Source organism: Cognatundibacterium griseum (assembly GCF_014284195.1).
Lineage (GTDB): Bacteria > Pseudomonadota > Gammaproteobacteria > Burkholderiales > Burkholderiaceae_D > Undibacterium > Undibacterium griseum.
This window is the reverse complement of sequence record NZ_JACOGC010000008.1, coordinates 57,672-109,980: the sequence shown is the minus strand read 5'-3', so window position 1 is coordinate 109,980 and position 52,309 is coordinate 57,672. Positions and strand designations below refer to the sequence as shown.

The 52,309-nt window shown below is 55.1% G+C and carries 42 protein-coding genes (1 of these 42 running past the window's edge); 19 read left to right on the top strand and 23 right to left on the bottom strand.

The genetic code is table 11. The features are described from left to right. Window positions 1-248: 248 nt before the first annotated feature. Window positions 249-2,558 carry an NADP-dependent malic enzyme gene (locus H8K27_RS15655; protein WP_222610700.1) on the bottom strand — a complete coding sequence of 770 codons (2,310 nt, stop codon included), beginning with the start codon at window positions 2,556-2,558 and terminating at the stop codon, window positions 249-251. A gap of 311 nt (window positions 2,559-2,869) precedes the next feature. Between H8K27_RS15655 and H8K27_RS15650 the strand changes: the two genes are divergently transcribed. From H8K27_RS15650 to H8K27_RS15625, 6 genes are all read left to right on the top strand, one after another. Next, window positions 2,870-3,349, top strand: a complete 480-nt coding sequence (locus tag H8K27_RS15650) for a rubrerythrin family protein (RefSeq protein WP_186864106.1) — start codon at window positions 2,870-2,872, stop codon at window positions 3,347-3,349. Window positions 3,350-3,411: 62 nt separating this feature from the next. Further along, entirely contained in the window at window positions 3,412-3,576 is a 165-nt protein-coding gene (locus H8K27_RS15645) for a rubredoxin (RefSeq protein ID WP_186864105.1), read from the top strand. A gap of 1 nt (window position 3,577) precedes the next feature. Then, window positions 3,578-4,762 (top strand): NAD(P)/FAD-dependent oxidoreductase, encoded by a 1,185-nt coding sequence (locus H8K27_RS15640; protein WP_186864104.1) that lies wholly within the window; start codon window positions 3,578-3,580, stop codon window positions 4,760-4,762. Window positions 4,763-5,005: 243 nt separating this feature from the next. Beyond that, entirely contained in the window at window positions 5,006-5,974 is a 969-nt protein-coding gene (thiL, locus tag H8K27_RS15635) for a thiamine-phosphate kinase (protein WP_186864103.1), read from the top strand. A gap of 53 nt (window positions 5,975-6,027) precedes the next feature. Further along, window positions 6,028-6,495, top strand: coding sequence for a phosphatidylglycerophosphatase A family protein (locus H8K27_RS15630; protein ID WP_329604423.1), 468 nt, complete (start codon window positions 6,028-6,030; stop codon window positions 6,493-6,495). 156 nt (window positions 6,496-6,651) lie between these two features. Further along, window positions 6,652-7,137 carry a CinA family protein gene (locus H8K27_RS15625; RefSeq protein ID WP_186864101.1) on the top strand — a complete coding sequence of 162 codons (486 nt, stop codon included), beginning with the start codon at window positions 6,652-6,654 and terminating at the stop codon, window positions 7,135-7,137. Window positions 7,138-7,315: 178 nt separating this feature from the next. On the opposite strand, the gene H8K27_RS15620 is transcribed toward H8K27_RS15625, so the two are convergent. Next, entirely contained in the window at window positions 7,316-7,981 is a 666-nt protein-coding gene (locus H8K27_RS15620; protein WP_186864100.1) for a flagellar basal body-associated FliL family protein, read from the bottom strand. Between the two features lie 203 nt (window positions 7,982-8,184). Here H8K27_RS15620 and H8K27_RS15615 point away from each other — a divergent pair, with 203 nt between their 5' ends. After that, complete coding sequence (locus H8K27_RS15615) at window positions 8,185-9,300, top strand: acyltransferase family protein (protein ID WP_186864099.1); 1,116 nt, start codon at window positions 8,185-8,187, stop codon at window positions 9,298-9,300. Between the two features lie 57 nt (window positions 9,301-9,357). Here the strand turns inward: H8K27_RS15615 and H8K27_RS15610 are convergent, their stop codons facing one another. The 11 genes from H8K27_RS15610 to H8K27_RS15560 form a co-directional block, all read right to left on the bottom strand. Continuing rightward, window positions 9,358-9,957, bottom strand: coding sequence for a lysophospholipid acyltransferase family protein (locus tag H8K27_RS15610; RefSeq protein WP_186864098.1), 600 nt, complete (start codon window positions 9,955-9,957; stop codon window positions 9,358-9,360). Window positions 9,958-10,125: 168 nt separating this feature from the next. Further along, complete coding sequence (locus H8K27_RS15605) at window positions 10,126-10,737, bottom strand: ParA family protein (RefSeq protein WP_186864097.1); 612 nt, start codon at window positions 10,735-10,737, stop codon at window positions 10,126-10,128. A 130-nt stretch (window positions 10,738-10,867) separates the two neighbouring features. Beyond that, entirely contained in the window at window positions 10,868-11,602 is a 735-nt protein-coding gene (locus tag H8K27_RS15600; protein ID WP_186864096.1) for a pseudouridine synthase, read from the bottom strand. 82 nt (window positions 11,603-11,684) lie between these two features. After that, window positions 11,685-13,673 carry an ATP-binding protein gene (locus tag H8K27_RS15595; protein WP_186864095.1) on the bottom strand — a complete coding sequence of 663 codons (1,989 nt, stop codon included), beginning with the start codon at window positions 13,671-13,673 and terminating at the stop codon, window positions 11,685-11,687. 25 nt (window positions 13,674-13,698) lie between these two features. Then, the gene (locus H8K27_RS15590; protein WP_186864094.1) at window positions 13,699-14,526 is read right to left on the bottom strand and encodes a substrate-binding periplasmic protein; all 828 of its coding nucleotides are present in this window, start codon (window positions 14,524-14,526) and stop codon (window positions 13,699-13,701) included. 192 nt (window positions 14,527-14,718) lie between these two features. Beyond that, window positions 14,719-15,327 (bottom strand): outer membrane lipoprotein, encoded by a 609-nt coding sequence (locus H8K27_RS15585; RefSeq protein ID WP_186864093.1) that lies wholly within the window; start codon window positions 15,325-15,327, stop codon window positions 14,719-14,721. A gap of 298 nt (window positions 15,328-15,625) precedes the next feature. Then, window positions 15,626-16,825 carry an aminotransferase-like domain-containing protein gene (locus H8K27_RS15580; protein ID WP_186864092.1) on the bottom strand — a complete coding sequence of 400 codons (1,200 nt, stop codon included), beginning with the start codon at window positions 16,823-16,825 and terminating at the stop codon, window positions 15,626-15,628. 65 nt (window positions 16,826-16,890) lie between these two features. After that, window positions 16,891-17,349 (bottom strand): RidA family protein, encoded by a 459-nt coding sequence (locus H8K27_RS15575; RefSeq protein ID WP_186864091.1) that lies wholly within the window; start codon window positions 17,347-17,349, stop codon window positions 16,891-16,893. A 222-nt stretch (window positions 17,350-17,571) separates the two neighbouring features. Then, the gene (locus H8K27_RS15570) at window positions 17,572-18,477 is read right to left on the bottom strand and encodes a DMT family transporter (protein ID WP_186864116.1); all 906 of its coding nucleotides are present in this window, start codon (window positions 18,475-18,477) and stop codon (window positions 17,572-17,574) included. Window positions 18,478-18,554: 77 nt separating this feature from the next. Further along, window positions 18,555-19,151, bottom strand: a complete 597-nt coding sequence (locus H8K27_RS15565) for a LysE family translocator (RefSeq protein ID WP_186864090.1) — start codon at window positions 19,149-19,151, stop codon at window positions 18,555-18,557. 177 nt (window positions 19,152-19,328) lie between these two features. After that, entirely contained in the window at window positions 19,329-19,628 is a 300-nt protein-coding gene (locus H8K27_RS15560; RefSeq protein WP_186864089.1) for a DUF2917 domain-containing protein, read from the bottom strand. Between the two features lie 205 nt (window positions 19,629-19,833). Here H8K27_RS15560 and H8K27_RS15555 point away from each other — a divergent pair, with 205 nt between their 5' ends. From H8K27_RS15555 to H8K27_RS15545, 3 genes are all read left to right on the top strand, one after another. Then, window positions 19,834-21,255: an aminotransferase-like domain-containing protein gene (locus H8K27_RS15555; RefSeq protein ID WP_186864088.1), complete on the top strand. Its 1,422-nt coding sequence runs from the start codon at window positions 19,834-19,836 to the stop codon at window positions 21,253-21,255. Between the two features lie 282 nt (window positions 21,256-21,537). Further along, complete coding sequence (gene cysS / locus H8K27_RS15550; RefSeq protein WP_186864087.1) at window positions 21,538-22,911, top strand: cysteine--tRNA ligase; 1,374 nt, start codon at window positions 21,538-21,540, stop codon at window positions 22,909-22,911. A 118-nt stretch (window positions 22,912-23,029) separates the two neighbouring features. Next, window positions 23,030-23,410, top strand: a complete 381-nt coding sequence (locus H8K27_RS15545) for a tautomerase family protein (RefSeq protein ID WP_186864086.1) — start codon at window positions 23,030-23,032, stop codon at window positions 23,408-23,410. Window positions 23,411-23,475: 65 nt separating this feature from the next. On the opposite strand, the gene H8K27_RS15540 is transcribed toward H8K27_RS15545, so the two are convergent. Both H8K27_RS15540 and H8K27_RS15535 read right to left on the bottom strand, forming a co-directional pair. Beyond that, complete coding sequence (locus H8K27_RS15540; protein ID WP_186864085.1) at window positions 23,476-25,683, bottom strand: TonB-dependent receptor plug domain-containing protein; 2,208 nt, start codon at window positions 25,681-25,683, stop codon at window positions 23,476-23,478. 400 nt (window positions 25,684-26,083) lie between these two features. Beyond that, window positions 26,084-26,821 carry a substrate-binding periplasmic protein gene (locus H8K27_RS15535; RefSeq protein ID WP_186864084.1) on the bottom strand — a complete coding sequence of 246 codons (738 nt, stop codon included), beginning with the start codon at window positions 26,819-26,821 and terminating at the stop codon, window positions 26,084-26,086. Window positions 26,822-27,113: 292 nt separating this feature from the next. Here H8K27_RS15535 and htpG point away from each other — a divergent pair, with 292 nt between their 5' ends. Both htpG and H8K27_RS15525 read left to right on the top strand, forming a co-directional pair. Then, window positions 27,114-29,021 (top strand): molecular chaperone HtpG, encoded by a 1,908-nt coding sequence (htpG, locus tag H8K27_RS15530; RefSeq protein WP_186864083.1) that lies wholly within the window; start codon window positions 27,114-27,116, stop codon window positions 29,019-29,021. A gap of 245 nt (window positions 29,022-29,266) precedes the next feature. Further along, window positions 29,267-29,734 (top strand): DsrE family protein, encoded by a 468-nt coding sequence (locus tag H8K27_RS15525; protein WP_186864082.1) that lies wholly within the window; start codon window positions 29,267-29,269, stop codon window positions 29,732-29,734. A 183-nt stretch (window positions 29,735-29,917) separates the two neighbouring features. Here the strand turns inward: H8K27_RS15525 and H8K27_RS15520 are convergent, their stop codons facing one another. Both H8K27_RS15520 and H8K27_RS15515 read right to left on the bottom strand, forming a co-directional pair. After that, the gene (locus H8K27_RS15520) at window positions 29,918-30,424 is read right to left on the bottom strand and encodes a DUF3016 domain-containing protein (protein ID WP_186864081.1); all 507 of its coding nucleotides are present in this window, start codon (window positions 30,422-30,424) and stop codon (window positions 29,918-29,920) included. A 123-nt stretch (window positions 30,425-30,547) separates the two neighbouring features. Further along, window positions 30,548-31,015, bottom strand: coding sequence for an outer membrane lipoprotein (locus H8K27_RS15515; RefSeq protein WP_186864080.1), 468 nt, complete (start codon window positions 31,013-31,015; stop codon window positions 30,548-30,550). Window positions 31,016-31,170: 155 nt separating this feature from the next. Here H8K27_RS15515 and H8K27_RS15510 point away from each other — a divergent pair, with 155 nt between their 5' ends. The 3 genes from H8K27_RS15510 (at window position 31,171) to tfpB (ending at window position 34,481) form a co-directional block, all read left to right on the top strand. Next, window positions 31,171-31,755: a DNA-deoxyinosine glycosylase gene (locus tag H8K27_RS15510; protein WP_186864079.1), complete on the top strand. Its 585-nt coding sequence runs from the start codon at window positions 31,171-31,173 to the stop codon at window positions 31,753-31,755. A 66-nt stretch (window positions 31,756-31,821) separates the two neighbouring features. After that, window positions 31,822-32,643, top strand: coding sequence for a spermine/spermidine synthase domain-containing protein (locus tag H8K27_RS15505; protein ID WP_186864078.1), 822 nt, complete (start codon window positions 31,822-31,824; stop codon window positions 32,641-32,643). A gap of 59 nt (window positions 32,644-32,702) precedes the next feature. Further along, entirely contained in the window at window positions 32,703-34,481 is a 1,779-nt protein-coding gene (gene tfpB / locus H8K27_RS15500) for a type IV pilus assembly ATPase TfpB (RefSeq protein WP_186864077.1), read from the top strand. Between the two features lie 104 nt (window positions 34,482-34,585). Here tfpB and mgtA read toward each other — a convergent pair whose 3' ends face one another. Together mgtA and H8K27_RS15490 are read right to left on the bottom strand one after the other, a co-directional pair. Further along, window positions 34,586-37,351 carry a magnesium-translocating P-type ATPase gene (mgtA, locus tag H8K27_RS15495; protein ID WP_186864076.1) on the bottom strand — a complete coding sequence of 922 codons (2,766 nt, stop codon included), beginning with the start codon at window positions 37,349-37,351 and terminating at the stop codon, window positions 34,586-34,588. Window positions 37,352-37,548: 197 nt separating this feature from the next. Then, on the bottom strand, window positions 37,549-38,490 hold the full coding sequence (locus H8K27_RS15490; protein WP_186864075.1) for an SDR family oxidoreductase: 942 nt from the start codon (window positions 38,488-38,490) through the stop codon (window positions 37,549-37,551). Between the two features lie 12 nt (window positions 38,491-38,502). Between H8K27_RS15490 and H8K27_RS15485 the strand changes: the two genes are divergently transcribed. Both H8K27_RS15485 and H8K27_RS15480 read left to right on the top strand, forming a co-directional pair. Then, a complete protein-coding gene (locus H8K27_RS15485; RefSeq protein ID WP_186864074.1) occupies window positions 38,503-39,528 on the top strand; it encodes a CDP-6-deoxy-delta-3,4-glucoseen reductase in 1,026 nt (341 codons plus the stop codon). A gap of 454 nt (window positions 39,529-39,982) precedes the next feature. Further along, the gene (locus H8K27_RS15480) at window positions 39,983-41,173 is read left to right on the top strand and encodes an acetylornithine transaminase (RefSeq protein ID WP_186864073.1); all 1,191 of its coding nucleotides are present in this window, start codon (window positions 39,983-39,985) and stop codon (window positions 41,171-41,173) included. A gap of 281 nt (window positions 41,174-41,454) precedes the next feature. Here H8K27_RS15480 and H8K27_RS15475 read toward each other — a convergent pair whose 3' ends face one another. Beyond that, a complete protein-coding gene (locus H8K27_RS15475; protein WP_186864072.1) occupies window positions 41,455-43,230 on the bottom strand; it encodes a glycoside hydrolase family 44 protein in 1,776 nt (591 codons plus the stop codon). 263 nt (window positions 43,231-43,493) lie between these two features. Here H8K27_RS15475 and H8K27_RS15470 point away from each other — a divergent pair, with 263 nt between their 5' ends. Beyond that, entirely contained in the window at window positions 43,494-46,847 is a 3,354-nt protein-coding gene (locus H8K27_RS15470; protein WP_186864071.1) for a S41 family peptidase, read from the top strand. A gap of 117 nt (window positions 46,848-46,964) precedes the next feature. On the opposite strand, the gene H8K27_RS15465 is transcribed toward H8K27_RS15470, so the two are convergent. Next, window positions 46,965-47,789, bottom strand: coding sequence for a DUF2189 domain-containing protein (locus H8K27_RS15465; RefSeq protein ID WP_186864070.1), 825 nt, complete (start codon window positions 47,787-47,789; stop codon window positions 46,965-46,967). Between the two features lie 518 nt (window positions 47,790-48,307). On the opposite strand from H8K27_RS15465, the gene H8K27_RS15460 reads away from it, so the two are divergent. Further along, a complete protein-coding gene (locus tag H8K27_RS15460; protein WP_186864069.1) occupies window positions 48,308-49,048 on the top strand; it encodes a substrate-binding periplasmic protein in 741 nt (246 codons plus the stop codon). 131 nt (window positions 49,049-49,179) lie between these two features. On the opposite strand, the gene lpdA is transcribed toward H8K27_RS15460, so the two are convergent. Together lpdA and aceF are read right to left on the bottom strand one after the other, a co-directional pair. Beyond that, window positions 49,180-51,303 (bottom strand): dihydrolipoyl dehydrogenase, encoded by a 2,124-nt coding sequence (gene lpdA, locus H8K27_RS15455; protein ID WP_186864068.1) that lies wholly within the window; start codon window positions 51,301-51,303, stop codon window positions 49,180-49,182. A gap of 14 nt (window positions 51,304-51,317) precedes the next feature. Then, a protein-coding gene (aceF, locus tag H8K27_RS15450; RefSeq protein ID WP_329604421.1) for a dihydrolipoyllysine-residue acetyltransferase crosses the window boundary here: on the bottom strand, window positions 51,318-52,309 show its 3' portion. Its footprint extends 385 nt past the window's final position; only the last 992 of its 1,377 coding nucleotides appear in the window; the start codon falls outside the window, past its right edge; its stop codon occupies window positions 51,318-51,320.

The window sequence follows — 52,309 nt, the reverse complement described above, 5'->3', positions numbered from 1 at the left end:
GACTGTTAATTGTTAAAGATCGCTGTCTTGTCTGCTGGCTTTTAGAGCTTGCTGGCGAAGCGTTTTGTTCGTCAGCAGCAGAGAAACGAGATTATGAACGACTTAACGCACACTGTCAACTACCCCTTGCTACCAACAATTAAAAAGCCTGGCTTACGTAAGCCAGGCTTTTTTTAGTATCAAAGACTAATGAAACCGGAATCACTCTATCTGAGACTGAGGCAATTCCTTTTCAGTTGTTTTCGGTGTCAACGTTGCGCCAGAGCATCAACGACACATAACGCAGTCATATTCACGATACGACGAACGGTTGCTGATGGCGTCAAAATATGCACAGGCTTGGCGCAGCCAAGCAGGATCGGGCCGATTGCAACGTTATTGCCCGCCGTGGTTTTCAGCAAATTGTAAGCTATGTTTGCCGCGTCAATATTTGGCATGACCAGAAGATTGGCATCGCTCTTTAAGGTAGAGCCCGGCATCATTTTCTTGCGGTAAGCGGAATCCAGCGCAGTATCGCCGTGCATTTCACCGTCAATTTCCAAATCTGGCGCCTCACGCTGGATAATTGCCAGTGCCGCACGCATTTTCTGAGCGGATTCGCTGTTGCTGGAACCAAAATTAGAATGTGACAGCAATACCGCTTTTGGCTGCAGCCCAAAACGGCGCATTTCTTCTGCCGCCAGCATGGTGATTTCCGCGATCTGTTCGGCAGTCGGATTTTCGTTCACATGCGTATCCACCAGCACCAACTGACGATCCGGCAGCACCAGACCATTCATTGCCGCATAAACATTGACCCCTTCGCGCTTGCCCAAAACCTGATTGATGTAATTCAGATGCAGGCCGGTAGTGCCAAAAGTACCGCAGATCAAACCATCGGCGTCGCCTTTGTGAATCATCATCGAACCGATCAGCGTGTGACGGCGGCGCATTTCCAGCTTGGCGTATTGCTCCGTCACGCCTTTGCGGCAAGTCATAGAGTAATAGGTTTGCCAGTAATCACGGTAACGTTCGTCGAACTCGGGATTGATGACCTTAAAGTCAACGCCGGGACGAATCCGCAGACCGAATTTTTCAACGCGTTGAGCAAGAATGTGCGGGCGGCCAACCAGGATCGGCGTCGCCAGTTTTTCATCGACCACGACCTGTACAGCACGCAGTACGCGCTCTTCTTCGCCTTCGGCAAAGACAATCCGTTTGCGTTCTGCCGGTGCCTTTTTAGCGATCTGGAACAGTGGCTTCATGAAGGTGCCGCTGTGATAGACGAATTGCTGCAACTTCTCAACGTAAGCCTGCATATCTTTGATCGGACGGGCGGCAACGCCGCACTCTTCTGCTGCGCGTGCCACTGCCGGCGCAATCTTCATCATCAGACGCGGGTCAAATGGTTTCGGAATCAGATATTCCGGGCCAAATGACAGGTTGCTGATACCGTAGGCCGAAGCCACGATATCAGACTGTTCGGCTTGTGCGAGTTCGGCAATCGCGTGCACAACAGCGATTTCCATTTCCCGTGTGATGGTGGTCGCGCCGCAATCAAGCGCACCGCGGAAAATATAAGGAAAGCAAAGTACGTTATTCACCTGATTCGGGAAGTCAGAACGGCCTGTCGCCATAACGGCATCCTCGCGCACGGCTTTGACTTCTTCCGGCAGGATTTCAGGTGTCGGATTCGCCAGCGCGAGGATCAGCGGCTTATCTGCCATCTGGCTGACCATGTCCTGCTTCAATACGCCGGCAGCGGACAATCCGAGGAAAATATCCGCACCCGGAATAACCTCCCGCAGACTGCGTGCCGCTGTCTCCTGCGCAAAGCGTTCTTTATCCGGATCCATCAGTTCGGCACGGCCCTTGTACACCACGCCGGCCAGATCGGTAACAAAAATATTTTCAATCGGAAAACCCAGATCGACGATCAGATCCAGGCAGGCCAGCGCTGCAGCGCCAGCGCCGGACACCACCATTTTGGTATTTTTAATGTCTTTGCCGACGACTTTCAGGCCATTCAGAATCGCCGCGCCGACAATGATCGCCGTACCATGCTGGTCATCATGGAAGACCGGGATTTTCATGCGTTCACGCAGTTTGCGCTCGATGTAAAAGCATTCCGGCGCTTTGATGTCTTCCAGGTTGATTCCGCCGAAAGTTGGTTCCAGCGAAGCGATGATATCGACCAGCTTGTCTGGATCAGGTTCGTTGATTTCAATATCGAACACGTCGATACCGGCAAATTTCTTGAACAGCACACCCTTGCCTTCCATGACCGGCTTGGAGGCCAGCGGGCCGATATTGCCCAGCCCCAGCACAGCCGTGCCGTTAGTAATCACGCCGACCAGATTGCCGCGCGCCGTATATTTGAAGGCTGCAGTCGGGTCTGCCACGATTTCTTCGCAAGGTGCCGCCACGCCAGGAGAGTAGGCCAGCGCCAGGTCACGCTGGTTGGTCAATTGCTTGGTTGGTGTGACACTGATTTTGCCCGGGGACGGGCACTCATGGTACTCCAGTGCTGCCTGACGCAATTGTTGACGTATCTGCTCTTTCTGATCTGCTGAATCCATGGGCTCGGCCTTCTTTCTATTTTGCTTACTGAAAACTTACTTTGGCCTGAGATTCTAGCAGAGGGATTACTCTAACTTCATACGTATTTGTACGACTTTTATGCCTTAGGAGCATAAGCATAGAAGGTCGATTGTCAAAAGCATATGAAACATTCCCACCCCAGACCTTCATTTAGATGAAATATAGAAAATAACTATTAATTTATTTTAATTAATCAATTTCACAAATTAATTGTCATTAGCTATGATTTTTCATGTTTGATAGTTTTTAGTTCAAACCGACTGACTTACCACCTCACCAGGAGAAACGTATGAGTAACCAACATCAGCCATCTGTCACGATCCAGAATCTGGAAGCTGCATTTGCCGGGGAATCCATGGCGCACATTAAATATCGCTACTTTGCACGGCTTGCCCGTGAAGCCGGTGCGGAAGACATTGCGAAGGCTTTTGAAGCGACCGCCGATCAGGAAGTGATGCATGCTTTCGGCCATCTCGACCTGCTTTATCCCAAAGCCCAGATGACGCCTGAGCGGGCACTGGAAATTGCGATTGAAGGTGAAACCTACGAATACACCGAGATGTATCCCCGCTTCCGCCATCTGGCCGTGGAAGAAGGCAATCATGCCGCCGTCGCCGAATACGATGAGCAGATCGCCGAATCGAAAGAACACGCAGAAAATTTTCAGCGGACTTTAGCCATGGCAGCGAAACGCTTTGCAGCGCTGGCCAAAGTGGAAGAGCGGCATGCCAATCATTACCGCGCCGTGCTCAATGCCAGCAAGGCCTGATGCGATGCCATCAGCCGCTACACATTTTGACTCAAGATAACCCATACCAGGATAGAGAAACCATGAAAACATACCAATGCATCGTTTGCGGATTTATTTATGATGAAGTACAGGGCCTGCCGGAAGAAGGCATTGCCCCCGGCACCCGCTGGACAGATATCCCGGAGGACTGGGAATGTCCGGACTGCGGCGTCGCCAAGGCCGATTTCGAGATGGTGGAGATCTGAGATGAAGCCCATCGTCATTGCCGGTTCCGGACTGGCCGGATACACCGTTGCCCGTGAATTCCGTCAGATCGACAGCAGCACGCCGCTCCTGATCATGACCGGCGATGACGGCAGTTTTTATTCCAAGCCGATGCTGTCGAATGCCTTTGCGCAGAATAAGCCGGTCACGGCGCTGTTAAGCCGGAGTGCGGAACAGATGGCTGCGCAGCTCAATGCCACCATTTTGACCAACGCCCGGATACAACAAATTGCCACCACCAGCCGCAGCCTGCTGACCAGCGCGGGCGAATTCGAGTTTGAGCAGCTGGTGCTGGCGGTCGGCGCCAGGCCGGTGCAGCTGCCGATGCAAGGTGATGCAGCAGACCAGGTATTGTCCGTGAATCATTGGCAGGACTATGCCCAGCTGCGCAAACGGCTGGATGCCGCAGGCAGCGGCGCTCATGTCGTGATTCTGGGTGCAGGTCTGATCGGCTGTGAATTTGCTGATGATTTTTCCGGCGCAGGCTATCGGGTCTCGCTGGTGGACCCGAATACCCTGCCGCTGGCAGCACTGGCGCCACCACCCGTTTCCCGGAGATTGCAACAGGCTTTGCTGGCAAAGCAGGTGCAGATTCACACCGGTACCACGGCAACGCATGTCACACATACCGGTGCCGGCCTGCAAGTCGCGCTGGCAAACGGACAAAGCCTGACCGCCGATCTGGTGCTGTCTGCTGTCGGACTACGCCCTGACCTGCGGCTGGCGGAATCCGCCGGATTGGCAACCGGACGCGGGATACGGGTGAGTGCCTTTGGTGAAACCAGCATTCCGGGGATTTACGCGCTCGGTGACTGTGCGGAATATGCGCAGCCGGACGGCGCGCATCTGTGGCTGCCGTATGTGGCGCCAGTCATGGCTGCCGCCCGCACCATCGCCCAGAATCTGACCGGGCAATCCAGACGCATCGAATTCAAACCGATGCCAGTGCTGGTCAAAACGCCCTCCTGCCCGATTGCACTGATGCCGGTGGCGCCGGATCTGGCAAAACGCGGACGCTGGGAAACCGACGACGAAGGCGGAATCACCATCAGCCGTTTTTACGACCATCAGGACACGCTGCGCGGATTCGGGCTGGCGCCGCAAGATCAGCAACAGCGCAACGCCTTGTTGCAGGAACTGGGAAACAGTTGTCATCTGATTGCCTGAACCAGTGCATGGGGGAAGGACAAAGCCAAATTTTCCTTTCAATATACTCCCCCCAGTATATTGAAAGACCCTTTATTTACATTGGCAACAGACCGCTTTTTACTGATACTCCCCGGCTCACAGCGATTCAATGATCGGAATCCGGTCACCCTAAGGCGGATTGCAGCGCCCGGAGTGAACAACCGCCAGACTGCCAGCGGCACCGATACCACGCATGCAGCAAGACATTGAGTACAATGCGGCATGCTTTCAGAATTCGAACTCATTCAACGTTATTTCGCGCGGCATTCCGTTGCCGATGAGCGGCTCGCTCTCGGCGTCGGTGACGACTGCGCCCTGCTCCAGCCCACACCCGGTATGCAGCTGGCCGTTTCCAGCGACATGCTGGTTTCTGGCCGTCATTTTTTTCCGGATGCGGACCCCTTCTGGCTGGGACACAAATGCCTGGCCGTCAATCTGTCCGACCTCGCGGCAATGGGTGCGCAGCCACTGGGATTCACACTGGCATTTTCTCTGCCCGAGGCCAATCCGGACTGGCTGGAACAATTTGTCGCCGGCCTGCTGCAACTGGCCGACCAACATCACTGCCGGCTGATCGGCGGCGATACCACCAAGGGACCGCTGAATATCTGCATCACCATTCTGGGTGAACAACCGCCGGGCAGCGCATTGCGCCGGGATGCCGCACAGGCCGGCGACGATATCTGGATTTCAGGCACGCTCGGTGATGCCCGGCTGGCACTGGGCGCTTACTGGAAAGAAGTACCGCTGAACAGCGCAGATCATTTGCAGGCGGCACTGCGCATGCATCGCCCCACACCGCGCGTCGCACTCGGCATGGCATTGCGGGGAATTGCCCATGCCGCGCTCGATATTTCCGATGGACTGGCTGGCGATCTGGAGCACATCCTGAAACGTTCGTCTGTCGGCGCCACGCTGGAGCTTGACCGGCTGCCGGCAGGGCCGGTGCTGCAACGGCAGGCGCTGTCACTGCGACGCCAGTTCACGCTCAATGGCGGCGACGATTATGAATTGTGCTTTACCGCACCACCACACCATCGTGATGAAGTCCTGGCTGCCGCCCGACAATCCGACACCCCTGTGACACGGGTTGGCAGCATTGACGCGGCCCCCGGTTTGCGTCTGATCGATGCCGCAGGCGATCCGGTGACACTGGCTTTTCAATCTTTCGACCATTTCACGACACCATGATGCCTGCCAATTCACTACCGCCCACCTCACTCCCCGCTGTCAGCGGACGCTTTATGCTGAGCCATCCGGCGCATATTCTGGCACAGGGTTTTGGCAGCGGCTTATCACCGGTGATGCCGGGAACGATGGGCACACTGTTCGCCTGGTTCAGTTTCCAGGTATTCAGCACCCGCTGGCCGCTGCTGTTCACTCCGCTGCACTGGAGCGGAATCATCATTGCCGGATTTCTGATCGGAATCTGGGCCTGCCGCGTCACTGGCAAGCATCTCGGCGTGTCAGATCACGGCAGCATGGTGTGGGATGAGATCATCGCGTTCTGGGCCGTCCTGTTGTTTGTGACACCGGCCAGCAGCGCCGTGCAGACCTGGGCATTTCTGCTGTTCCGTTTTTTTGACATGGTCAAACCACCGCCTATCCGTTATTTTGACCGTCATCTGAAAGGCGGTTTCGGCGTCATGTGGGACGATATCGTGGCCGCGTTTTTCACCCTGCTGACGTTCGCACTCTGGCGCGCGATCTGAATCTGCTGAGGACAACAACCAACAGTCTTTTTATTCTGCGCCGGCCCGCTTCACTTTGCAGCACACATGGTGGTAAAGTAAGTCAGGCGCTGCAGCCGGATCATTCATGGCTGCACCTGTTACCCTCCAACAATGCACACAGACAGGAGACACATCATGCCAACCACACCCGAACTCGCCGCCCAGGTCGGTGCGGAACTGAAAGACAAAAAATTACTGCTGAGTGTCGCCGAATCCTGTACTGGCGGCGGTGTGTCGCAAGCTATTACTGAAATTGCCGGTTCTTCGGAATGGTTCGACTGCGGTTTTGTCACCTATTCCAATTCATCCAAGACCGAACTGCTGGATATTTCTGCCGCACTGATTGCACGCCACGGCGCAGTCAGCGAGGAAATCGCCGCTGCTATGGCGGAAGGTGCGATCGCGCATTCCGAAGCCAATGTATCCCTTTCCACGACCGGCATCGCAGGACCAACCGGTGCCGTGCCAGGCAAGCCGGTTGGCACGGTCTGCTTCGGCTGGACGGTGGGCGGCGTCACGCATACGGAAAGACTGGTGTTCAGCGGTGACCGCCATGCAGTCAGGGAACAGACTGTGCGGCACGCACTGGCGAAACTGCTGCGTTATTTACAGGAGCTGTAAGCAGATAATGTTGCCGGTGCATCTGCCTTGCGGTGACACCGGCACAATCATCGCAACACAGCATCAGACAAGAGGGATTCCCGGACATCCTGCCGCAGCGGCGGTGCGGCAACATCAAACGAGACAGATAAAAAAGCATCTCTCACAGAACAATATTGCGTCCTCAGTGCCCGCCTGATTAGTGACTCTGCATCAATAACTCATTGACCAGCACCGAATTGATTTTATCGGTTCCCATACGCTGATTGAATTCCTGACGTAGCTGTTCCCGTAAATGCTCAAATCCTTGTTCCGAGTGCAAATCTTCCGGATCAACAGCCGTCAGCACAATCGGCAGGATGTCGGATAAGGCTTTCTTATTCGAACCAAGCCATTCGCGATCCTTGCTTTCTACCTGCAAAGTCAGCTGTATCCGCACAACCTGTCCATCCGGATGAATCACAGCCCGCGGCAAAACGAGATAACTCGGTGCAGTTTCATCACTGTCCAGCACTTTGAAATAAAAAATACTGCCAAAAATAATCAGGAAACCGCACAACGCAATCACTGCTGCATACAAGGTGAAGCGGTCACTGATTTTGCTGTTTTTACCTGTGTTTTTTTTCCCTGCAGGTGATGTCGGTGTCTTTTTAGCCGGTGACGGTGAAGCTGCGGCCTGCGGTCTGGAAGCGGCTTTTTCGGCAACAGGCTGGCTGAGGGGCGTGGTGGAAGCGCTTTTGTCGGACGGCAAATCAAACTGCAAATGCGACAAATCGATATCCATATCCTTAATGGGGCCACCGTCCACATCCTCGAAGTCCAGTTCCGAACTCAGGATTGCCGATTTCGTCTTATCTTTAGCCATGATCGCCCACCGGGATAATTACTCCAGCCATTCTAACGCAGTCACAATTACATCAAGGAAACATTTTTTCAACTCATGGTGCCGCTGATGTCATGATATAACGACCTGTTTTTTCAGTTATTGCTGATTCTAAATCAAAGGCACAGACTCAAAAATGTCCATTTCGTTACAAAGCGGCCGCAACTCGTTGCAGGCTTTCGTTTATGATGGTAGGTTTTCCGATTTACCGTACCGTAATGTCCAGCGCAGCCCTTCCATTTCAGAACAGAAATGCCTTTCTTGATAATATCAAAGCAGTCCTGATATTTCTGGTGGTTTTTGGGCATCTCATCGAATTACATATCAGTAACGACGCCTTTTTGCGCCCGATCTGGATTTTTGCCTATGCCTTTCACATGCCAATGTTTGCGCTGGTTTCCGGCATTGTGTCAAAACCTGTGCTGGACCAGCGGCAATCGGGACAGCTGATTAAAAATATTCTTGCGCCGCTGATCAGTTTCGAGCTGATCTACGAACTGACCGAATATCTGCTGCGCGGCAACTTCAGCGTGTATGCCGGGCTGATCGCACCTTACTGGATGCTGTGGTATCTGTTAAGCCTGCTGAGCTGGCGCCTGCTGCTACCCTTATTCTCCCGTTTGCAGTTCCCGGTCATGCTGGCAGTGGCGCTGGCGACGGTTACCACTTACTCGGAACACACAGGTTATCTGCTCAGCAGCTCACGCACGCTGATATTTTTTCCATTTTTTGTGCTTGGCTGGCAACTGGGTCCCGACTTTTTTAACCTGCGACGCAAGTTTGTCTGGACTGCTCTGGCAATGGTAATTACAGCGATCAGCATTGTTGCCTGCTTTTTGCTGCCTGCGAATTTTGATTACCGCTGGCTGTATGGCAGTTTTTCGCTGCAGCGGCTCGGTATGGCAAATCCGACCGGCAGCCTGTATCAGCTGTTGCAGTATGCCGTATCCGGCGTGCTGGGCTTATCCGTGCTGCATCTGTTAAGCCGCCGCGATCTGGGTCTGGCCCGCATCGGCCGGCAATCCATGTATGTTTTCCTGTGGCACGGCATGGCACTGATCGCGCTGTACCAGTCGGGTATCCTGAACCGTATTTTCCAGATGGAAGACGCCGCCAGACTGCTGATTTCACTGGCATCCAGTGCAGTCATCGTATATCTCGGCGCGCATCCTTACTGTGAATGGCTGACGCAAAAACTGATCCTGCAACCAATGCAGTGGCTGCTGCTGCCACAGACACGGGACAGCGCCACCTCCGCCGTACCTGCGGTATCAGAAACCAAGCCTTTAAAACCGGAATAACTCCGGCACGGATGTGCTTAACAGCAGACGGCAAGCGGACGGCACGCCGGTCCGCCATCACCGGATCTGAATGTGATCGGCACTGAATTGCTGGGGATTTTTTCCATGAATGCCCCGGTAAAAATCCTGAATATATTCCATGTCAGCAACGATATCGCCGCTGGGATAAAACATCTGACCAATGCCGCCGGCCTTGCGCTTAAAATCCAGATATCCTAGGGCAATCGGAACGCCGGCACCGGCGGCAATGTAGTAAAACCCGGTTTTCCAGTGCGTGACTTTTCCCCGCGTTCCTTCCGGAGGCACGATCACGGTCAACGTCTGGCTGGTATGAAATGCATCAACGGTACTCTGCACCAGATTCGATGTGCGATTGCGGTTCACCGGAATTCCTCCCAGCCAGCGCATGACCGCGCCGACCACCGGCGGAAACAGGCTGGCCTTGCCCATCCAGTACACTTTCAGGCGTAAAGCGAAACACACCATCAGTGTGACCGGAAAATCCCAGTTACTGGTATGCGGCGCGGCGATCAGCACGTATTTTGGTTCCACCGGAGTGATCCCCTCAATCCGCCAGCCGCACAAGCGTAAAACCATGACAGAAATCCAGCGCATGAGTGTGCGGACGACAGGAGTTTGGAAAATAGTTGCGTGCATGCCGTAAGTCTTTGATATCAAAAGATAAATTCGCCTGCTGCGAGGCGAGAGAGACGGCATTATATGGATATCCGGGCCGGGTGGGGAATTTTTATTCGCTACCTGTGATCAAAGACAAATCCAGGCAGAGTCATTCAGGCGCAGTCAAAGCACGCCTGACGAAATCAATCAGGACTGCAGCCAGCGCAATATTTCATCCCATTGGGCAAGGTCTTTTTCAACCCGCGATGGCGCCACATCCCATAATGTCGCGCCATGTGCAGCCAGCTGAATGTAGTTCTGCGTATCGCGCAGATACCCCAACACCGGCAACCCCAGTTGCCCGACATAATGCGTCAGCTGATCAGCCGCCCGGCTACGCGCATTCACCCGCATGCCAAGCACACCGACGGCGCATTTCTGCTCGCGGCGCGCCAGTTTTTTCAGAAAGGTTTCCGTCGCCAGAATATCGAAAATCGACGGTTGCAAAGGTACGATGAGCCGGTCTGCAATTTTCAGCACGGCATCGAGTTTGTGTCCTTTCAAACCGGCCGGTGTGTCCAGTACCACATGGGTCGTGCCTTTAGGCGGTTTGGCGATCAGATGTTCGTTGACCTCCCAGGCAGCAATCGGCGGCAGGCTGGCAGGACGCAAATCCAGCCAGGTGCGGGAAGATTGCTGGACATCGACATCCCCCAGCATGACCTGATGGCCACGCGAAGCCAGATACCCGGCAAGATTGGTGGCAACCGTGCTCTTACCGACACCACCTTTAGGATTCACTATTGCAATCACCTGCATACTGATACTCCTTAATTCTGCTGATCCAGATTGTTCAGATTATCCAGCTTACTCAGATTGACCTGCACACCGCCCTATGCAACTGCCGAATCACAGCAAAAACCACCACTGCCAGCGCTCAGCCCCGATATCAAGACTGCGCTGATGACTGGGAAGGAACCAGTAAGGCCATCTGCTCTGCCGTCAGGTAACACCATTCGCCCTCTCGCAGATTCAGCGATTCCAGTGTCAGCTGCCCGATGGCAGTACGTTGCAATGCAGCGCAATGATTGCCGGCTGCCGCCAGCATCCGTTTGACCTGATGGTATTTCCCTTGCTCCAGAATGATTTCCAGTTTGTGCTCGCCCAGCTGACGGCATGTCTGTGCGGCCAGCGGGGCAGGTTCATCATGCAGCTTGACGCCCGCCAGCAGCGCCGCCACCAGCTCCGGCGTCACCGGATCTGCCGTGGTTGCCTCGTACACTTTCGGAATATGGCGTTTCGGCGAAGACTGCGCATGGATAAACGGCCCGTCGTCCGACATCAGCAACATCCCGGTTGTATCGTGATCCAGCCGCCCTACCGGCTGCACATCGCGCCAGTTGAACTGCTCCGGCAGCAAGGTCAGCACACCGGGGTGATGGCTTGGTTTGCGCGAGCATTCAAAATTCGCCGGTTTATTCAGCACCAGATAGACATGCTCACGATATTCCCAGTCTTCATCAAAAATATGAAACACCAGACCATCGGTCTCAACCGGCTGCTTAAAATTGTCCAGCACCTGTCCCTGAATACTCACTTCGCCGTCTTCCACCAGTTCACGGCAATATTTACGGGTACCAAAGCCCTGCGACTGCAGGATGCGATCTAAAGATAATTTACTCATGGTGCGACTTTAGCAGATCAGTCCGTGGCAAGGCTAGTTCCGGCGGCGTATATTCTTGCTAAGCGCCGCTGTGATTCGCAGATCAATGTTCCTGCCCACGGTCCGCGCTCCTGGCAATCCGTGGCAAAGTAATCCGGAAACAACACCCATGACCCGGCTGGCTTTCGACAGCGATATTCCCGCTTAAAACATCGCGCACCAGGTTATAGACAATATTCAATCCCAGACCACTGCCGCCCTGCCCCAGCCTGGTGGTAAAAAACGGATCGAAAATGCGTCCCAGATTAGCCGCCGGAATGCCCTTGCCATTATCGGTGACCAGCAGTTCTATCAGGTCCGGATTCAATACATGTCCGGAAATAGTGATCGTCCCCCGTGTTTCGGCATCAAATGCGTGAATAAACGCATTATTGATCAGGTTTGTCAGCACCTGCCCCAATGCGCCGGGATAGCTGTCCATCATGAATTTTTTCGGCAGCTCCGCCACCACCTGATGTTTCGTTTTACGGATCATCGGTCCAAGTGTCGTGATCAGCTCATCGGTCATTTCATCAATCGCAAACAGGCGGCGGTTAGCGCTGGTCCGGTCGACGGCAACCTGTTTAAAACTGATCACCAGTTCAGACGCCTTGCTGAGGTTGCGCAGCAGCAGATCGTTACCTGTACGCGCATGATGCAGATACTCTTCCAGCGCTGAACGCTTGATGCCTTGCGCATACTGGCGCAGCACATCATCTGTCTGCTGCTGCAAGGTGCTGGCAACCGTGACGCAGGTGCCGATCGGTGTATTGAGTTCATGAGCGACACCGGCCACCAGCGACCCCAGTGCCGCCATTTTTTCAGTACGCAGTAATTCCTGTTGTGCCCGCTGCAGGTTTTCCAGCACAACCGTCAGCTCGGTATTGGTCTCTTCCAGCTCGTGGGTGCGTTCAAATACGCGCTTTTCCAGCGTGACATTCATGTTCCGGATATCCAACTCATGCTGGCGTTTTTCCGTGATATCTTCCTGCACCAGCAACAACAGGGGTTCGTTGCCAATCCGTATCAGGCGGCCGGACATTTCACACAACAGCGTCTTTTCGCCATCACCGCAACGGCACCAGGCTTCGTAGGAATGAATCTCATCGTCGCGTTCCAGTAAGTGCACGATTTTTTCAAAATCTTCCGGATTACGCCACAGCTTTTCATGGATCCCTGCGCCAGACAGTTCACGCACATGCGTAAAATGAAATTGCCGCAACCATGCATCATTGGCATCCACAATGACATAGCTGCCGTCTTTGCGCAGGACTTGCATTGCAACCGGCGATGCCTGAAAAATTGCAATGAATTTCATCTCAGTATCCCTGAGTTCCTGCTCAATCCGGCGGCGCTCCCGCAGCTCCTGCTGCAGCAAATCATTTTGCTGTTCGCGCTCGCTCAGCAATTTTCCCAGATTCAGCCGCATCGCATCGAGATCCTGCGCCAGATTGCCGATTTCATCGCTGCGACGCCATTTCAGGGGATTATTCAATTTCCCCTCAGCCAGCAGGCGGGTGGCGCGCTGCAATGCCTGAATTGGGCGGACAATCCTGCGGTCGAACACAAACAAGACCAGCAAAAACGAGAAAAACACCTGTGCAATCAGCCCGGCCACCATTTTGAGAATATCGTCGAGTAAATCTCGGTCAATATGTTCCTTGGTCAGCTCGACAGTAACCTTACCAATGACTTTTTGTTCAAGCAGGATCGGGCGGGTTTCGCTGGCCATGCTGCTGTCGGGACGATGGGCTTTTCCGCTGTGCACGAACACGGCGCCGGTCTCATCCGTCACGGTCACAGCGGTCACGTCCGGATTTCGCATGACTGCCTGCACGAAAGTCTGGGCGACATCTTTATCGACATTCCAGATCGGGATTTCCATCGCTTTCGACAGCATGTCCGCGTATTGGGACATCGGGTCCTGGATGCGCAGTCGCAGCTCGCGTTCATAACGGGACGTCACGGCAAAATAGCCGAATAATACTGCCGGTAATAAAATGCCGATCGCCACGCCGGCTATCGATATCTGCCGCAGGGATAGGCTTCGCAAAAGATGCATCAGTCCGGATACCCGATTATTTAGACTGCTGTTTGCGCCATTGCTGAATCTGCGCAGCGACCAGTTTGCTCATCACGTTCTGTTTCTCTATCCGGTACATGGCGCGGGCAATGCGGGCGCGCAGCTCCGGTGTGTTGCACGGAGACTTGTGCGAGAGTGTCAGATACAGATCTTCATTGGTGATCGCAGGCGTTCTGGTTTTGAGGTTATCAATATTCAACTTGGCGATGTAGGCATAACCGGGGTCTTCTTCATAAATCAGATAATCTGCCCGCCCCAGCGTCAGGATATTCAGCGCCTGCTCCAGACTGGCGACGGTCATGATTTTCAGCGATTCTCTGGCATAACGGTCAAACTCTTCGCCGAAACTGTTGTTAATCACCGTCACGCCGCGCTTGCCAACCAAATCACTCCATTTTTTATAAATGAAACTGCGATCGGACCGGCTCCAGATCACGGTATGGGTTTTGTGGAAAGACGGATAAAAATAATCCATGTAATCGAGCCGCGCGAGTGTCAGAAATGCCCCTGCCAGCAAATCAACCCGGCCCAGTTTGGCTTCTTCCTGCACCCGTCCCCACGGCCCCAGATAGCGCACCTCGATCGGGATGCCGATTTCTTTGGACAATACCTGCATCAGCTCTGCATTAGCGCCGATCAGGCGATTCTCGTCTTCGGGATCGCGCCAGAGAAATGGCGGGTATTCCGGATTACCAGTGGCAATCAGTTTTTTGCATAACTCATCGGCTGCGGCACTGGCTGACCAGAATGCCATGCAGGAGAACAGGGCAAGCAGAATAAGCTGCCCTGAGCGGATGACGGAATATCTGATATGCCTGCCCATAGAACCGTGATCTCCTGCGGCGAAAATAAGGTTTTTGCAGTCTACCCCCGGAATCATGTCTAAGCAAGAAACTCGTTTTGACCGCATAAAAAGACAACGCCGGCTAAGCCGGCGTTGCACGATGACAGGGCAAAACTGTCTGAAAACGCCCTGACGCCCGCAAAAAGCGCGTGCCGTGAACGTCAGGAAATCTTAACGGCGGACAATCGTATTGCCATTAGACTTGACCAGATCACCGCTCTGATAGCCGGGATCGGCTTCAAACTGATAATCCTGTTTATTGCCATTGTCATACTGGACGCTGACAGTCCAGACTTTGCTGCTTTTGACTTTCTGCTCAATTTTATGTCCGGCAAAAGCACCGCCTGCCGCACCGGCAATGGTTGCCAGATCACGTCCGGTACCGCCACCGACCTGATTACCCAGCAGGGCGCCAGCCACGCCGCCGGCGATCACGCCCAATGCACCGCCCTCACCTTCTTTTTCAGAGACATGCACCGCTACTACACGACCACAGTCTGCGCAGGCTGCAGCGTTCTTGCCGCTGGCAGCCGTTGTCGTGCCAGAGCTGGCTTTGGCGGCAGCCAGCGCTTTGTTATATTCGGTCTTGGCATCACGCAGACACTGCATGCGGGCACTGGAACTGGTTTCGTCTGCGCACAGTTTTTTGTCATCGGCATAACGCGCGGCAGCCTGACGCGAGGCTTCGGCATAGGCCGTTTTGGCAGTATTGCTATCCTGCGCCATAGCTGAGCCTGTCAAGACACACAGAACCATCATTCCGATTAGCTGCTTTTTCATCACCAACTCCCTTTTTTTCATATTCACGGAACTTCAATATAGTTCACCCCAGACAACAGGTGAACCGGATTTTGAGAATTTCATGCCAGCGGGCAATATTTTTTTACGTTGTACATTTTTTCTGATGATGCATCAATTCAACACCGGACGCTGCCGGTAAGTGGCTCATCTTACAATTCCTCACCATTTATATCTTTCGGTCTTTCGGATTTTTTAGTGACGCCATAAAAAAACCCGCCTGCACGACGGGTTTTATGAGGGTCATCCGGTCATAGGATGCGTACGCCATCGGGAATTATCATGCCGCGATTCTGGCCTTGATCAGTTTGCCCAGTTTTTCAATGCCTTCATTGATACGTTCTGGTGACACTGTGACGAAAGACAGGCGCATGGTATTTTTTTCTGCCTCGTTCGCATAGAACGGTCCGCCGGGTACAAACGCGACATTCTGCTGGATCGCTTCTGCCAGCAATTCCTTGCTGTCCATATGCGCTGGCAGCGTGATCCAGATGAACATGCCGCCTTCGGGCGTGGTCCATTCGACACCCGCCGGAAAATGTTTTTTCATTGCGTCCAGCATCACATTGCACTGACGCGAATACAGGTTACGGATGGTCGGAATATGTTCGGCCAGGAAACCGTCCTTGATGACTTCGTACACCACCATCTGGGTCAGTTGCGCCGTATGCAGGTCGGCTGCCTGCTTGGCCTGTTCCAGCTTGCGGATCAGCGGCGTCGGGCCAACCACATAGCCCAGGCGGATGCCGGGGGTCAGTACCTTGGAAAAAGAACCCATGTAGATGACGCCGCCCGGATTCATGTTCAGCATCTTCGGCAATGGCTCGCCGCTGTAGCACAGATCGCCGTAAGGGTTATCCTCGATCAGCGGAATCCCCATACGGGCGCAGGTTTCCACCAGTTCGACGCGGCGTTCAACTGACAGCGTGCGGCCGGTCGGATTCTGGAAATTTGGCAGGGCGTACATCAGGCGTGCGCCGACGCCTTTGCTGGCGACGGAGGACGGGATCAGACCGTGTGCATCCGTATCCACGGAAACGAACTCAGGCCGGTACACAGAAAATGCCTGCAAGGCACCGAGATAGCTCGGCGTTTCGACCAGCACTTTACTGCCTTCATCGACCAGCACTTTACCCAGCAAATCCAGCCCTTGCTGCGAACCGGACACCATCAGGATCTGCTCCGGCAAAATACGCGAACCGTCAACCGACAGCGAATCGGCCAGGAATTCGCGCAATGGCGCATAGCCATCGGTCGGGCCGTATTGCAATGCGGCCTTGCCCTGTGTTGACAATACCTTGTCGAACGCCGCCTTCATGCGTTCCACCGGAAAAGTTTCCGGTGAAGGCAGGCCGCCGGCAAAAGAGATCACTTCCGGACGCATGGTCACTTTCAGAATCTCACGAATCGCGGAGCTTTGCAGCTGTTCTGCGCGGTCAGAGAATTTCCAATTGATAGGGGTAGGATTTTCAAGTTTCATGCTGGTCTCACTGGAAGTCATGCCTTCATCGGCAAGGTATTTTAAAAATTACATGGATGAATCAATCAGGCAATCTCGGCGATCAACTCAATCTCGACACAAGCGCCCATCGGGATCTGGGCCACGCCGAATGCGGAACGGGCATGCTTGCCCTGTTCGCCAAACAGCTCCACCAGCAGCTCGGAAGCGCCGTTGGTCACCAGATGCTGCTCGGTGAAGTCAGGTGTGGAGTTCACCAGGCTCATGAGTTTGACGATGCGTTTCACACGGGTCAGGTCGCCGTGGCAGGCAGCGCGCAAAGTCGCCACCAGATCAATCGCCACCGCGCGTGCAGCCTGACGGCCTTCTTCGGTGGTGATGTCTTTGCCCAGTTGTCCGACCCAGACCTTGCCATCTTTTTTGGCGATGTGGCCGGACAGGAAAACCGTATTGCCAGTCTGTGCAAACATCACATAGGCAGCCGCCGGTGTGGCAACGGCTGGCAATTCAATTTTCAGTTCTTCAAGTTTTTGGTAAATAGACATGGTATTTCCTGAAAATGGTCATCAGCCCTCACTGATAACCCATCGGTCAATGAAAAATAATTGTTATTATCCGGTTCTTTCCCGCGGGCGGCACCGCTCGCAGAGCCTTGCCTTCCCGGAGAATCAAGCCTTCTATTGTAAGCCCGCGCACTCCCGATTAACATCCCTAAATTCAACTGGTATTACGGATTTAATTCGGTCTGCACCCGCTTTCCGTTGTGACTACCGTTGAATCTTCATGCGCCGTCCGGCACCCACGGTCGCCATCACTGCCAGCGCAAATCCGGCATTCACCCAGCTCAGCGGTTCGCCCAGCAGCACCGCCGCTCCCAGCAGACTCAGAAACGGCTGCAGCAGCTGAATCTGTCCGACCCGTGCGATACCGCCGGTCGCCAACCCTTTGTACCAGAACAAAAAACCGATGAACATCGAAAATACCGACACATAGGCGAAGCCACTCCAGGCCAGCGGCGAGGCGCTGATCACATGCGAACCTGCAACCCAGACAGTGACCAGCAGATTGAGCGGCAGCAATAGCACCAGCGCCCAGGAAATCACCTGCCAGCCGCCCATCGTCTGCGACAGGCGGCCACCTTCCGCATAACCGTAAGCGGCGGCAGCCACTGCACCCGCCAGCGCCAGATCAGCCCAGTGCCAGTGTCCCGCGCCTTGCAGCCATGCAAACCCGACCACCAGGCTGCTGCCCAGCACGGCCATGATCCAGAATCCGGCAGACGGACGCTCATGGAAACGCAAAGCGGCAAACAGCGCCGTTGCCAGCGGCAAAATACCGAGCACGATGGCGCCATGCGCCGCAGGAACCGTCTGCATCGCCACCGACGTCAGGATCGGGAATCCGAGGATCACGCCGGCTCCGCTCAACAAGAGAGCGCGGCATTGCGCCGCATCAGGAAACGCCACTCTTTGCTGCCATAGTAAGGCCGCCGACAGCAGCCCCGCCACCACCGCCCGTCCGCAAGCGACGAACAAGGGCGGCAATTCGGCCACCGCCAGCCGGGTAAACGGCAGCGTCAGGCTGAAAATCATCACGCCGGCCAGGCCCAGCCACATACCATGCGATTCCAGCCGTGCTGACGCCTCGCTGTGCGCCTCGTTGTGCGCCGCCATCAGCGTCGCGGGCAGAGCAACCGGCGCAGGCGATACGGATTGCGCGGACGGCAGCAATTCTGTCTCCGGATCATGTTTCATAACAGGCTCATCCAGATCGCCGTGGCTGCCAGCGACATGCCCATGCCCAGATTAAACAGCCGCAAACGCTGCCCGACCTGCAGCCATTCCCGCAATTGCTGCCCCATCCATGCCCACAGCAAGAGACTCAGCGCACTCGGCAAAGCAAAGCCCAGACTCATACAGCCCATGCGCGGCATGAAATCCTGCTGGCCGATTGCATAGGTGGAAGTGGCTGCCACCAGCATCATCCACGCCTTAGGATTGACCACCTGAAACAGCGCCGACTGCAGCAAAGTCATCGGCTGCATCCGCTGGCTGTCCGACAGTTGCGCCGAAAAACACAGACGCCATGCGAGCAGCAACAGGTAGCCATTTCCCAGCAGCTTCATGCCCCAGACCAGCGCCGGAGAACCCTGCAGCACCACCGCCCCGCCCATTCCCACCAGCCACATCATCAGCACAAAGCCAAAAGGCACGCCCATGACTTGCGGCAAAGCTGCACGCACCCCGTGGTTCACGCCGGTCGTGGCGGCAATCGCCACATTCGGGCCGGGCGTCAATGAGCCGATCCAGGCAAAAACAGAAAAAGCGATAAATTCAGTCAGCGGCACAGTCAAACTCCATTCACAATGCGATTCAGACAATTCTGCGCTGCAACCGGTACAGCGTCTTTCAGTCATCTCTGAGATTAAAATATACTCTGGGGGAGTATTTTAAAAAGCCCTTACTTTATCTTGAGATCAGCGACATTTTTAAAGATACTCCCTGATTTTTCCTTTTTTCTGCCATCAGGCCAGGTCTTCCAGCGCCGCCGGCACAGCGGCGCCTGGCAACACACCGCCTTCCGGCTGCGGCAATACTGTCAGCAACAGGCGGCTGGCCGCCGCATCGGTCTCGATCACCACGTGCCGCCGGGCTGGCAAATGCATGCGCTCACCGCCGGCCAGCCAGTAATCGTTTTCATCATCCGTCACGGTAATCCAGACCAGACCCGACTGCAGCTGCAGCAAGACAGGCTGCGCCGCCGTGATGGACAAAACTTCCCTGCCCTGTAAATCAAGTGCTGTACTGGTGTCGATGATCCGCATGGTCTCTCCCGAAAAGGCTTGTGTGCTGCAACATGGATTGCTCACTTTTTAGTCAGTGTTTGTGCTATCCTAAACGGAAAAACCAATACAGTACCAGTACACTAAAAGATATAATCATCACACTGTTACGGTCACTTTTCCGATACACATCTATCAACACGGAATAGCGGCCGTCACGCATTTTCCAGCACCACAGAGATCAGCCATGCAGACTCCTGCCTTTTTTATCTCCCGCGATTCCGGCGATTCGCTGGTCGAACAGATCGTGACGGCGGTTGCCAACCGGATCGACGACAAACTGCTCCGCACCGGCGCGCGCATGCCCTCGATACGGCAGTTTGCCGACGAGCAGTCGGTTTCCCGCTTTACGGTGGTCGAGGCGTATGACCGGCTGGTCGCCAAGGGGTATCTGGAATCCCGCCGTGGCGCCGGTTTTTTTGTCCGTGAACGCGCTTCCATGCTCAATGCGTCTCCGGCCACGCCGCTGCTGATACCGGGAACGCAACAGCTGGACGTGGTCTGGCTGGTACGCAATATGTTCCGGCAGCTGCCGCCGCAGAAAATGCCCGGTTCCGGCGTATTGCCGCATGACTGGCTGGATGGCGAGCTGGTCGCCAACGGCCTGCGCTCCATCAGCCGCCTGAATCAGAACCTGCTGCTGCATTACGGCACCCAGCAAGGCTTTCTGCCGCTGCGTCAGCAACTGCAGCTGAAACTGGCTGAACTCGAAATCGCCGCCGCACCGGAGCAGATTGTGATGACATCCGGCGTCACGCAGGCACTGGATCTGGTGGCGCGTGAATTCACCCAGCCCGGCGACACCATTTTTGTCGATGACCCGGCCTGGTTCCTGATGTTCGGCTCATTTGCCATCCTCGGCGCCAAAGTGATCGGCATTCCGCGGCTGCACGATGGCCCGGACGTCGCCAAGCTGGCAGAGCTGGCAGCGATCCACAAGCCCAAGCTGTACATCATCAACTCCGTGATGCATAACCCGACCTCGACCTCGCTGTCGGCCGCCAAAGCTTTTCAGGTATTAAAAACCGCGGAGCAGCATGATTTCATGATCGTGGAAGACGATATTTATTGCGACATGCACCCCGGCCCCGCCGTGCAGCCAGCCACCCGGATTTCGGCGCTGGACCAGCTCAACCGCGTGATTTATCTGGGCGGATTTTCCAAGACACTGGCAGCCAACCTGCGGGTCGGCTTCATCGCCACCTCGCCGGAGCTGGCGGTGCGGCTGGCGGACCGCAAAATGCTGTCCACCCTGACCACCACCGAAATCGGCGAACGCGTGGTCTACAAAATCCTGTCCGAAGGGCATTTCCGCAAGCATGTGGACCGCATCCGGGTCAAGCTCGACAGCGTACGGGACGACATCACCAAACGCCTTGAGCAACTCGGTATGAAAGTGGACTACCGCACCCCTGCCGGCATGTTCCTCTGGACCGAAACCGGAGCCGACACCAACAAGCTGACCGAAAAAGCGATGGAACAAGGCTTTCTGCTGGCGCCGGGCAGCCTGTTCTCACCGCACCAGACGCCGTCCACCAAGATGCGGATCAATATTGCCGCCATGTCCGATCCCGGCGTCTGGGAATTTCTCAAAAAAGAACTGCGCTAGCATCGCGCCACCAGCGTGACGCCCTGCCATCCGCGACGCCACGTCCTTGCGCCGGCGCTAGGATAAACAGGGCTAACTATGCTACATTCTTACCCTGTTCTGACCACGTTCAACACCGACTTCATGCCAACTCAACAAGACATCCTGCATTTACGGACCGGCGCGCTGCCGGTTGCGGCGCTGCCCGTCCGTTGCTGTTGTTGAACCTGCCTACAAGTCCGCCGATGTGAGCCTGCTCCATCGCGCACCGATTTCATTCTTCTCTCTATTTGCAAAAAAACGATGGACATACTGCTTTACGATAACTGGGAACGCCGCCTGCGCCCTTTCACACCACTGCGGAATGACTGGGTAGGCCTGTATTGCTGCGGCCCGACCGTGTATGACTACGCCCACATCGGCAACCTGCGCACTTACCTGTTTGAAGACCTGCTGCGCCGTACGCTGGAGTGGAACGGCTACACCGTGCGCCATGTCATCAACATCACCGACGTCGGCCATCTGGTGTCTGACGGCGACGACGGCGAAGATAAAATGGAAAAAGGCAGCCGCAAAGCCGGTGAATCGGCATGGCAGATTGCCGACCGGTTTACGGCTGCGTTCAAAAGCGATCTGCAAAGGCTGAACGTGCTGGAACCCGCGATCTGGTGCAAGGCCACCGACCATATCGCCGAGCAGATCGACTTTATCTCCTGCATAGAAAAAAACGGCTACACCTACCGCACCAGCGACGGCATCTATTTCGACACCAGCAAGCAGGATGACTACGGCTATCTGGCCCGTATCAAGCGTGATGCGATCAAGGCCGGCAGCCGCGTGGAACTTGGCGAAAAACGTCATGCCACCGACTTCGCGCTGTGGAAATTCAGCCCTGAAGGCGAACAGCGCCAGATGGAATGGGACAGCCCGTGGGGACGCGGCTTTCCGGGCTGGCATATCGAATGCTCGGCCATGTCCGCCAAATATCTGACGCCGTGGTTTGATATCCATTGCGGCGGCGAAGACCACATCGCGATTCATCACAGCAACGAGATTGCACAAAATCAGGCCTGCCACGGCACCCGTCTGGCGAACTTCTGGATGCATGGTTATTTCCTGCAAATTGATTCTGGCAAGATGTCCAAATCCAGCGGCGATTTCCTGCGCCTGCAAACCCTGCTCGACCAGCATATCGACCCGCTGGCTTATCGCTATCTGTGCCTGACCGCGCACTACCGCAGCCAGATGCAATTCAGCTTTGAAGCCCTGCAGTCTGCACAGACCGCTCTGCAACGCCTGCGTGACACCTTCTACGCATGGCCGGCCGGCGGCAGCGTGAATGCGGAGTTCAGGGAAAAATTCACCATCTTCATCAACGAAGACCTGAACGTGCCGCGGGCACTGGCACTGGTGTGGGAAATGCTGAAATCCGATATCAGCGATGCCGACAAAAAAGCCAGCATCGCCGAATTTGATCAGATTTTTGGTCTCGGTTTAGCAAACTGGGTGCCGCAAGCGCTGGAAATTCCAGCCGAAGTGCAAACGCTGGCAGAACAGCGCCAGGCCGCCCGCGCCGCCAAAAACTGGGCCGAAGCCGACCGCCTGCGCGCCGAACTGCATGCACTCGGATTCGAGGTCGAGGACAAAGCTGGCAGCATGAATATCAAACGGCTGTAATCCGGACAGCGGCATCTCCTGCCGCTCACCGGTTATCCTGACGAACGATCAAGTTGGTGAGCCAAATACCGGCTCATCCCGCCCCGCTGCACTAACACATCTTTTTTGGAGAATCTTGATGCCGCTTGTTACGCTAACCGTTCGTCATCCCAAGTCCGCCGCTTTCAAAACCGGCGTTTTGGACGCTGTACATGCTGCGCTGGTGGCATCAGGTGTTCCAGTCACAGACAAATTTCAACGCGTCATTGAGCTGGATGCAGAAAATTTTCGTTACGACCCGATGTATCCGGACCTGACGTCTGCGCGAACGGAGAATTTCATATTAATTGAAATTCTTTGGTCTGTCGGACGAAGCGTCAAAGTCAAAAAGAAACTGCTGGCAGGACTGATGGAAGATCTGTCCCATATGGGTTTGCACCCCGAAGACGTTATGGTGTGTTTCAAAGAAACGTCCTGGGAAAACTGGTCTTTCGGCGGTGGCCGGTTGATTCACACATAAACCTCAATCCGTATCCGGCAATAAGCGGTTTCTGCCGCGCATCACCGGATGCAGTATAACGATACTCACAACACCTGCTCCCACATCAGCTTCACGGTAGTCTGACCCGGTGTCAGGGTGCTGCGTTGCATGTTGTCACGGGTTTCCGGGTTGAGATAAGTCTGGCCGGAAATGGCTGACTGGTGTAATGCGTTGCTGACTGACAGCCGGATTTGCGTGCCTTTTCTGAGTTTCCACAGGCTGTACCAATCCAGGTTGCGGGCCACGCTTTTATAGGTGCTGAGTAGCGCGGAACCCTGCACCCGGCCTGCAGTTTGCAGATTGAAATTCATGCCGAGCGAATGGGTTTCACTGCGGCGGTAATCGAGCCCCAGATTAGCGGTCAGCGGCACTTGATTGTTGAGGCGATTGTCCGGCCCGGGCACGCTGTCCAGACGCGACCAGTTGCGCGCCGCGTTGATGCGCACATCGATCGCCGGTGCCTGACTGAACCAGAGTGTGAGCGGAAACCGGCTGTCCATTTCCAGACCATACACCTGCGCCCGGCCACGATTGTCCGGCGTCGTGATCCAGACGCCGTCCTGCTGGAATAAGGTATAGGTGGTCACGTTCTGAATCCGGCGCAGGAAAGCGGCAACGCTGAACATCGCCTGCGCGGCAAAATAATGTTCATAGGCGGCATCGAGCCCCCAGGCCAGTTCGGGCAGCAGATGCGGGTTACCCTGAAAGTCGGAGTTGTTCGGATTATTGTCATTGTTGACGGTGTAGCGGCGCGGCACCAGATTCCGGGTTTCCGGCGCTTTATAGGTGCGCGAGATGGCAAAGCGCAGCTGGTCTTTTTCGGTGCCGGGCAGTTTCCATACTGTCTGGAACACGGGGCTGAAGACGCTGGAACTGGTCTGCGTTCCGACAATCGTGCGGCCGGTGATGGCGGTACGCAAACCTTCCCAGCGCAACCCCAAGTAAGCCTGCCAGCGCGGACTGAACTCCCATTCATCCTGCGCAAACAGCGCCAGCCGCCGCACGTCAGCGCGATAATCTTCATCCAGAAAACCGACGCTGCCGGACAAATCGCCCGGCGTATTGTGATCGTATTGCAGACGCTGTTCGCTGCGACGGATCAGGCCGCCATCCCAGCCAAATGCCAGGCTGTGCGCATCATTCAGCCGGTATAGCCATTTGCCGCTGCTGATCAGATTCTGGTCGATCGCATCGGACACCACGTTGCGGATAAACGGCGTCGCAGCACCGGCCGGAAATCCGTCGAAATAATAATCGCTGTTGCGCTTGTTGTACTGCAAGCCGAGCCGCGTATCGAGCTTCATGTCGGCATTGAGCCGGTGCGTCCAGCTCAGATCGCTGCGCCAGCTGAGTACATCGGCGGCAAAGCGGTAATCGTTTTGCGGATAATCCGAGCTGCTGCCCTGTAATGTCTGTTCGGTATTTGCACCTGTCATGTGACTGCGGCTGTAGTCCAGCCAGTTCTGCCAGGTCAGCGGATCGCCCGCCGGCAGCGCCCACACCAGGCGCGGTGCCACGCTGATTTTGTCGGTATCGAACTGATAATGCTCATGGAATTCGCGCAGGATTGCCGGATTCCCCGCCGTATCATTGATGCGTTCCGACGTGACTGGCTCAGTCCCGCTGTGGCTGCGGATGACGGCCAGATTCAGCGAGTACGACAAGCCGTTATCGAGCTTATCAGCCAGCTCCAGACTGGCCTGTGGCGACCAGTGGCCACCGGATCCGGTGATGCCGGCTTTCCCGTTTTTCTGCGCGCGCTGGATTCCTTTACGCAACACGATATTGATGCTGCCGGCAATGCCCTGAGCGCTGCTGTCGGCAGTCTGGCTGCGTAAAATTTCGACACGCTCAATCAGTTCCGGCGACAGGCTGTCGATCGTGAAACCCGGCGCCACCGGGTCGCCGTTCAGCAATATCTGGGTGTAGCCGTTGCCCAGACCGCGCAGACGCAATTCGTTGCCGACCACCGAAACACCGGGCTGACGTTTCAGCACATCGGACAAGCTGGTATCGCCAAACTGCAACAACTGCTCACGCCCGATCACCACCCGCGCCACACTGGCATCGCGGCGCTGATTTTCGCTGGCAGATGCAGCAACCTCCACAGTCTGCACCGGGCTTTGCTGCACTTGCGGGTCCGCTCCGGCATACGCCGGCACCAGACCGTGTCCTGCCAGAACAGCCAATAATGCAATGCGCCCGCTATTCGCCACGCGAGATGGCGCCTGACCGGCAAGCCGGAGCCGCACGGTTCCCCCCAGAGCACCACAGTCAAAGGAGGCGGAAGGCCATATTGCAACCGGTCTGAAAATACTTCCGGCAGCAAATTTGAAAACGGACGGGGAAATCAGTGAAATCGGCATAAGCAAGGTAACGGCAGGCATCAGGCAAAACCCTTGCCCCGGAAAAATGATCAGGCTGGCAATTATCCGGTAAACGCATGGCAAATCAAGCAATATCTCTGAGGAAAAAGGGAGGCAGCAGCGCGCTGCCAGTCAGCGATGCCGGAAAGGAAAATTTTCAGAAAAAATGACAGAAATTGGGGAGTATCGTCCGAATTCACCTTGATGCCATTGAATTTAAAAGGGCTTTCAATATACTCCCCCTAGTATATTATCCAGCAAAACAGGTAAAAAGCGTCTGGCGGACTTATTCAACCGAAGGCATATATCTGGAAGGCTGAAGAAAATCACTGACAACCCGGGCAATATAGCCATCCGCATGCATGGCGGCCAATGCGGCAGACAACTGGCGCGATGTATTGGTCTGGGCAAAAGCCGGGCGCACCCGCAGCACATGCGCACCGTGAGCAATGACCACGCACTGCGCGCTTTGCAGATCGCTGCCATTTTTCTTTGCTGCGGCCTGCAATGCCGGCATACTGGCAACCACGCCGGAAATGCGTCCGGCCTGCAGCATCCGCAAACCACCATCCAGCGTACTAATTTCTACTTTCCGGATGCGCCCATCCTGTCCGAAAGTACCGTAAGTCATGCGCCGCATCATGCCTATCCCTTTTTGCTGCGACAGATGAATCACGTCCTCCAACGTGGTAATCGGCGTCTCGGTGTGCGCCACCACCACGATCGGGTAATGCGTCACATCGCCCAGGATCTGGCCTTCGTCATCGTTAAAATTTTCCCTGTGAGAAATGCTGTACGCCTCTTTGTCTGCGACAAATAACGTCAGATGACGCACGGTCGGCACAATAATCAGATTCAGGCTGATGCCGGTGCGCCTTTCCAGCTCATGGGCAATACGGATATTGATGCCATCTGCATGCCCGTCCTTATCCGTAAAATAAGCAAAAGGCGCGACATCGGTCAGATACAGATTCACAGCACCGGCAGACGGCGCCGTCAGCAGCATGGCTGTCACTAACAGCAACAGCCTTTTCCACATCAGCAGAGGACACAGCGGCATCATTGGAACAACCCATCCATTTATGATTGAAAATACAACCATAATCCAATGTAGAAAATGAATGATACAAATGCAATTATATTTTGATTTGCAATGCAACATCCGTCTCGACAGCTGATCAGCTTCCACCCAGGTCTTGAAATTTCCCGGATCACCCGCATTTCCGATCAGAACGCGCGCACGGGTTGCAACAACCATTATTGCAACCCGGCAATCTGCGGCGCGCCAGAATTCGATTGAATCTATTGAGGGAAATATGTCAGAAAAACAAACACTGGGCTTTCAGGCCGAAGTCAAACAGTTACTGCAATTGATGATCCACTCCTTGTATTCCAACAAGGAAATTTTTCTGCGCGAGCTGATCTCGAACGCCTCCGATGCCTCCGACAAACTGCGTTTTGAAGCCATCAACAACGCCGCTTTATTTGAAAACGATCCGGAACTCAGCATCAAGGTCAGCTTCGACAAAGCCGCCCGCACCATCACGATTTCCGATAACGGCATCGGCATGAGCAAGGAAGATGCGATTGCGCATCTGGGCACCATCGCCAAATCCGGCACCAAGGAATTTTTCGGCAAACTCTCAGGCGATCAGCAAAAAGATGCCGCCATGATCGGTCAGTTTGGTGTCGGTTTTTATTCCGGCTTTATCGTTGCCGACCGCATCACGGTCGAATCGCGCCGTGCCGGTCTGCCAGCCAGCGAAGGCGTGCGCTGGGAATCTGCCGGTGAGGGGGATTTCAGCGTCGAAGATATCGCCAAAGCCAGTCGCGGCACCGACATCATCCTGCATCTGCGCGAAGGCGAGGACGAATTCCTCTCCGCATGGAAACTGAAGTCCGTCATCCGCACCTACTCCGACCATATCTCTCTGCCGATCAAAATGCAAAAAGAAGAATGGGATGAAGAGAAAAAAGAACAGGTGCTGAAAGATGAACTGGAAACAGTGAATCAGGCCAGCGCATTGTGGGCGCGCAGCAAATCCGAAATTACTGCTGAGCAGTACGACGAATTCTACAAACACATTTCGCACGACTACACCGCCCCGCTGTCCCACACGCATAACCGCGTCGAAGGCCGCAGCGAATACACGCAACTGCTGTACATTCCGGCACGCGCACCGTTCGATCTGTGGGACCGCAACAAGCGCGGCGGCATCAAACTGTACGTCAAGCGCGTGTTCATCATGGACGACGCCGAGCAGCTGATGCCGGTATATCTGCGCTTTGTCAAAGGCGTCATCGACTCCAATGACCTGCCGCTGAATGTCTCGCGCGAGATCCTGCAGGAAAGCCGCGACATCAAGGCGATCCGCGAAGGTTCGACCAAGCGCGTGCTCGGCATGCTGGAAGACCTCGCCAATGCCGAAGGCGACGAAGCCGCAGAAAAACACGAAAAATATGCGACTTTCTGGAAAGAATTCGGCCAGGTATTGAAAGAAGGCATCGGCGAAGATCATGCCAACAAAGAACGCATCGCCAAGCTGCTGCGCTTTGCTTCAACGCACAACGACAGCGATGCGCAAACCGTGTCGCTGGCCGATTACCTCGCCCGTGCCAAAGAAGGCCAGGACAAGATTTACTACGTGACCGCAGAAAGCTATGCAACGGCGAAGAACAGCCCGCATCTGGAAATCTTCCGCAAGAAAGGCGTGGAAGTGCTGCTGCTGACCGATCGCGTCGATGAATGGATGCTGTCTTTCCTGACAGAATTTGAAGGCAAGGAACTGGCATCGGTTGCCAAAGGCGGCCTCGATCTGGGCCAGCTCGAAGACGAAGCCGAGAAAAAACAGCACGAAGAAACCGAAACCCAGTTCAAGGATCTGGTAGAGAAAATGAAGGCGGCGCTCGCCGACAAAGCGAAAGACGTGCGCGTGACCTTCCGCCTCACCGATTCGCCTGCCTGTCTGGTGGCTGACGAGCATGATTTGTCCGGTAATCTCGCCCGTATGCTGAAAGCCGCCGGTCAGGCAGCACCGGAATCCAAACCGATTCTGGAAATCAACCCGGATCATCCACTGGTGCAAAAGCTGAAATACGAAGAAGCGAAGTTCAACGACTGGTCACACATCCTGTTTGATCAGGCCTTGCTGGCAGAAGGCGGCAATCTGGCCGACCCAAGCAGTTTCGTCAAACGTCTGAATGAAATGTTGCTGGGCCGCTGACCTGTTTAACGGGCTGCACGCAAAACGGCAGCCTTTCATCACGCCAGTCCGGATATTTTCCATGCTCCGGACTGGCGGCTTTACCGGTTCTTTTCTGTTTCCCCTTTCCTTCCGGCAGCGCGGTGCTACACTGCACGGCATACAACCGTCTGCTTGCAGATCGGCGCACTGACCGGAATGCCAGACATGCCGGGTAGGTGTGCGAGACGGTTCATTTCAACCAGTCTTATCTGATGGAGCCACTCATGAAATACATTACCGGGTCTCTCTTGTTGGCAGGCGGTCTGTTACTCTCCGGCATCGCCAGCGCTGACAGTTATGTCGAACCGAAAATCACGCATGCCGCATTTGGCGATGTCAACATCGTGGTTCCCGTCACCAGCGGCGACTCTTCGGTCTGGCAACTGAAGCTGGCGAACATTCAGAACGCAATGAACGCGGCGCAACAATTTGGTGGCCACCTGTCGGTGAAGGTCGTGAATTACGGTCCCGGGCTTGAATTACTGGCTCAAAAGAATAACGGTATCGCCAAAGCAGTCAATGATTTACGTGCCAGAGGTGTGCAATTTTTGGTCTGCGACCAGACCTTGAAACGTATGAATCTCGACTTTCATACCCTGAATGCGGTTTCCGATGCGGATGTGGTTCCGGCAGGTTTTCTGGAAGTTGGCTGGCTGCAGACGCAGCAGTATAAAGTGGATCCGATGAACTGATGCGGCATTGGATTCACGCATTGCGTGGATCAGTCCGTCTCATTGATCTGCGTCCTGCGATACTTGTTGAGCTGACAAACCTGCAATCTCATGGCACCCGGCAGACCGCTATGAGATTGCGAATACGCAAGCTAATGCGAGATATGAGCGGCAGCCCCAGAACGCAGCCTTTACCGCCTATTATTATTTGGACGGGAATCGTCCATCGCGCTGCTGCTTTTTAAACCAGTCGTGCAGCATTTTTTCTTCGTATTCAAAACTGGTGTTGCCGGACGGAATGCGGATACCCATCATGAAATTCATATCTTTGATGTCTTCCTTGCCTTCAGCAATCACTTTTCCGGCGCCATCCGTCATCTGAAACTGAAGCTCCATACGGGGCCAGTACACATCCTTAATGATGCGGATATCGTTCATGCCGCCGCGCATCATCGGGCGCACATCTCCGGCCAGGTCCACGTCAGTCACCGTCACCTGCCATTTCACATCATCCGGCAGTTTTTTCGCCAGATCGGCAAAAACCAGCCCCAGCTCTTTGGTCACCCGGTCACGGAATACGTCACGGGTTTCATTCGTCGGCCGGATATCAGTATATTTTTCAGGCTCCTGCCAGGTCACGCTGACTTCCCCGGCATGGGCCAGCGGCGACAGCAGCGCGACCGATATCATCGCCAATAAGCGTCTGTTCATCTGTATTCTCCTTTTGAATGTCACAACCGCAATCTGCATTGTGCGCCGTTCTGAAACATAAAAAAAGCAGCCCGGGCAAGGCTGCTTTTTCAGGATCGTTGCGTCAGGCAACTCCGTCACACATCAGTGGGTGACGCGGGTGGTGCGGCCGTTCGACAACAGACGCACGCGGTCACCGACACGGAAGATTTCATCTGCATCCTGGGTAATCGCTTTCATATCGCCATTATCCAGCTTGACGGTGATTTCCAGCCCGCGCTGCTGGCTGTTTCTTTTTTCAATCGTCTGCCCCAGGATGCCGCCGGCAACTGCGCCGACTATCCCTGCGGCAATCGCGCCGTTACCCTGACCAATATTTGAACCGGCAGCGATGCCACCCAGCGCAGCGCCGGCTGCAGTACCGACACCGGTCTGCCCTTTATCAATCGTCACTTCACGCACCGATTCGACATAGCCCATGCGCACGCTTTGCTCATTCTGCGTCTGGCTGGAACGATAAACGCTGCCGGAATTCGATTGCGTTGCGCAACCGCCAAGTAATGCAACCGCTGCTACTGAGGTCACCATTGCAGTCATCCAGATCTTTTTCATTGCCATCTCCTTGCCGGGTTCCAATTAAAATACCATTCTATCGCTTGATAGCAGTGTCTGCCTAACGCAATCATCGGCATACTGGTTGACAAAAAAATCGCCGGTGATGCGCCATAATTGTTTCATCCTGTATCTGCCATGAACCGTTTATCCTCATGACCCACGTTACTGCACAAGCTCCATCTGCCGGACAAAACAATGCTGCCGGACAGCTTTCCGGCTTTCCGCCCGTCATTCATGCGGATACCCATACCCTGATACTGGGAAGTTTTCCTGGCAACGCATCGCTGCTGGCCGGGCAATATTATGCGTTCCGCCATAATCAGTTCTGGCGGCTGTTATCAGCGGTGGTGGAACGCGACCTGACTGCGCTCGATTACCCGGACAAGCTGGTGGCGCTACTGCAGCAAGGTATCGGCTTATGGGACATTTTCCGGCATTGCCAGCGGCAGGGGAGTCTGGATACAGCGATCCGCAACGGCGAACTGAATGATTTTTCCGCGCTGCATCAGCAATACCCCCTGTTGCAACGCGTCTGTTTTAACGGACAGACAGCAGCGCGGCTGCAACGCTGGTTCCGGGAACAGGGTTTTCAGACGCTGGTGCTGCCCTCGTCGTCACCGGCGCACGCAAGCAAATCATTTGCGCAGAAATGCCTTGAGTGGCAACAGCTGCGGCATGTTGCCGATGATCCGGCATCACCGCCGCAACCGGCAGCGCCAGACTCAGGGCAGAACTGACACATTCAGCGACAAACTTTTACATGAATCAACGCTCTGCACAAAGGCAAAAGGTAAAATAGCAAGATGCTTATCAAACGAAAATCGATCGAAGCCGAAAGCAATCTCCGCTCCGGCCCGGCCAAAGCGGCCACTGCCGCTAAAAAGCCACGCAAACCGAAGTTTGCTCCTGTAACGTTGTCTGAACTGGATGGCGTGCGTTTCCTGCATTTCGGCACCGAGTGGGTGCAGGGCGCGATGCGTCTGCGCAAGCCCGATGCCATTGAACTGGAATACGCACAGCAAATGATGCTGTGGATGTTGTTCCAGCCTGCGCCGCAGCACATCGTGCAACTTGGTCTTGGTACCGGCGCACTGACCAAATTCTGCTATCGGCAGTTTCCGCAGGCGCAGGTTACTGCGGTCGAACTGAATCCGTCCGTGATCGCTATTTGCGAGAGCATGTTCAAGCTGCCGCCGAACGATGACCGTCTGCAGGTCATTGAAATGGATGCCCTGGATTTCGTCAACGACGAAGCAAACAGCGACACCATCGACGTCTTGCAGATTGACCTCTATGACGCCACAGCCAAAGGACCGGTGCTGGATACGCCGGAATTTTACCGCGCCTGCGCCGCCTGCCTGAAAGCGGATGGCATCCTGACCATCAATCTGTTTGGCGACCATCCCAGCTATGCGCGCAATCTGAAAGCATTGCGCTATGCTTTTAATACCGTGTTATGTCTGCCGGAAGTGCATGACGGTAACGTGGTGGCAGTCGCTTTCCGGCAGCGCCCTGTGCTGGATTTCACCGCCTTGTACGCCAGAGCTGAAGAGATCAGAATGCAGACCAAATTACCCGCCAAATCCTGGGTCAACGGTCTGAAAGCAGCCTGCGACCCGGATTGACGAAACGCACCACGGCCATCTTCCCGAACCACGCATCATTTCACCGCCAGTCAGAACATATGAATACCAAAGTACACCGGCATCTGAACCTGCAGCAGATTTTCACCTGGATGATGTCGGACGGGCTGATTGCCAAAGAAGACGCCAAGGTCAAATTCAATGAAGCGCAGGGTATTCTCAAAAATGCGCCTTCCGCCATGCACCCGCTGACTGCGGCAGCACAATGCAAAATCATGTCGCAGAAAGCGCCGCATAAGTTGCTGACGCTGGACTGGCTGACCGAGTGGACAGCCAAAAAAGTGAATCTGCCGTTTTACCGCATTGATCCGCTGAAAATCGACTTCACCACAGTTTCCGATGTGATGTCTGCCACTTATGCCACCCGCTTCCATATTCTGCCGGTGGAAGCCAGCGGCAATACTGTGGTGGTGGCGACGACCGATCCGTTCAATGACGAATGGCAGTCCGAAATCACGCGCATTTCACGCAAGGAAATCCGCCTCGTGTTCGCCAATCCGCTTGAGATTGCCCAGTACACTGCGCAGTTTTTTTCGCTTGCCAAATCGATCAAGGATGCCCGCAAATCCAGCAATAATGATCTCGGCCTGCGACAAAATCTGGAACAGCTGGTAGAACTCGGAAAAAGTAATAAACAGGTTGATGCCAACGATCAGCACATCATCAACATCGTTGACTGGTTGTGGCAGTTTGCCTTTGACCAGCGTGCTTCCGACATCCATCTGGAGCCGAAGCGGGATATGGCGATCATCCGCTTCCGCATTGATGGCGTGCTGCATCAGGTGTATCAGGTGCCGGCCACCGTTATGATTGCGATGATTGCGCGGATTAAGCTGCTGGGGCGGATCGACGTGATCGAAAAACGCCGCCCGCAGGACGGCAGGATCAAGACCCGCACGGCTGACGGCCAGGAAATCGAATTGCGTTTATCGACACTGCCGACCGTGTTCGGTGAAAAAATGGTGATGCGTATTTTCGATCCCGACGTCGTAGTGAAAACCTTGCCTGAACTGGGTTTTCCGGATAACGATGCCAAACGCTGGGATGCGCTGACCAGCAAGCCGCACGGCATCATTCTGGTGACCGGTCCGACCGGCTCCGGCAAGACCACCACGCTGTACACCACCCTCAAGGCGCTGGCGACGTCTGATGTGAATGTCTGCACGGTGGAAGACCCGATTGAAATGGTGGAAGCCTCGTTCAATCAGATGCAGGTGCAGTCCTCGATTGAACTGGGATTTGCCGACGGCATCCGCGCCCTGATGCGGCAAGACCCGGACATCATCATGGTCGGTGAGATCCGCGATCTGGAAACGGCAGAAATGGCAGTACAGGCGGCACTGACCGGACATCTGGTGCTGTCCACCCTGCATACCAACGATGCGCCGTCCGCCATCATGCGGCTGCTGGAATTGGGCGTGCCTTACTACCTGCTGGAAGCGACCATGATCGGCATTCTGGCGCAGCGACTGGTCAGAACATTGTGTCCGCATTGCAAAACCGCCGATGCAGAAATGCCCGATCTGATCTGGGATTCGCTGGTCGAAGGCACCCTGCCAAAACCGGCTGTCACTTACCGCCCCGTAGGCTGCCCTGAATGCCGTCAGACCGGCTATCTGGGCCGTACCGGCATCTATGAATTGCTGACAGTTTCACAGGCCTTCAGCAAACTGATTACCGAAGAATCCGACATCCACGCCCTGCGCGACCAGAGCATCAGAGATGGCATGAAACCCTTGCGCATCGCCGGTGCCGATAAGGTCCGGGAAGGCGTCACAACGATCGAGGAAGTGCTGAAAGTCACCTCCGCCTTATTCTGACACTGATGCTGAACAGGCCTGTTGCATCCGGCAGGCCTATACAAACATGACGGCAACCGGTGAGTGAAACCGGTTGCCGTTTTCATTTCAGCCACATGCAGACATCACTGCCACGTGAAGCGGCGGGCGTACCAGTTTTTCATCAGCTGCGTCAGAACCATATATGCCAGCAGCATGGCGGCAAGCCAGGGAAAATAAGCAGGCGGCAGGCTAACGAATTTAAAGTAAGAACCCAGCGGAGACAGCGGCAGCAGAATACCTGCCAGCATGACTGACGCGGTCGTCAGCAGCATCGGCCAGGCAGCCCGGCTCTCGATGAACGGAATTTTCCGGGTACGGATCAGATGCACAATCAGCGTCTGCGACAGCAACCCCTCCACAAACCAGCCCGACTGGAAAAACGCCTGCGCTTCCAGGGTATTGGCATCAAATACAAACCACAGCAAAGCAAACGTCAGCACATCAAACAGGGAACTGACGGGGCCGAAGAAAACCATGAACCGTCCCAGATCGGAAGGATCCCAATGCTGCGGCTTCTGCAAAAACTCCTGATCCACATGATCGAATGGAATCGCGATCTGCGAAATATCGTAAAACAGATTCTGTACCAGTAACTGCACCGGCAGCATCGGCAAAAAAGGCAAAAAGGCGCTCGCGATCAGCACCGAAAACACATTGCCGAAATTGGAGCTGGCAGTCATCTTGATGTACTTGAGCATGTTGGCAAAGGTCTTGCGGCCTTCAATGACACCCTCTTGCAGAATCATGAGGCTTTTTTCAAGCAGGATAATATCCGCCGCTTCCTTGGCGATATCCACCGCCGTGTCGACTGAAATGCCGATATCGGCAGCCCGCAATGCCGCCGCATCGTTAATACCATCGCCCATGAAACCGACCACGTGTCCCTGCTGGTGCAACACACGCACGATCCGTTCCTTGTGAATCGGACTCAGTTTGGCAAATACTGTCGTCTGCTCCGCAACCCGCGCCAGCTCTGCGTCATCCATCATTTCAATTTCCGAACCCAGCTTCATACCGGTTACCGGCAGCCCTACTTCGCGGCAAATTTTGGCGGTCACCAGCGCATTGTCACCGGTCAGGATTTTAACTTCAATTCCATTTTCCTTCAGCGCGAGAATGGCCGGCGCGGTCGATTCTTTCGGCGGATCGAGAAAGGCAATGTATCCCATCAGCACCATGTCGCTTTCATCGCTGACGCTATATGTCACCTTGTCAGGCGGCAGATGTTTGGCTGCAACGGCGACCACCCGCAAACCTTCTCCATTCAGCTGACCGGTGACGGTCTTTAACTGCGTCAGTAAATCCGGCATCAGCTTTTGCGTACCGTCAGTCACCGCTACTTCGCTGCAGGCAGCCAGGATTTCCTCCACCGCGCCTTTGCAGATCAGCAGATGACCGTCATCTTTTTCCTCGACGATTACCGACATGCGGCGACGGTTGAAATCAAAAGGAATTTCATCGATTTTCTGATAGCGTCCGGTCACAGCATCCAGCGCTGCGCCGCTCATGTTTTCCAGCACTGCGACGTCCAGCAGGTTTTTCAGCCCGGTCTGGTAATAGCTGTTCAGGCAGGCATATTGCAATACCTTTTCCGACTCCTTGCCGAACGCATCGGTATGACGTGCGAGAAAAATCTTATCCTGCGTCAGCGTGCCGGTTTTATCGGTACACAGCACATCCATCGCACCAAAATTCTGGATCGCATCCAGCCGTTTGACGATGACCTTCTGACGCGACAACACAACAGCGCCTTTGGCCAGCGTCGATGTGACAATCACGGGCAGCATTTCCGGCGTCAGCCCGACAGCAATCGACAGGGAAAACAAAAACGCTTCCAGCCAGTCGCCCTTGGTCAGTCCGTTAATCAGGAACACGGCAGGCGTCATCACCATCATGAAGCGGATCAGCACCCAGCTGACTTTATTGACCCCCGCCTGAAATGCTGTCGGACCACGGTCAGTCGCAGTCACTCTCTCTGCCAGCGTGCCGAAATACGTGTGCGCACCGGTCGCCAGCACCACGGCGGTGGCGGTGCCGCTCACGACACTGGTTCCCATGAAACACAGATTATCCAGTTCCAGCGGATTCGCTGACGGCGGCCCCTGATCTTCGGGGAATTTTTCCACCGGCAATGATTCACCCGTCATCGCAGCCTGACTCACAAACAGATCGCGGGCAGTCAGAATACGGACATCGGCGGGAATCATGTCGCCGGCAGACAAGGTAACGACATCACCCGGCACCAGCAGTTTCATCGGTATCTCAACCCGGCGGACGCCATGCGGATGCAGCTGCACATCAAAATACTTCCGGGCATCGGCTGCCGCCTCTTCGGCCAAATCGTGCCGCATGACCGTTGCAGTGTTACTGACCATGGCCTTGAGTTTTTCGGCTGCGTGATTCGACCGCGCTTCCTGCACATAACGCAAGACGGTGGACAGCGCCACCATCGCCGAAATCACAATCGTCGCCTTCATGTCATCCGTGACGTAGGACACGATCGCCAGCACGGTCAACAGCAGATTGAAAGGATTGCGGTAACAGCTCCAGAAATGCTGCCACCACGGCAGGGGTTTCTGCTGGTCGATCACATTCAGACCATATTGCTGCTGCCGGATACCGGATTCGATGTCGGTCAGACCGTCGTACCGGCTTTCCAGCGTGCGCAGCAACACCTCGGGCGCAGCGGCTGAAGCCTGTTGCAAATGATCGGACAGCGCGGAAGGCAACTCCTTGTCGGCCGACGCGCCAAATACAGTATCCAGAATACTGAAGCGCCGGAAATGATGCCCCATGCCGTGGGCGTGGATGAAGCGGCCAAATGTCTCTTTCAGAAAATTCAGATTCATCACACTCTCATTCAGTCAACCGGCGGCAATCGCTGAACCGGGTAAAGCATCCTTCGGTATTTTTTCTGACCACCCCGCGCCGGATAAGGAAATCCGGGCAAGGAAATCGGAGTCAGCCACCACAATCCATTATTCACCGTTGCCATGACATAGCCATTACCTGCCGCGATCCCGAGGCCTGCAACAGCGTACCGGGTCTAGCTCTGCCAGGAAAAGCGAAAGCCGCAAGGCAGATTGCGGCGGCGTTCCAGATAAAATGCGCGGGCCGCGGCAATGCCGTCGGCGACTTGCGGATAGGTCAGCCGCATCCGCAATTCCTGATGCAGCCGCCGGTTATCCAGACGGCGGGATTCGGACATGAAAGATAACAATACCGGGGAAACCTGCTGAGCCAATTCTGCGCGCGGCAACCGCGGCGGCCGCGGCATTTCCATCGCGTCGGCCACCAGATCAAAATATGCCCCCATTTTCAGCTCACTGTTATCGACGGCATGGTATACCCGCTGCGGTCTGGCACGAAACAGGGTGAGCCGGATCAGGCGCGCCAGGTCATCGGCATGAATGTGATTGGTGTACACGTCATCCGATTCTGCCAGCGCCGGTGTTGCCTTTTCCAGACGTTCCAGCGGCAGGCGGTCGGTCGCATAAATACCCGGCACCCGCAAAATGGCAAGCTGTGACTGCGACTGCAATGCCCAGCGGCGCAGCCATTGCTCCGCCGCGACGCGCCGCACGGCACGGGCATTTTGCGGACGCACGGGATGCGTTTCATCCAGCCTTGCGCCGGCGCAATCGCCATACACCCCGGTCGTGCTGACGTAAACAAGGCGGCTCTTGTCAGGTAAAATGGTGGTCAGATGACGGGTGCGCTGATCCCCGCTGCCGTCTGCACGCGGCGGCGCCAGATGCACAATGTGATGCGCCAGCCCCGCTAAGCGCCGCAGGGTGTCCGGCTGATCCAGGTCAGCCACCACCGGAATGGCTCCCGCAGCGCGCAATTCGGCGCAACGCGCCGGCTGGCTGGTCACGGCATAAACGCGGAAGGTATCGCGCACCAGCGGCAACAGGCGCATGCCGACATCACCGCAACCGATAATCAGCAAGCGTGGCCTGCCCCATTTTTTTAATTGTTTTTTCATATCCAGAATTGTATGACTTTTCAAGTAACTGTTACTCCCAGCGGCCATCAATTTAGTTGCGAAGCCGACGAAACCGTGCTGAATGCGGCGTTACGCGCCGGCATCGGTCTGCCCTATGGCTGCAAAAACGGCGCCTGCGGTTCCTGCAAGGGCAAAATTATTGCCGGTAGTGTGGCACATGGACATCATCAGCAACGCGCTTTGCCCGAGCTTGAGGCAGCGCAAGGAATGTCTTTATTCTGCTGCGCAAAGCCGCAAAGCGATCTGACGATTGAAGCGCGTGAAATCGTTGCCAGCGGAGAGTATCCGGTCAAGAAAATGCCAACCCGCATCGCAAAGCTGGAAAAGCTGTCCGACGATGTGATGCTGATCGCTTTGCAGCTGCCCGCCAACGAACGCCTGCAGTACCGCGCCGGCCAGTACATCGAATTCATGCTGCGCGATGGCAAGCGCCGCAGCTACAGCATGGCGAACGCACCGCATAATGACGAGCACATCACGCTGCATATCCGTCACATGCCGGGCGGCCTGTTTACCGATCAGGTTTTTTCGACCATGAAAGAGCGTGACATTCTGCGCTTTGAAGGCCCGCATGGCAGTTTCTTCCTGCGCGAAGACAGCGATAAACCGGTGATTCTGCTGGCGTCCGGCACGGGTTTTGCACCGGTCAAGGCGATCATGGAACACCTGATCTATCTCGAATCGCCCCGCCCGGTGACGCTGTACTGGGGCGGCCGCCGTCCTGCCGATCTGTACATGAACGCCCTGTGCGAAGAATGGGCAGGCAAGCTGCCGCACTTCAAGTACGTGCCGGTCATTTCCAATGCCGCTGGCGATGACCACTGGACTGGCCGCACCGGTTTTGTCCATCAGGCCGTGATGCAGGATTTCCCCGATCTGTCGGGCCATCAGGTGTATGCCTGCGGTGCGCCGGTGGTGATCGAATCGGCGCAACGCGATTTTGTTGCCCAGTGCCAGTTGCCGAAAGAGGAATTTTTCGCCGACTCATTCACCTCAGAAGCCGATCTGGCCAGCTGATGTCTCCCGCCGGCAGCGCGCTGTGAACCGTGCGCTGCCGGATGAATGCCATTTCACCCGCCAATAGCGGTCAGGAAAATAATCGCATTTTTACGGTGTCTGCATGAGACCCTGCCGGCAGAAACAAGGTGACCCAGCCGGGTATCTGCCAGCTCATTTGTTTTTATTTTATCAACATCAAATTTTTCACGGATTTTCTGAAAATTTATTTTGACGCAGTGCGCAAAAAGTCCTACTATCCGCTGTATGAAAAATTTCCCTGACATGTCTTCACCAAATATCGTGCGACGTCGCCGCTCACCAGATGAGCCTGGGCGGATGTGTCAGCGTACCTGCGCGTCGTAAAGACCGCCGTATCAGACCCCAGCCACAGGCCATTCCTGTGGTTTTTTTTCGCCTTTGTTTTATCCTTGTTTGTCCCACACATCTGTTCGTTTGCATAAGGAGCCTAGAAATGGAATTCAGCCAGTACAACGTCAATTCTCTGATGTACATCACGCCGCGTCCGGAAATCGTCTTTACCGAAGGCCGTGGCATGTGGCTGACTGACAATAACGGCAAGCGCTATCTGGATTATCTGCAGGGCTGGGCGGTGAACTGTCTCGGCCATTGCCCTGCCGTGATTCACGAAGCGCTGGTGGCGCAATCGCAAAAACTGCTGAATCCTTCCCCGGCTTTCTATAATGCGCCGATGGTGGAACTGGCGACTATGCTGACGCAGCAATCCTGTTTTGACCGCGTATTTTTCACCAACAGCGGCGCGGAAGCCAACGAAGGCGCCGTCAAACTGGCGCGCAAATGGGGTCAGCTGAACAAAAACGGCGCTTACGAAATCATTACCTTTGACCACGGCTTCCACGGCCGCACGCTGGCAATGATGTCGGCGTCCGGCAAGCCAGGCTGGGACACGATTTTCGCGCCGCAGGTCAGCGGCTTCCCGAAAGCAGATCTGAACGATATTGCATCCGTCGAAAAACTGATTACCGATAAAACCGTCGGCGTCATGCTTGAGCCGGTACAGGGCGAAGGCGGTGTGATTCCTGCCAGCCGCGAATTCATGCAGGCATTGCGTGCGCTGACTGAAAAACACGGCATCCTGCTGATCGTGGACGAGGTACAGACCGGCATGGGGCGTACCGGCGAATTGTTTGGCTACCAGTTGTCCGGAATCGAGCCGGACATCATGACACTGGCAAAAGGCATTGGCGGCGGCGTGCCGCTGGGCGCCCTGCTGTGCCGTGAAGAGGTGGCTTGTTTTGTCCCCGGCGACCAGGGCGGTACATACAATGGCGCACCGCTGATGACCGCGGTTGGCATTGCCGTGCTCAAGACCGTGGGCCAGCCGGAATTTCTCGCTGCTGTGAAAGAAAGCGGCGCCTATCTGAGCCAGCAACTGATGAAACTTTCTGACGATTTCGGTTTGCAGGGCGAACGCGGCGAAGGTCTGTTGCGCGCGCTGAAGCTGGGGCAACCGATCGGTGCGCAGATTGTCGAAACCGCACGTAACATGGAACCATTTGGCCTGCTGCTGAATTCACCGCGTCCTGACCTGCTGCGTTTCATGCCGGCACTGAACGTCAGCAAAGAAGAAATTGACCAGATGCTGGCGATGCTGCGCGAGATACTGGCACAGATCAAAAAATAAATTTTTCCATCAGCGGATGGTTTCTTCAGAAGGCAGCTACGGCTGCCTTTTTTAATGGGATAGTTTTATATACTCCCCCTGTTTTTAAATAAAAACCGCCGGAAGTCCCCGTAAATAAATGGCATTTAAAAATACTGGCAGGGAGTATATTCAGCACACCAAATACATCCACTGAGCAATTCAGGTTTGGCAGCGTCAGGAGCGGCCTGCCGGACAGACGCAGCGAATACCGGAGATGGTACGGTATGCCGAGGAGGATGCAGACCTGGCGGCATCCCACCTCACTGCAGGATGAAATGCAATACCGACCAGGCGGGCAGTGTGTAGCTGAACTGATTTTGCGAGATATTGGCGACGCCGGCACGCGCTGTGACCTGATTGCTGCTGCTATCCACACCCCATGCCTGCGCTGTGTGGAAAGCAGTGTCTGCATTGATCTGCAGGCTTGCATTTAACGGTGTGCTCAGGCGGTTGATCGCGATAATGTGCAGGACTGCCGGATTCGCGGCGCTGACGGCCGCGTACACGGTGCCGTTGCTGTCATTGGTGGAGACCGCATGCACTGAAATTTCCGGAAACACCGATTTATTGCCGTCATAGTTACGGAAAATTTTAAATCCTGCCGCGATGTAGCCCTCCACATCACCGAAATACGTGGCCAGATAAATACCCTGCTTGCCGAAAGCGCCCAGTGCATCGGCCTGCGCGACAGCGCCGGTGACATCATCGCGTCCGCCGAAGTCATATTCAGTCACCGCCAGTCTGGTGCCGGGATAAAAATCGCTGACGGATTGCTTCAGCTTGGGCAGCAGTTGCAAAGCGCGGCCGTCGGTAAAGCCGTAGCCGGATTGCGTGATCCAGCTCGGTTCGACATAGCTGGCATCCCACAGACTGCGCGGAGCCTGCACCCGGTCTGCCGGTGCAGAAGAAACCTGCGGATAATAATGAAACGAGAACACATCCAGCAGACGTTTACCGGCCGCCGCCGATGCCTGGCGCATCTTGTCCAGGTACACATTGGCCATCGTCATGCCGTTGTAGCGATAACGGTCGCCAGTGTTTTTACTCAGATACGGCTCGACATTGTACTGATTCCAGTCCGACGGCTGGTGCCCCTGCACGCCATCCCAGACCGACCACAGACTGAACAGCCCCAGATACCCGCTCAACGCCGGGCCGAAAGTCTGTGCCGAGCTGTCCATGCGCTTCACGGTTTTTGCCAGCGCCTGATTTTTCTGCAGCACATCGCTCACTGTCGTCAGTGCCGGATACAGATGAGAATGGGTGCCGTCTCCCCACGGAGTCGGCCAGGTATGCCAGAGGTCAGGCTCATTATCCAGTTCGTAGGCTTTCACGCCCTTCGTGCTGTATGCCTTACCGTATTTTTTCAGGAGAAAGCTGATTTCCTCATCGATATACACCACCCCGTCATCCAGCGATGGCGCCAGACTCAGCACACCGGCGCTGGCTGGTTTGTCATTCACGATATCGAGCCAGCGGGTCACATCCACGTTGGAAGGCCCGGCGCTGCTTTGCCATAAGGCAGAGCCGTTACAGGTCGCGGACGGATACAGATTGACGATATCTTTCGGCAATTTACCCGCAGCAGGCAACTGCAGCAAAGAAAATGTGCCCAGCGCCAGCGACTGGTCGTGAAAGCTGGTCAGCGCTGCTCCGGGGGAGTAATAAGCCAGACCGCTGCCCTGATTCGGCAAGCCGGCACCGCTGGCATAGCTGACACCGGCATTCGAGGAATGGCACCAGTCGGCACCGGAGTTGCTGACCCCGTTTTCCCAGTTATAGCTGGTCATGTTGTTGCCGCCCATGCGCCGGGAAGCCAGATTGACACTTTCCAGCGCAGTCCTGCCGCCATGCACGTCCCAGCCGGTGCGGCCACTGCCGTCGGCATAGGCGTTGAAACCATAAATCAGGGGGCTGATATTGTGACGCTCAGACTGCGTATCAATGCTGAAAGTCACGCTCTGCGCATACACCAGCGACAGCGGCACTGACATGCTTAACATGGTCAGAACTTTCAGCAGGTTAACTGGTCTCATCAGCGGCTCCGTTGCAATAAGATATTGGCGATACATGAAGTACCTGGCAGCGATATTAGTCTGCGTAAAACAGGGCTTACGCAAAACCGTTTTGGCGTTGCCCCATTGTATAAGCGGTATCACAGTGTCCGCCAAACTGTTTTACAGTCTGGTACATTTTTCTTTTTTCCTTACAAAACAAATATGCGCAGACTGCCGTCACTATCCCGTCTGCTTTTTATGCCCATCACAGCACGTTAACATCATTATTTTTATAATATTCCATGAGACGACCCACTTTCCTTCCCCATTTCAGCCGCCGCCAATGGCAGCGCAACCTGCTGGCATTTTCTATAGCACTCAGCCTGCACACCTGGAGCAGCGAAGCACTGGCTGCACCGGCGTATTACCGTTTCCCGGCAATCCGCAACGGACAACTGGTGTTTACCGCCGAAGGGGATTTATGGAAAGTCGGCATACAGGGCGGCACCGCGCAAAGGCTGACGACCCATCCTTCGGCAGAAACCCTGCCTGCGATCTCGCAAAACGGTCAGTGGCTGGCTTTTTCCGCTGCGTATGAAGGCCCGGTCGAAGCCTATGTGATGCCGGTCAATGGCGGGCTGCCAAAGCGGATCAGTTTTGAGAACGACGTCGTCAATGTGCTCGGCTGGACAGCACAGGGAGAAGTACTGGTGAGCACGCTCAACAGTACCGGGCCAAACGCGCACCGCGTGATCGCTGCGATTGACCCGCAAACTATGCAGCGGCGGGTGTTTCCGGTGGCGGATGCGAATGAGGCGACGCTGGACGACAGTGGCCGTTATCTGTTTTTCACCCGCTTTGGCCTGCAAATGACGAACGACAACGCCAGACATTACCGTGGCGGCGCTGTCGCCCAGCTTTGGCGCTACGATCTGCAGGGCAAAGGCGAAGCTGTGCACCTGTTTCCAGCCGATCAGAGCAACAACCGGCGCCCGATGTGGTGGCAGGGCAAACTGTATTTTGTCAGCGACCGCAATGGCGCCTTCAATCTGTGGGTGGCGAATCCCGATGGCAGCGATGCGCAGGCACTGACCGCACATCAGGAATGGGATGTGCGGAATGCGGCACTGGGTGACGGCAAAATCGTCTATCAGCTTGGCGCAGACCTGCATGTGCTGGACATTGCCAGTCATACAGACCAGACACCCGGTATTGCGCTGGTATCCGATTTCGATCAGCAGCGCGCCCGTCTGATCCGTAATCCGCTGGACTATCTGACCAATACCAGCGTAGCCGCCAGATCAGAACGCCTGCTGTTCACCGCGCGCGGTCACCTGAGTCTCGCCGGTACCGGGCAGCAGCGCCGGATTGACCTGCCGGTACCTGCGGGTGCCCGCGCCCGTGCCGCGGTGCTGGCGCCTGATGAGCAGACCGTTTATGCAATCGTCGACAGCAGCGGTGAAAACGAGATCTGGGCATTCCCGGCAAACGGCGCCGGCCAGCCGGAAGCGCTGACCAGCCATGGCGACGTACACCGCTTTAACCTGTATCCATCTCCCGATGGCCAGTGGCTCGCCCACACCGATAAACGGGGCCGGGCCTGGCTGCTGAATCTGCACAATAAAACCAATGTCGTCATCGATGATGCCGGCAAACAGGGCATCGATACCTACAGTGAACTGGTCTGGTCGCCGGACAGCAAGACGCTCGCCATCGTCAGGCCGGATCATCAGATTCATCACCAGCAGATCACGCTGTATGCACTGGATTCCCGTCAGATGCATGTGGTCACGACCGACCGCTATGATTCGCATACGCCGGTTTTTTCCGGCGACGGACGCTGGCTGTATTTTTTATCCGAACGCCAATTTCAGGTCAGTAACCGCGCCCCCTGGGGTGACCGCAACATGGGGCCCGGTTTTGATAAACGCACCGGCGTATTTGCGCTGGCTCTGCAAAACAATCACCGTTTCCCGTTCAAGGCTGATGACGAACTGAGCAAACCGGCAAAGAACGCCGTGCAATCTGCCACGGCAGAAAAACCGGAAGAGGCAATGACCATCCCGGACACCGCTGCCAAACCGGTGCCGCAACCGAAACTGCCTGCGATTGACTATCAGGGGCTATCGGAGCGGGTGTATCAGGTACCGCTGCCGGCAGGTAATTACCGCCATCTGGCGACCGATGACAAGCGCCTGTATCTGCTGGAACAGGATGGCAGCGAAGAACGCGGTACGCTCAGGACGCTGGCGATCAGCAAAAATTCGCCGCAGCCGGAGGTGTTTGCCAGCAGCGTGCGCGAATTCGAGGTGTCTGCCGATAAGCGACGGATCTATTACCGCACCGCAGCGGCAACCGGCAGCGGCGATTTCCTGATCGTCGAAGCTGGCGCCAAGGCACCGGCAGATGTCAGTAAAGCGAAAATCGCCGTCAGCGACTGGAGTTTTATGGTGAATCCGCGTCAGGAATGGCAACAGATGTTCGGTGACGCCTGGCGCATGCACAGGGATTATCTGTATGACCCTGCCATGCGCGGAGTGGACTGGAAAAAAATCCGCGACAAATATGCGCCGCTGGCGGAACGTGTCACGGACCGCAATGAACTCAACGATGTGCTGGCACTCATGGTCAGCGAAGTCGGTGCGCTGCATTCACAGTTCCGCCCCGGCGATATCCGCAAAGCCGCACCCGAGGGCACACCTGCGTCACTGGGAGCTGTGCTGAGCCGTACCGCAGATGGCGTGCGCATTGAGCACATCTATCGCAGCGAGCCAGACTTACCAAGCGAACGTGCACCGCTGGCCCAGCCGGATGTGAATGTGAAGGAAGGCGATGTAATCCTGCGCGTCAACGGGCAGGCCGTTGCCGAAGCGCGCGACATCACCGATCTGCTGATCAATCAGGCAGGGAAACCGGTTTTATTGCAGCTGCGGCGCGGCAATCAGGCCCCGCATGCAACTATCGTCACTCCGGTCAGCATGAGCCAGCATGCCAACCTGCGTTACAGTGACTGGGAGCAAAGCCGCAGCGCCCGCGTTCAGGAAGCGTCCAAAGGCCGCATCGGTTACCTGCATCTGCGGGCAATGGGGCCGCAGGATATCAACGCCTTCGCACGCGAGTTTTACAGCAACATCGACCGGGATGGATTAATCATCGACGTGCGACGCAATCGCGGTGGCAACATCGACAGCTGGATCATCGAAAAACTGCTGCGCAAATCCTGGGCATTCTGGGCAGGCCCGTATACGGCACCGAATACCAATATGCAGCAAACTTTCCGCGGGCATCTGGTAGTACTGGTGGATGAGCTGACTTATTCAGACGGCGAGACTTTTGCTGCCGGTATCAAAGCCCTGCAACTGGGGCCACTGGTCGGCAAACGCACTGCCGGCGCCGGAGTCTGGCTATCGGACAATAATTCGCTGTCCGATAACGGCATGATCCGCGCCGCCGAATCTGCCCAGTTCAGCATGGATGGCCGCTGGCTGGTCGAAGGCATCGGCGTCATCCCGGACGTGGAAGTCGACAACCTGCCGCATGCGACTTTCCTCGGCCAGGATCAGCAGCTCGAAACCGCACTGCAGATCCTGATGAAACGTCTGCAGGAACAGCCGGTCAGACCAATGGTGCCGCAAGTGATTCCACCGCTCCGATAGCGCTCAGGCAGGCTCGTTCCTGCAGGACACGCCCTCAAAAAAAAGCCCCTTTTGACAGGGGCATTTTTTCGGAAAAATCCTTAATCAAGTTTAAAACGCGACAGGCATCAGATAACTTCACTTGCGGTCTGATGCTGTTCCAACGACCTCTTTGTAAGCATGCCAGGTCGCATGCCCGATCACCGGCATGGTCAGGATGAATCCCAGATTCCAGGTCATCAGTCCGATCACCACCGATGCCACGATCAGTAATGCCCACATCAGGGTCGCAGGCGCATTGATAAACAGCGCAACGCAGCTGATGATCATTGACGTAATCGCATCGGTATCCCGGTCCAGCATCAGGGGAATCGACACCCAGCTGATCGCAAACACGATGCTGGCGAAGATAAAACCAATGCAGGCATATACCAGAACGAATTCCAGATTACTGAGGGAAAACAGCTGTGTCAGAAAACCGTGCATGCTCGGCATGCCCTTGTTATAAAACAGCGCAAAAATAACCAGCGAAGCCCTGGCCCAGACCATCATGATCACCGCCAGCACCAATGCCAGGACACCGATATTGCTCCAGCGCCCGCGCATGGAAAACACGCTGCCAAGCAAACCTGAGCGTACATTTTCTATACGCCGGCTGATATCGTACAGACCCAGCGCCAGCAATGGTCCAACCAGCAAAAAACCGCAACTCAGCGCCGATACGTATTCCGGTGCATGACTCAGCACCAGATTCAATATCATCCCCATCGCGGCAAAACATGCGCCGTAAAAAACACTGGGGCCGCCTGACTCCCGGAAATCAGACCATCCCATTTTGAGCCAGCTGAAAGGGCGCAATATCCCGACCCGCCGGATCGGCGGAAACGGCGACTCATCATCAATAATGGTTTTAATGTCCGGCGGCGCACTGTCGCCGCCCCTGCCCTGAAACTGATCTGCCATGTCGTCTCCATGAGGATTTCCTGACCCATCTTGATGTGGATCAATCTCTTGATACTAAGACAGGCCAGCGGCAATTGGCAATGCGCAGCGCCGCATTTCGCCAGACCAGCTGCGCTGCAATGCAACGAAGACCATGCAGGATGCACGAAACAGAGGTCAACTGAACGCTTTCAGGTCGGTTTTCAGCCGGTTCAAAATGTAACATTAGTTACTATTTTAGATGGAAAAACGGGTTAAGCCAGGCTGGATAAGCCGGTTTTCAACGATATAATCCGGATTATAAAAAGTTAAAATAATTAGTTAGCTTATTTAACATTTTTCCTGTTTGCTTTTCCCTGACGCACAAGACATCACAAACACTGCTGTGATCCCCGGCATGACTCGCTGTCATGGGTCAGGTGTGCTGGATTTCATTGCCTGTTGACATGCTTTATTTATTGCCATTCCCGTTGCGTCTGACCGTCTCCTGCCGGTCTTTACTGCATGCCTTGTTACTGCTTGGCAGCTTCAGTACTGGCATGCCCAGTCATGCAGCCGGGACTGGCAGCCCGCCGCCAGCCGGCATCACGCTGATGGTCTCCGAATCACGTGATGAAAACGGTGCGCTGATACCGATACGCCCGGAAAATCAGGCCGTCATTCAATATTTTGAAAAAGCCCTGAATCTCACTTTCCAAATCCGCCGCCTGCCATTACCCCGCATTACCGCAGAACTGCAGGAAGGCGAAGGTCTGGCGTTCGGTTTATCAAAAAATTCGGAGCGGCAAAAGTTCATGCAATTTTCAGAGACGGTATTTACCGACATCGTATGGATCGTCGTACGCGAAGACGCTAAAATGGAATTCAACAACCTGCAGGATCTGCAGGGTAAATCCGTCGGTATCGTGCGCGGAGTACGCTTCGGCGATGAAATCGACCGGCAGCGCAATGTGCTGTTCAGAGTGGAAGAGGATACCTCGCAGCTCAGCTCACGTCTCAAAAAATTGCTGTCGGGCCGCATGGATTGCTTACTTTTCAATTCGCGCACCACTTCCGCCGCCGAAGTCGAAGCAGAACTGAATCAGTATCTGGCCACCGCGAATATGCCTGAAACGAACAGCAAGCCAGTGCAGATACGCGTTCTGGGCAAACCGCTCATGACCGATGAGATTCACTTCGCAGCAGGATTACGGAATCATGAACGGCTGCTGAAATCGATTAATGCCGCCATCATCAGGGGCCGGAAATCCGGCGAACTGCCGCCTTTGCTGAAACGCTGAGAAATCTTCCAGCACCATCCCGAACCGGCATCACCAGCAGGGCTAACATAGCAACAGCCTTATAAAAAAAACGCGCCCTGAAGCGCGGTTTTTTTCATGCAGTATCGTTCCCTTGAGAACGAGGAATGCTCTTACTTCTTACGTTGCGGTGGCAAATCCGTGCAGACGCCTTTATAGACTTCTGCTGCCATACCGATCGATTCACCCAACGTCGGATGTGGATGGATGGTTTTGCCGATATCCACCGCATCAGCACCCATCTCGATTGCCAGCGCGATTTCGCCGATCATGTCACCGGCATGCGTGCCAACAATACCACCGCCGACGATGCGTTTGGTGTCTGCGTCAAACAGCAGTTTGGTGAAACCTTCGTCGCGACCATTCGCCACCGCACGACCAGAAGCCATCCACGGGAACAAGCCTTTTTCGACTTTGATGCCCTTGGCTTTGGCTTCGTCTTCGGTCACACCGACCCATGCGACTTCAGGATCAGTGTAAGCGACCGATGGAATCACAGTCGCGTCGAAGTAGGCTTTTTCACCAGCGGCAGCTTCGGCAGCGACATGCGCCTCGTGTACGGCTTTATGCGCCAGCATAGGCTGGCCAACCAGATCACCGATCGCAAAAATATGCGGCACATTCGTGCGCATCTGTTTATCGACGTTAATAAAGCCACGGTCTGTTACTGCAACGCCTGCTTTGTCTGCCGCGATCTTTTTACCATTCGGGCTGCGACCAACGGCGACCAACACCAGATCGTAGACTTGCGGCGCCGGTGCAGCTTCGCCTTCAACTGCGGAAGCGAAAGTGACTTTGATGCCTTCCGGCAGCGCTTCTACGCCGACCGTTTTGGTTTTCAGCATGATGTTGTCGAAGCGTTTTTCATTATGCTTCTGCCAGACTTTGACCATGTCGCGGTCTGCGCCCTGCATCAGGCCATCCATCATTTCAACCACATCGATGCGCGCACCGAGTGTTGAATACACAGTCGCCATTTCCAGACCGATAATGCCGCCACCGATCACCAGCATGCGTTTTGGCACCTGACGTAATTCCAGTGCGCCAGTGCTGTCAACGATGCGAGGATCAACTGGTACAAACGGCAGATTCACGACCGAAGAACCGGCAGCGATAATCGCCTGTTTGAACTGCACGACTTTTTTCGTACCGTCTGCAGCAGTGACTTCAATGTGATACGGGCTGAGGAATTGACCAACACCCTGCACGATATTGACCTTACGCGCTTTCGCCATGCCAGCTAAGCCCGTCGTCATTTTTTTGATGACGCTTTCTTTGTAGCCGCGCAGCTTGTCGATATCGATCGACGGTTTAGTAAATGTGACGCCCAACGCTTCCATGTGCGACGTTTCATCGATGACAGCAGCGACGTGCAACAGCGCTTTCGATGGAATGCAACCGACGTTCAGACAAACACCGCCGAGTGTCGAATATTTTTCGACCAGCACCGTATTCATGCCCAGATCGGCAGAACGGAAAGCGGCGGAATAACCACCAGGACCGGCGCCGAGTACCATCATGTCACATTCGATATCCACCTGTCCGGTATAACCGGATACAACAGGTGCAGGAACGGACGATACTACCGGCGCTGCTGCAACCGGTGCTGCAGATGCGGCAGCAGTTGCCGGTGCTGCGGTACCAGCGGCTTCGACCAGCAGCAGCAATGTGCCTTCGGCCACTTTATCGCCGATCTTGACTTTGATTTCTTTGATCACGCCGGCGTGGCTGGAAGGAATCTCCATGCTGGCTTTGTCCGATTCCACCGTGATCAATGACTGATCGACCTTAATCGTATCGCCTACTTTGACCATGACTTCGATGACTTCAACTTCTTTGAAATCGCCGATATCCGGCACTTTAACTTCGACAATACCGACTGGCCCGGCAGGTGCTGCGACAGGCGCGGCAACGGGAGCTGAAGCCGGAGCAGCAACTGCCGGAGCTGCCGGAGCTGCTGGAGTAGTTGACGCAGCAGGCGTTGCGCTCGCTGCCGCATCTTCAGCTTCAAGCACCAGCAAAATACTGCCTTCGGCGATTTTGTCACCGAGCTTAACCTTCATTTCTTTAATCACACCAGCATGGCTGGCAGGGATTTCCATGCTGGCCTTGTCGGATTCGACCGTCACCAGCGACTGATCGACCTTGATCGTATCGCCGACTTTGACCAGCAATTCAATCACTTCGACTTCTTTGAAGTCGCCGATATCAGGAACTTTCACTTCGATTGTGCTCATCGTATTGTCTCCGCTCACAGCAAGGTTTTACGCAGATCAGCCAGTACATCGGCCAGATAGGCTGTGAATTTCGCTGCCATTGCACCATCGATTACGCGGTGATCATAAGACAGTGACAAAGGCAGCATCAGGCGTGGCTGGAATGCTTTACCGTCCCAGACTGGTTTGATGCTGGATTTCGACAAGCCCAGAATCGCTACTTCAGGTGCATTGATGATAGGTGTGAATGCAGTACCACCAATACCACCGAGCGAAGAAATCGTGAAGGTTGCACCTTGCATGTCAGCCGGTTTCAATTTGCCTTCGCGCGCTTGCGCTGACAGATCACCCATTTCCTGTGCAATTTGCGACAAGGTTTTCTGATCCGCATTTTTGACAACAGGCACCACCAGACCATTCGGCGTATCGGCGGCAAAGCCAATGTTGTAATACTGTTTCAGGATCAGGTTTTCACCAGTTGCATCGAGCGAAGAATTGAAAGCCGGGAATTTCTTCAGCGCAGCCACACTCGCTTTAATCACGAAAGCCAGCATGGTCAGCTTCACACCGGATTTTGCCATCGCTTCGTTCGACGATTTGCGGAAATCTTCGAGGCCGGTGATATCGGCTTCGTCAAATTGCGTGACGTGCGGAATCATGACCCAGTTGCGATGCAGATTCGGGCCAGACAATTTTTTGATACGAGACAAAGGCGAAGTCGTCGTTGCGCCGAATTTGCTGAAATCCAGCGATGGCCAGGCCAGCAGATTCAAACCTGCGCCGCTGCCATTCTGCGCAACAGGTGCTGCCACTGCGGCAAACGCAGTACTGCCAGCCATGATGCCTTTGACGAAATTTTGCACGTCTTGTTGCGTGATGCGACCTTTGGGGCCGGAGCCGGCAACGCGGGTCAGATCAACGCCGAGTTCACGTGCAAATTTACGGATCGAGGGCGAGGCATGCGCTTTGCCCGCGGATGCCGTAGCAACCGGCGCTGAAGCTGATGCGCTTGATACTGTTGCTGCTG

Coding starts and splice junctions, on each gene's coding strand:
- H8K27_RS15655 (WP_222610700.1), bottom strand. CDS start 2,558: ATGGATTCAGCAGATCAGAAAGAGCAGATACGTCAACAATTGCGTCAG.
- H8K27_RS15650 (WP_186864106.1), top strand. CDS start 2,870: ATGAGTAACCAACATCAGCCATCTGTCACGATCCAGAATCTGGAAGCT.
- H8K27_RS15645 (WP_186864105.1), top strand. CDS start 3,412: ATGAAAACATACCAATGCATCGTTTGCGGATTTATTTATGATGAAGTA.
- H8K27_RS15640 (WP_186864104.1), top strand. CDS start 3,578: ATGAAGCCCATCGTCATTGCCGGTTCCGGACTGGCCGGATACACCGTT.
- thiL (WP_186864103.1), top strand. CDS start 5,006: ATGCTTTCAGAATTCGAACTCATTCAACGTTATTTCGCGCGGCATTCC.
- H8K27_RS15630 (WP_329604423.1), top strand. CDS start 6,028: ATGCTGAGCCATCCGGCGCATATTCTGGCACAGGGTTTTGGCAGCGGC.
- H8K27_RS15625 (WP_186864101.1), top strand. CDS start 6,652: ATGCCAACCACACCCGAACTCGCCGCCCAGGTCGGTGCGGAACTGAAA.
- H8K27_RS15620 (WP_186864100.1), bottom strand. CDS start 7,981: ATGGCTAAAGATAAGACGAAATCGGCAATCCTGAGTTCGGAACTGGAC.
- H8K27_RS15615 (WP_186864099.1), top strand. CDS start 8,185: ATGATGGTAGGTTTTCCGATTTACCGTACCGTAATGTCCAGCGCAGCC.
- H8K27_RS15610 (WP_186864098.1), bottom strand. CDS start 9,957: ATGCACGCAACTATTTTCCAAACTCCTGTCGTCCGCACACTCATGCGC.
- H8K27_RS15605 (WP_186864097.1), bottom strand. CDS start 10,737: ATGCAGGTGATTGCAATAGTGAATCCTAAAGGTGGTGTCGGTAAGAGC.
- H8K27_RS15600 (WP_186864096.1), bottom strand. CDS start 11,602: ATGAGTAAATTATCTTTAGATCGCATCCTGCAGTCGCAGGGCTTTGGT.
- H8K27_RS15590 (WP_186864094.1), bottom strand. CDS start 14,526: ATGGGCAGGCATATCAGATATTCCGTCATCCGCTCAGGGCAGCTTATT.
- H8K27_RS15585 (WP_186864093.1), bottom strand. CDS start 15,327: ATGAAAAAGCAGCTAATCGGAATGATGGTTCTGTGTGTCTTGACAGGC.
- H8K27_RS15580 (WP_186864092.1), bottom strand. CDS start 16,825: ATGAAACTTGAAAATCCTACCCCTATCAATTGGAAATTCTCTGACCGC.
- H8K27_RS15575 (WP_186864091.1), bottom strand. CDS start 17,349: ATGTCTATTTACCAAAAACTTGAAGAACTGAAAATTGAATTGCCAGCC.
- H8K27_RS15570 (WP_186864116.1), bottom strand. CDS start 18,477: ATGGCGGCGCACAACGAGGCGCACAGCGAGGCGTCAGCACGGCTGGAA.
- H8K27_RS15560 (WP_186864089.1), bottom strand. CDS start 19,628: ATGCGGATCATCGACACCAGTACAGCACTTGATTTACAGGGCAGGGAA.
- H8K27_RS15555 (WP_186864088.1), top strand. CDS start 19,834: ATGCAGACTCCTGCCTTTTTTATCTCCCGCGATTCCGGCGATTCGCTG.
- cysS (WP_186864087.1), top strand. CDS start 21,538: ATGGACATACTGCTTTACGATAACTGGGAACGCCGCCTGCGCCCTTTC.
- H8K27_RS15545 (WP_186864086.1), top strand. CDS start 23,030: ATGCCGCTTGTTACGCTAACCGTTCGTCATCCCAAGTCCGCCGCTTTC.
- htpG (WP_186864083.1), top strand. CDS start 27,114: ATGTCAGAAAAACAAACACTGGGCTTTCAGGCCGAAGTCAAACAGTTA.
- H8K27_RS15525 (WP_186864082.1), top strand. CDS start 29,267: ATGAAATACATTACCGGGTCTCTCTTGTTGGCAGGCGGTCTGTTACTC.
- H8K27_RS15520 (WP_186864081.1), bottom strand. CDS start 30,424: ATGAACAGACGCTTATTGGCGATGATATCGGTCGCGCTGCTGTCGCCG.
- H8K27_RS15515 (WP_186864080.1), bottom strand. CDS start 31,015: ATGAAAAAGATCTGGATGACTGCAATGGTGACCTCAGTAGCAGCGGTT.
- H8K27_RS15510 (WP_186864079.1), top strand. CDS start 31,171: ATGACCCACGTTACTGCACAAGCTCCATCTGCCGGACAAAACAATGCT.
- H8K27_RS15505 (WP_186864078.1), top strand. CDS start 31,822: ATGCTTATCAAACGAAAATCGATCGAAGCCGAAAGCAATCTCCGCTCC.
- tfpB (WP_186864077.1), top strand. CDS start 32,703: ATGAATACCAAAGTACACCGGCATCTGAACCTGCAGCAGATTTTCACC.
- mgtA (WP_186864076.1), bottom strand. CDS start 37,351: ATGAATCTGAATTTTCTGAAAGAGACATTTGGCCGCTTCATCCACGCC.
- H8K27_RS15490 (WP_186864075.1), bottom strand. CDS start 38,490: ATGAAAAAACAATTAAAAAAATGGGGCAGGCCACGCTTGCTGATTATC.
- H8K27_RS15485 (WP_186864074.1), top strand. CDS start 38,503: ATGACTTTTCAAGTAACTGTTACTCCCAGCGGCCATCAATTTAGTTGC.
- H8K27_RS15480 (WP_186864073.1), top strand. CDS start 39,983: ATGGAATTCAGCCAGTACAACGTCAATTCTCTGATGTACATCACGCCG.
- H8K27_RS15475 (WP_186864072.1), bottom strand. CDS start 43,230: ATGAGACCAGTTAACCTGCTGAAAGTTCTGACCATGTTAAGCATGTCA.
- H8K27_RS15470 (WP_186864071.1), top strand. CDS start 43,494: ATGAGACGACCCACTTTCCTTCCCCATTTCAGCCGCCGCCAATGGCAG.
- H8K27_RS15465 (WP_186864070.1), bottom strand. CDS start 47,789: ATGGCAGATCAGTTTCAGGGCAGGGGCGGCGACAGTGCGCCGCCGGAC.
- H8K27_RS15460 (WP_186864069.1), top strand. CDS start 48,308: ATGCCCAGTCATGCAGCCGGGACTGGCAGCCCGCCGCCAGCCGGCATC.
- lpdA (WP_186864068.1), bottom strand. CDS start 51,303: ATGAGCACAATCGAAGTGAAAGTTCCTGATATCGGCGACTTCAAAGAA.